Here is a 54,785-nt window from a genome sequence, read left to right as displayed (position 1 = left end):
GCCTCGCCTACGCGATGCGCGAGCTGCCCACCGGCACCGCGTACGCGGTCTGGGTCGGGATCGGCGCTTCGCTGACCGTGCTCTACGGCATGTTCTTCGGCGGCGAGGGCTTCTCGCTCGTGCGCACGCTGCTGGTCCTCGGGATCGTCGGCTGCGTCGTCGGCCTGAAGCTCGTGCACTGAACCGAGGCCCCGTCCTCTCCTCCGCGACAGGCCGCTCCCGTACGCGACACGCCGACGGAGGCGCGCCGGACTGGCATCTCGCCGAGGGTCCGAGGCCGGTGGTTGCAGGACGCCGCGCGTACCACCTAGGCTCGGCGCATCAGGGGAGAACGATCGTTCTACGGTTCTCCCCGCCCCCCCCAAGGAGGACTCATGCCCACTCGTACCGCACGCACCGCCTGGAACGGCTCGCTCGAGACCGGCGAGGGCCAGGTCGAGCTCTCGAGCTCGAAGATCGGCACCTACGACGTCTCGTTCCCCAAGCGCGCCGCCGACGACGCCAACGGCTCGACCAGCCCCGAGGAGCTCCTCGCGGCCGCCCACTCCGCCTGCTACGCGATGCAGTTCTCGGCCGTCCTCGGCCAGGCCGGCGGCACCGTCGAGGCGCTCGACGTCCGCGCCGACGTCTCGCTCGGCCCGGACTCGGCCGGCGGATTCAAGCTCACCGGCATCAAGCTCATCGTGAGCGGCGAGGTCTCCGGCATCGACGAGGCCGCCTTCCTCAAGGCCGCCGACGAGGCCAAGGAGACCTGTCCCGTCAGCAAGGCGCTCACCGGGGTCGACATCACGCTCGACGCCACCTTCGAGGGCTGAGCCCCTCCGCACGTCCCGAGCACCCCGTCGCGCATCGCGGCGGGGTGCTCGTGCGTCCGGCGCGGCCGCGGAGCGGCCTATGGAGACCCCCGCCCCCACCGGCCGCCCGGCGCCCCCTGTCGTCAGACCGCCGCCGGCGCGTAGCGGAAGCCGGCGCCGAGGTGCTCCTCCGGCAGCCGGTCGCCGCGGCCGTGCAGCTTCTGGCGGAGGCTGCCCTCGACGTACTCCTCCGGGTACGCGCCGCGGCGGCGCAGCTCCGGCACGATGAACTCCACCACGTCCTCGAAGGTGCCGGGCGTGATCGCGTAGGCGAGGTTGAACCCGTCCACGTCGGTCTCCTCGACCCACTCCTGCAGATGGTCGGCGACCTCTGCGGGCGAGCCGACGACGAACGGGCCGAGCCCGCCGATCACGCTGAGCTTGGCGATGTCGCGGACCTTCCACTCCGAGCCGTCCTCGTTCGCCTCCTGGAAGTTGGCGACGGCCGACTGGATCGCGTTGCTCTTCACGTTGCCGATCGGCTCGTCGAGGTCGTACTGCGACAGGTCGATGCCCATCCAGCCCGACATGAAGACCAGCGCCCCCTCCTCGCTCCCGTAGGAGAGGTAGTCGCGGTGCTTCTCGTGCGCGGCCTCGCTGGTCTCGGCGGTGATGATCGTCAGCAGCGTGTAGATCTTCGCGGAGTAGCGGTCGCGGCCGGCCGCCTCGAGGGCGTCGCGGATGCGCGAGACGGTCGCCTTCAGGCCGGCCTTCGTCGAGGACGCGACGAAGATCGCCTCCGCGTTGCCCGCCGCGAAGCGGATGCCGCGCGGCGACGCTCCCGCCTGGTAGATGACGGGGGTCCGCTGCACCGACGGCTCCGAGAGGTGGATGCCGGGGACGGTGAAGTTCTTACCGCGGTGCCCGATCTCGTGCACCTTCGCCGGGTCGGTGAACACGCCGGACTCGCGGTCGCGGACGACCGCGTCGTCCTCCCACGACCCCTCCCACAGCTTGTAGAGCACCTCGAGGTACTCGTCGGCGACGTCGTAGCGGTCGTCGTGCTCGAGCTGGTCCTCGTGGCCCATGTTGCGGGCGGCGCTGGGGAGGTAGCCGGTGACGACGTTCCAGCCGACGCGGCCCTTCGTCAGGTGGTCGAGCGTCGACATGCGCCGCGCGAACGGGTACGGGTGCTCGTAGGCGGTGCCCGCGGTGATGCCGAACCCGAGGTGCTCGGTCGCGGCGGCCATCGCCGAGACGAGGAGGATCGGGTCGTTGACGGGGACCTGCGCGCCGTGGCGGATCGCCGCCTCGTTCGAGCCGCCGTAGACGTCGTAGGTGCCGAGCACGTCGGCGATGAAGATACCGTCGAACGTGCCGCGCTCGAGCAGCTTCGCCAGGTCGGTCCAGTACGAGAGGTCCTTGTAGCGCCAGGACTGGTCCTGGGGGTGGCGCCACATGCCCGAGGACTGATGGGCGACGCAGTTCATGTCGAAGGCGTTGAAGCGGATCTGGCGGGTCATGGAGTCGATAGTGCCCAGAAGAGCAGCGAACGGGTACCGAGCGCGACGCACGGCGTCACAATGCGACGCCCGTCGAGGCGCCCGGCGGGTCTGGGTAGTCGGCGACGTCCTCGACGAGCTGGCCGACCTCGAGGACCGCATCGGCAGCGCGATGATCGCGAGTCGGAACGGGTGATGCGCCGGGGCGCACCGCCCCCGTCCGCCGAACGGGCGGCTCCTCCTCCTACGCCAGCTCGCGCCCCAGGAAGCGCACGTGCTCGCCGATCTGGAACGCCTCGCCGCCCTCGTGGCCGTTGAAGGGGTAGACGCGGATCTCGCGGGGTCCGGCATAGCGGTTGTAGGAGGCGTAGACGGTGGACGGCGGGCAGATGTCGTCGCGGAGCGCCACCGAGAACAGCGCGGGGGACTGCGCGTAGGGGGCGAAGGAGGTGCCGTCGAAGTACGAGAGGGTGTCGAACACGCGCGCCTCGGCGCCGCGGTGGGTGTGCAGGTACTGCACGATCTCGCCGTACGGCATCGTGTCGACCAGCCGGACGGCGTGCGGGATGTGGGAGAGGAACGGCACGTCGACGATCGCGGCGCGCGCCGACTCCGACTCGCCGAGCAGGCCCAGGATCCCGGTGACGGCGAGAGCGATCCCGCCTCCCTGGCTGCCGCCCGAGACGGCCACGCGGGAGGCGTCGACCGCGGGGTGCGCGCGCAGCACGTCGAGCGCGCGGACGGCGTCGGTGAAGACGCGGCGGTAGAAGTGCTCCGCGGGCGACTCGATGCCCTGCGTCATGAAGCCGGAGACGTGCGGCCCGCTGCCCACCGGGTCGGGCGTCGCTCCGGAGCGGTGCCCGGACCCCTGGCCGCGGGTGTCCATGACCAGGTGCGCGTAGCCGGCGGCCGACATCGCGGTCCACTCCGCGAGCTGCCCGCGGCCGCCTCCGTAGCCGATGAAGGTCACGAGCCCGGGGAGGGGGCCCTCGACGCCGCGGGGGAGGATCAGCCACGCGCGGATCGGGTGGCCGCCGAAGCCGGAGTAGGTGACGTCGAAGGTGTCGAGCAGTCCGAAGCCGGCGTCGACCCGCTCGAGGCGCGGCTCGGTCGCGACGGCCCTCGCCTCGGCGATCGTGTCGCGCCAGAACTCGGCGAACCCGGCGGGCTCGGCGATCTCGGGGGCGTACTGCTCGAGGAGGTCGAGCGGGAGGTCGTACTGCGGCATCACGGACTCCTTCTCGGGCAGCGGCGCCCGAGGACCGAGGCTACTGGAGGGACGGGCCCACCTGGGTGCGGCGTGGGAGAACGCCGCAGAGCGGAATGCCTGGGCGCCCTCCGCGTTCTCCTCAGCATGACGACGTACGGAATCATCGGAGCAGGCAACATCGGCAGCCAGGTCGCACGGGCGGTCATCGCCCTCGGGGACGAGGTGGTCATCGCGAACTCGCGCGGCCCCGAGACCCTCGCCGACCTCATCGCGGAGCTCGGCCCGAAGGCCCGCGCCGCCACGGCACAGGAGGCGGCCGAGGCCGCCGAGATCGCCGTGGTGACGGTGCCGCTGAAGAACCTCGAGGAGGTGCCGGTCGCCCCGCTCGCCGGCAAGATCGTCCTCGACACGAACAACTACTACTTCGAGCGCGACGGCCGCATCGAGGCGCTCGACAAGGGCGAGACCACGACCAGCGAGATGCTCCAGCAGCACCTCCCGGAGTCGAAGGTCGTCAAGGCGTTCAACCACATCATGGCCGCCGACATCACCACCGACGGCACCCCGGTCGGCACGCCCGACCGCCGTGCCCTCGCGACGTCGAGCGACTACCCCGAGGCGATCCACTTCGTGACCGACCTCTACGACCGGATCGGCTTCGACACCGTCGCGATCACGCCGCTGAGCGAGTCGTGGCGCGTCGAGCGCGACCGCCCCGCCTACGTGGTGCGGCAGAACCGCGAGGAGCTCGAGGCCAACCTCGCGAAGGCCCCCCGCACGGTCTGATCCAGCCACTCGGAGGGGAGCGGAGCTGCGGCGCCGCTCCCCTTCTGCATGTCCGGACGGCGTCGGAGGCGCGCCCGGGACGGCTCCCTCGGCGCTCGCCGCCGCCGGGCCTGCGATAGTCGAGAGGACCAGCCACGCACCAGAGAGCCCCGATCGGGCTCCGAGAGGAGAGGCCTGCCATGCCCTCGACACCCCGTTCCGTCCCCTCCCGCTCCGGGCTCTCGCGCCGCAGCGTCGTGATCGGCGGTCTCGCGGTGCTCCCGCTGCTCAGCGCCTGCACGCCCGACTCCTCCGCTCCGGACGACGCTCAGCAGGAGGCGCCCCGCACCCGCACCGCGGCTCCGAGCGGGCCGGTGGCGCTCGCCCCGGACGCGCTCGCCGCGAGCGCGGCCCTGTTCGCCGCGGCTCCGCTGGTCGTCCTGGTCGAGGACGTCGCCGAGTCCCGCCTGCGCGCAGCCCAGGTGAGCATCGCCTGGGGCGTGCCGCTGCTGGTCGGCTCGGCGGGATCCGGAGCGACGGCCGCCCCGACCGCGGACGCCGCGGCCGCGGGATCCACGGCTTCCGAGACGCCGTCCGATCCGGGGGGCCCGTCCGACTCCGCGACCGGATCCGCCACCCCGTCCGCCACACCGTCCTCCACCGCTCCGACCTCCGACGCCCTCGCCGCCGAGTTCGCCCGCCTCGGCGTGACCCGCGTGCTCGCGATCGGCGACGTCACCGCGCCCGAGGGCGTCGACGTCGTCGCCTCCGCCTCCGACGCGGCCGCCCTCAGCACCGCGTCCGGCGTGACCGTGACCGACCTGGCGCTCGCCGACCTCGCCGACGCGGCGCCGTCCACCGCCTCCGACGCTCCCTTCGGCGCTCTCCCGGCCCGGGCCGACGCCCTGACCGGCCTGCACGCTCTCGCCCGCGCGCAGGACGCCGACGTCGCCGCACTGGCGACCGCCCGCGCGGCCGGCGTGCCCGTCACCGTGGTCGACGGCGACGACCTGCTCGCCTCGGGCGGAGCCGTGACCGCGATCGCCGAGGCCGACGCCTCCTGCACGCTGCTGCTCGGCCCCGTGCTCGCCGCCCAGCCCGAGCCCGAGTGGGCCGTGCGCGCGGCCGCGAGCGGCTGGCAGCTGCCGGGCGGCGGCCAGCGGATGTTCGGCGGGCACCTCTTCGTCGCGATCTACGGCACTCCGGGCGCTCCCGTCCTCGGCGTGCTGGGGGAGCAGGGCCTCGAGCCCACGATCGCGCGGGCGGAGGCGGTGGCCGAGCCGTACCGGGCGCTCACCGACAAGAAGGTCGTGCCGAGCCTCGAGATCATCACCACGGTCGCGGCGGGCGACCCCGGCAAGGACGGCGACTACTCCAACGAGCTCGACGCCGCCGACATCCGCCCCTACATCGACGCGGCGCAGGCGGCGGGGATGTACGTGGTGCTCGACCTGCAGTCGGGGCTGACCGACTTCCTCACCCAGGCGAAGCAGTACGCGGACCTCCTGTCGCTGCCCAACGTCGGCCTCGCGCTCGACCCGGAGTGGCGCCTGCTGCCCGGCCAGAAGCCGCTGCAGCAGATCGGGCGCGTCTCGGCCGCCGAGGTCGACAGCGTGTCGGAGTGGCTGGCCGACCTGGTGCAGAGCGAGGGGCTGCCGCCGAAGATGTTCGTGCTGCACCAGTTCCGGCTGTCGATGCTGCAGGACCGCGACAGCATCCGCCGCGACCGGCCCGAGCTGGAGTTCCTCATCCACGTCGACGGCCAGGGCTCGCAGCCCGACAAGCAGGCGACCTGGGACGCGCTGCACGAGGGCGCCCCCGAGGGCATCGGCTGGGGCTGGAAGAACTTCTACGACGAGGACGCGCCCATGCTCACCCCCGCCGAGACCATGGCCGAGGTCCGCCCCCTCCCCGACCTCGTCACCTACCAGTAGGCGGAGACCGAGGGCGGGCGTCAGCGGCGCAGGAGCTCGCCGGAGACGACGCCCGCCTCGACCTCCTCGAGGGCACGGCCGCGGGTCTCGGGCACGCGCTTCCAGATGAAGACGAGCGCGAGCAGACCGACGGCGCCGAACAGGAAGAACGTGCCGGTGATGCCGACCCCGGAGACGAGGGTGGGGAAGAACAGGCCGAGCACCGCGTTCGTGATCCAGTGGCAGAAGATCGCGATGCCGACGCCGACTCCGCGTATCCGCAGCGGGAAGATCTCGGACAGCATCACCCAGGTGACGATGTTGAGGAACGTCTGCATGCTCCCCACGAACGCGACGACCAGCACCAGGATCACGTACGGCCGCGCCGGGTTCCCCACGGGGAGCGCGACGGAGGCGATGCCGATCAGGAAGTGCATCGCGGTGGTCAGGGAGTAGCCGAGCAGGAGGGTCGTGCGGCGGTTCATCGTCTGCATGAGCCGCAGCCCGATCAGGCCGCCGATCACGGCGATCGCCCCGGGTGCGATGTTGGCGACGAGCGCGCCGTCGTGGTCGAAGCCCGCCTCCTTCAGCACCGACTGGCCGTAGTACATGATCGAGTTGATGCCGGTGAGCTGCTGGGCGACTCCGATCCCGATGCCGACCAGCAGGATGCGCACCGCCCAGCGCTCGCGCAGCGCCTGCAGCAGGGGGATCCTCGGGCCGTCCTTCGCGCCGATCGAGCGGGCGATGGTCTCCGCCTCCGCATGGGCCCGGTCGGGCGTCCGGATGGTCGTGAGCACGTCGAGCGCCTCGTCGCGGCGGCCGTGCGCGATCAGCCAGCGCGGCGACTCCGGGACCCGGGTCATGCCGAGCAGGAGCGCGGCGGCGGGGAGCGCGGCGACGGCGAGCATGATCCGCCAGACGCCGGGCAGCTCGCCCCAGACGGTGCCGATGACGGCGTTGGCCACGAAGGCGGCGAGCTGGCCGATCACGATCATCAGCTCGTTGCGGCCGGCGAGCGAGCCGCGGATCTCGGAGGGGGAGATCTCGGAGAGGTAGATCGGCACGACCACCGAGGCGCCGCCGACGGCCAGTCCGAGGACCGCCCGCCCGAGGACCATCACGCCGAAGCCCGGCGCCACCACGCAGACGAGGGCGCCGACGAGGAAGAGCACGGCGAGCAGGCGGATCGTGGTCCGCCTCCCGAGGGCGTCGGCGAGGCGTCCGCCCGAGATCGCGCCGATCGCGGCGGCGAAGAGGAGCGAGCTGGTGACGACCCCCTCGGTCAGCGCGGTGAGGCCCAGCTCGGCCGACATCGGCTCGAGGGCGCCGTTGATGACGCCGGTGTCGTAGCCGAAGAGGAGGCCGCCGAGGGTCGCGATGAGCGCGATGAGGCCGAGACGCCGAGTCGGCGCCTCCAGGGAGGTGGTGGTCATCCGCTCACTCTGACGCATGGCCGCGCGGTGAGGGAACCCTGGACCGCCGAGGGAACCCGGTGTAGCGGGTCCTCTCGACGGCCCGGGGTCCCCTCGGCGGCAGGAGGGGGGCGAGCGGAGGGTCCTCAGGAGGAGACGCGCGCGCCCTCGCGCAGGCCCTCCTCCTTGGCCTGCTGCACCAGGGCGGCGATGCGGCGGCGCGAGCGCGAGCGCCCGGCGAGCAGCGCCGCGAGGATGAGGGCGACCCCGAGGATCACGAGCAGCTGCGGGACCGGCACGGCGGCGACCGTGATCGACTCCGTCACGGGAGCGGTGGCGACCGGCTCCTGATCGGCGGCGGCGACGGTCGGTGCGATGGTCAGGTCGGCGCCGACCCCGAAGAGGGGCCAGATGCCGTCGAGCTGCACCGAGACGCTGCGCCGGTCGCCGGGCAGCAGCTCCTGCTGGGGCGCGTCGGCCGCGACGACGGGGGCGGTGGCGCCCTGGGCGCTCGCCGTGCCGTCGAGCAGCAGGCGCACGTTGCCAGTGTTCACCACGTCGGCGACGAGCGAGAGGGAGCCGGGCTGGAACGGGTTCCAGGAGAGGCGGTAGTCGCTGGCCAGGTCCTCGACGGAGAAGGAGGGGGTCACCTCGCCGGTCACGCGGGTCATCACGCGGAAGCCGATGCGGCTCTCCACTCCGACGTTCGCGCCTCCCGCCTCGGTGCCCTGCGAGAGCACGGAGGCGGCGATGCCGGCGGCGTGGTCGCCGGGGGTGGCGTTGTCGGGGACCGTCACGGTGAACGGCACCACGCCGCTGCTGCCCGGATCGACGGTCACGGTCTCGGGGGCGGAGATCCACAGCCCGGCGTCGACCGACTCCTGGTCCGAGTTGAGCATGTTGAAGCGGCCGGTGTCGGTGAAGTAGCCGTCGGCGCTGGTGATGCTGAAGGTCACGGGCTGGTCGCTGAGGTTCCGCACGACCGCCTCGTCCGAGGCGCTCGCGCCGGGGGCGAGCTCGAGCTCGACCCACGCACGCTTGTCGGGGACGCCGTCGGTGGAGGGGCTGACCGCCCAGGTGATAGCTCCGTCGGCCGCGACGGCCGCCGGAGCGACTCCCGCGCCGAGGAGGGCGACGATCAGCGCGAGCAGCGCGGGGAGGAGCGGGCGGCGGGGAGCGGCGGAGCGGCGCGGAGCAGTCATCAGAACCTCATGGTCGCACGGGGGAAGCACGACGCGGCCGGGCGGGCGGGCCCGGCCGCGTCGGCCGTGGTGGGATCGCGGCCGAGGGAGTGCGTCCCCCGGCCGCGACGGGTCACTCGAAGAGCGACAGGGTGATGGTGGACGAGTACGCGCCGGCGTCCACGTTCACGGGGGTGCGGAGGAAGAGGTCGGCGTCGGCGCTCCAGGAGCCCTCGGGGTTGATCTGCTGGGAGTTGCTGGCGACGATCGCGAGCAGCTCCTTGCCCTTCAGGCCGACGCCGTTGGCGCCGCCGTCGATGGCGGTGCCGACCTCATCGCCCGCGGCGACCTCGCCGAGGTCTCCACCGTCGACCAGGTCCGGGGTCCAGCCGAGGTTCTCGGCGCCGATGGTCGAGCCGTCGGCCGACGTGAAGTCGCTCGCCGTGCCGATGACGTACCACGCGGAGTCGGGGGAGACGTCCGCGGCGTCACGGGTGTCGGTGACCGTGACGGTGGGCAGGGTGCCGGTGAACTGGCGGCGGACGTTGTCCGAGCCGGTCTCGGTCAGCGTCGTCGAGTCCGCGGCGACGGTCATCGAGAGGGCGCCGGTCCCGGGGAGGTCGGCGATCTCGACGTTGATGTCGACGTCGTCGTTGCCGTAGTTGACCTCGGCGGCGAACGCCGTTCCGGCGACTCCGAGCAGGAGAACGCCTCCGGCCAGTCCAGCGGCTCCGCGGATCAGAAGGGATCGGGTGTTCATGTCGGGTGTTCTCCGTTCTCCGGCCGGCGTCGTCGCCGGCTCGATCTCAATGGGTGTGGGTCGTGCCCGCGGATCAGCTGCAGCTGGCCGCGGAGTAGGGGGCGGTTGCGGAGGCCGTGGCCGGCTTCCCGCTGATGAACGCGGTCGCCGTGGCGGTCGCGGATCCGTCGGTCACGCTCGTCGCCCGGGTGGTGAAGGCGGCCGAGACGGTGGCGCCGGGAGCGACGTCGGCGAAGCTCTTGGAGCCCCACGTCGTGCCGATCACGATCTTCGCGGCGAAGGCGTTCGGGTTCGTGGCGGTCGCGGTGACGACGATCTTCCCGGCGGCGCAGCGCGTCGTGGAGGTCGTGGTCACGGCGATCGCGGGTGCCGAGTCGGTCACGGGACCGACGGAGGCGGAGGCCGTCGCCGGCGTCCACTGCGGCTTCGCGGCGGTCACGGCCACCGAGATCGTCGCTCCGCGGTCGGCGGCGGTGAGCGTGTAGCTCGACGCCGTCGCCCCGCTGATCGCGGTCCCACCGCGCTTCCACTGGAAGCCGGTCGCCGTCCACGGGGAGGAGGCGGAGGCGGTCAGCGTGCTGCCCACCGTCGCCTTCCCCGTGATCGAGGCTGCGAGCGGCGCGGTGTCGACGATCGTCTGCGCGGCGACGCTGGTGAGGGTCGGGACGACCTTCTGCATGAGCCCGGTCGTCTTGTCGAAGGTCACCCGGTCGATCGTCGTCTCGCGGTGCTGGCCGTCTCCGCCGGGGATGGCGAAGCGGTGGTAGGCGATGTACCAGTCGTCCGTGCCGGGCACGTTGACGATCGAGTTGTGGCCCGTGGCGAGGATGCCCTGCGAGGTGTCCTTCTCGAGGACCACGCCGCGGTAGGTCCACGGTCCGTCGACGCTCGTCGAGGTGGCGTAGCCGACCTTGTAGTTCTCCGAGCCGGTGTCGTCGATCGAGTAGGTGAGGTGGTACAGACCGTCGCGGTAGTTCAGGAACGCACCCTCGCGGAAGTCGGTCAGACCGCTGATCTTCTTGATCGTGCCGGTCTTGATCGAGAGCATGTCGTCGGACAGCTCCCCGTAGAGCGGGTCGCCGTTGCCCCAGAAGAGGTAGCTCTTGCCGGTCTTCGGGTCGGTGAACGCGGCGGGGTCGATCGCCTGGCCGGACCGCACGGACTCGCCGTTGGTGATCATCGCGGTCGGCTGCGCCGTGAACGGGCCCATCGGGCTGTCCGAGACGGCGACTCCGATCGTCTTGCGGTTCAGCGAGGAGTTCTCGCCGGAGAAGTAGAAGTAGTACTTCCCGTTCTTCTCGATGATCGTCGGCGCCCAGGCGTTGCCGGTCGCCCACGGCACGTTGCCGTTCGCGCCGTCGAGCGTCAGGAAGGGCTGCTCCGAGCGGGTCCAGTCGATGAGGTTCTTCGAGGACCAGGCGTAGAAGGTCTTGCCGCCCCAGCCGGCGAAGCCGTCCGAGGTCGCGTACAGGTAGTAGGTGTCGCCGAAGACCGCGATGTTCGGGTCGGCGTTCAGGCCTGCGAGGACCGGGGACTTCATGACGACGGCCTTCAGGGTCCAGGTGGTCGCGGTGCCGCCGGCGGCGGGCGTGAGCACGACCGTCTGCGGGGTGGAGAGGTCGCGGACGGTGCCGGAGGCGGGGCTCGCCGTGACGCCGGCCGCGGTGGAGAAGGTCGGGGTGAGCTTCGTCAGGTCGGTCCCCGGCTTCACCGGGAAGGTGACCGTCCTGCTCGCCGAGTCGACGATCGGGGCCGTCTTCAGGACGTCGCCGCTGAGCGACAGGTCGACCAGGGCCGACGTGTTGCCGGAGGCGGCGAGCACCTCGGAGGCGCTGAGGGCCCGGTTGTAGACCGAGAACTCGCGGATCTGGCCGCGGAAGCGGTTGTCGGCGTCGTAGTTCGAGCGCCCGATGTAGTTCGCCGAGGTGGAGCCGCCGCCGATGTCCTTCGGGTCGGTCGTGACGGTGCCGCTGGCGACCTTCACTCCGTCGAGGTAGATCGTGCCGGTGGTGCCGGAGAGCGTGTACGTCAGGTGCGCCCAGGTGCCGCGGGGGAGGGCCGAGCCGCCGGCGACGGTCTGCTCGGTGGTGTAGTTCCCGGTCGCGATGCTGGTGCGGTAGTTGTTGCCCGAGGTGAAGAGGTAGCCGTCGCCGGCGCCGTTCGTGGTGTTGCCCAGGCCGTAGAGGAAGTAGGCGCCGCCCTGCGCGGGGTCGATCCAGACGTCGGACTGGATGGTGAGGTCCGTCACTCCGGCGAGCAGGTCGTTCGGCAGCTTGACGTAGTCGTCGGTGCCGTCGAGCTGCAGGGCGCCGTCCTTCCAGGTGCCACCCGAGGGCAGCGTGCCGTTCTGGTTGTTGCCCGAGCTGTCGCGCACCGTGGTGCCCGAGCCGCCGTCGAAGGTGTAGCGGAGGATCTCGCCGGCCGCGTTGACCGGCTTCGCGGCGGGGCCGGTGCTGCTGGTGCCGTAGGCGGCCGTCAGGCGCGCCTCCTCAGCGCTCGAGAGGCGGAGCACCGAGCCGTGGCGGAAGGGCTTCGAGAACGAGTACGTGTTCGCGCCGGTGGTGCCGACAGGAAGCGCCGTGAACCGCATGTCCGCGAGGGTGTCGGTGACGTAGGCGGAGTAGCCGAACGAGTCGCCCATGACGACCCAGCGGCCGTCGGGCAGCTGGTAGACGGTGAGGCCCTCGAGGTGGTCGGAGAGGCCGCGGGACTTCTCCTCGCCGAAGCCGATCACGCGGGTCCAGGGGCCGGCGAGACTCGGGGCCTTGTCGACGACCGTGCGCCAGTCGGCGGTGGAGAAGCGGTAGTACGTGTCCCCCTCCTTCGCGATGGTCGTGTCGATGATGCTGCCGCGGCTCCCGCCGCCGGCGGCGGGGTTCTCGTCCAGCCAGACCTTCGGGGTGGAGAAGCCGACGAAGTCGCGCGTGGTCGAGACGTAGACGCGCTGGGCGGAGGCCCCGCCGGTCAGCGTCTTGTCGCGGGCGGCCCAGTAGACGTAGTACTGGCCGGTCGCGTCGTCCCAGATCGCCTCAGGAGCCCACACGTTGCCCGCGTCGGGGAAGCCGGCGAAGACGATGCTCTGATCGCTCCAGTTCACGAGGTCCGTCGAGCGCCAGACGACGAGGTTCTTGCTCGCGTTGGTCTGGTCCCAGGTGCCGCCGGGAGCGGTGCCCTCGGCGTGCAGGTCGGTGCCGATGATCCAGTACTCGTCGCCGGTGGGGGAGCGCACGAGGTGCGGATCGCGGACGCCGAGGGTGCCGCCGAGGTTGGCGAGCACGGCCTTGTCGTTGTTGAGCTTCGACCAGTGCAGACCGTCGGTGCTGGAGCCGAAGTAGATCTTCTCGTAGTCGGTCGAGGCGAAGTGGGTCCAGAGGTAGCCCGCGTCGTACTCGGTGTCGAGGTCCGCGGGAGCCGCGGTCACCGTGACGGGCAGCTGCCGGGTCGCGGTCGTGCCGGCGATCGTCGCGGTGAGTGTGACGGGCGTGGCGGCGGACCGGCGCTTCACGACGCCGGTCGTGCTGAGCACGGCCGTGTTCGAGGAGGACCAGGCGACGTCGTAGGAGCCGGCCTTCGCGGGCAGCGTCACGTTGCCGCGGACGTCGCCGGAGTTGACGATCGAGAGGGCGTCGAGCGCCTTCTGGGCGTCGGCGTTCACGTCCTTGGCGGGCACGGTGGCGGTGAAGGTGCGGGTGGCCGTGGCCGAGCCGCGGGTGGTCGTGGCGGTCAGCTCGACCGAGGCGACCCCGGTCGCGGGCGGCGTGACGACTCCGCTGGTCGAGACGACCGCGGAGTTGCTCGAGGCCCAGGCGATGGCGGAGCCGTTGGGGCCGGTCGTCGGGAGGGTGAGGTTCGCGGAGACCGAGGAGAGGCTCCCGAGGTCCAGGGCGGCGGAGTCGCGGGAGACGCGCGTGCTGTCCGGGGCCTGGAGGGTCGCGACGTCGGCCGCGCTGAGCGCCGTGCTGTAGACGCGGAAGTCGCGGACCGAGCCGGCGAGGGTCTTGTCCGCCGTGTAGACGGAGCGGCCGATCGCGTTCGCGGTGGTGGTGCCGTTGCCGATCGCGGCGGGAGTGATGGTCACTCCTGTCTGCTGCGCGACCTGGGTGCCGTCGAGGTAGAGGCGTGCGGTGTCGCTCGCGTCGTCGAGCGTGTAGGTGAGGGTCTTCCAGACGCTGCGCGCGAGGTTCGCGTTGGAGTTGACGGTCTGCTCGGTGGTCCAGTTGCCGGTGGCGATCGAGGCCTTGTAGCCGTTGCCCGTCGTGTAGAGGTAGCCGTTCCCGGCGCCGTTCGTCGTGTTGCCGAGGCCCCAGATGAAGTAGGGCGTGCCCTGGTTCGCGTTCACCAGGACCTCGGTGCTGACCGTGATCGAGTTCAGGCCCGCGAGCAGGTCGTCGGGCAGCTTGACGTAGTCGTCGGTCCCGTCGAGGGCGACGCCCGCGGCTCCGCGAGGAGCGGCTCCGTTGACGAGCGTGCCGGTGCGGCCCTTGCCCGAGCTGTCGGCGACGGTCGTGCCGCTCGTCTCGTCGAGCGCGTAGCGCAGGACGAGGCTGTCGGAGGGAGCTGCGCTCGCCGACTGGGCCGTCAGAAGGGGGACGGTGAGGGCCACGGCCGTCACGAGGACGAGTGGTCGCAGGAAAGGCTTCATCGCGCTTTGCTCCAGGGTCGGCACCATTGCTGAGGGGAGGGAGTGTGCCGGCTTCGTACGCGGCAATGTTCACGGTAACACTATGTTGACGACAACGTGAAGAGCCTAACCGGATCATTTCCCGACACTCCAGAGGAGAGGCGAACCGGTTCGACGAATCCCGGGTGCATCCTAGAGCGACGCGTACGCCGATGTCCGGTCGGATCAGCCGCGGTCGACGTCGCGCGAACGGCTCAGCGCGCGGTCCATCGCCCTCAGCGTCCGGAAGCCGGCCCGCTCGGCCACGGCCGCGCGAGCCGAGGGCGAGAGCGACGGGCTCGCGGCGAGCAGCGACGCGGCGAGGTGCACGCGCCGCTCGCGGAGGGTCGCGGCCACGGTCGTGCCCCGGCGGTGGAAGGCGCGGTCCAGCGTCGCCCGCGAGACGCGGAGCCGCATCGCGAGAACGTCGGCGGTGAAGTCCGCGTCACCCGCCTCCGCATCGATGACGGCGATCGCGCGGAGGAGGACGCCCTCGAGTCCGTCCTCCGGACGGGCGGGCGGCAGGCTCTGCTTGATCAGGGCCGACGCGGTCGCCTCGAGCGCCCGGCGCAGCTCGCTGAAGCCGGGATCGCCCGCCGCGAGGTCCGCGTTGAGGGTCGCGTTGACGAGGGAGACGAAGGCGCCGCTGTAGCTGTCGGCGGCGAGCAGGGTGCAGGACGGCCCGTCGGACTGTGCGCTCGTGAGGCCGAGCCTGCCCCAGGACGTCCTCAGCGCCAGCCAGGCGGAGTCCTCCTCCGCCCGGAGCCGAGCGGAGTCGTCGCGTCGGAGGAGGGCGAGCCCGCCGGGCCGCAGACGAGCGGCCTCGAGAGGCCCGTCGACGACGATCTCGCCGGCGACCGGGACGATGAGGTCGACCTCGGCCCGGTCGGGGGCGGGGAGGGGCGGGTCGGTCCGGAGCGTGCCGGGTGTGTGCCAGAGGCGGCTCAGCCGGAAGCCGTCGACGGCGAGCACGTCCCCGGCGAGGTGCAGGGGCGGAGCTCCGTCGCTCGCCCAGCCGAGGCTCCTCAGCCACGCCTCCACGCGGGGACCGCTCAGCTGCAGCGTCTCGACGAGACCGCGCGGGGCGGCCGGCTGCTCGGAAGCGGTCACCGGGCTCCTTCGCAGCGGGGACGGGGTGCGCGGGCGGTGACCACGTTAGGCCGGGGGAGGGGCGCCGAGACGGGGTGGCGCGTTCCTCCTCGGACGAGGCGCCCGTCCTCGGCGGGAGGGCGGAGGCGGCCCTCCTCGCCCGCGGTCCGGCAGGACGCGGGCGGAGAGGGCCGCCGGGCGCGGATCAGCGGCAGTCGGTTCTCGCCTTGATCCAGTGGGGGTTCAGCGCGCCGTCTCCCTGGGCGGTGATCCCGGCCGCATCGGGGCCGGTGCTGGCACCGGAGCCGATCTTGGTCCACGTGTTCTGCGCCGTGCTGTAGTACCAGATGTCGCCGTTCGCCTTCACGGAGACGTTCCCATCCGCTCCCTGACCGTAGGTGCGGACGAACCCGGAGTTCTCCGGAACGGTCGCGAGCCGGGTGCCGTACTGCAGGACCCCGTCCTTGATCCAGTGGATCTCGAACGTCCCGCCCGGCCGCTGGGTCAGTCCGGCGGCGCTCGGCTCGGTGCTGGCTCCGGTGCCGACGAGGTCCCACACGTTGCCCTGCGGGGTGTACCGCCAGATGTCGCCGTTCGACTTCACGGCGATCGTGCCGCGGGTGCCGAGGCCGTAGACGCGGACGAATCCGGAGTTGGTCGGCACCGTGGCCGCTGCGGTGCCGTACTGCAGGACTCCGTTCTTGATCCAGTGGACGTTCAGGGTCCCGGCCGGGTTCGCGGAGATGCCGGCCGCGCTCGGCTCGGTGCTGGCGCCGGTGCCCAGAAGGGTCCACTCGTCGGCCTGGCGGTTGTACCGCCAGACGTCGCCGTTCGACTTGATGGAGACGTTCCCGTCCGCGCCCTGACCGTAGGTGCGGACGAATCCGGAGTTGCTCGGAACGGTCGCGAGCGCCTTGCCGTACTGGAGGACTCCGTCCTTGATCCAGTGCGCGTTGTAGGTTCCGTCCGGCTGCTGCGTGAGCCCGGATGTGCTGGGCTCCGTGGAGGCGCCCGTGCCGAGCTTCTGCCAGCCGTCCGACCGCCGGTACTGCCAGATGTCGCCGTTCGCCTTGACGGAGACGTTGCCGTTCACACCCTGCGAGGAGGTGTGGATGAATCCGGAGTTCTCGGGAACAGTGGCGAGGCCCGTGCTGTACTGCAGGTCGCCGGTCTGGCGGACCGGGAACGGGGCGTTCGTCTTCGCCGAGCCGCCGAAGGCGAGGGCCGAGCCGGTCGAGGGGCCCGCGATGACGCCGCCGACCGGGATGGTGGCGACTCCGTTCGCGTCGGTCACGAAGGTGTCGGTCCCGCTCCCTCCGAAGCGGAAGCCGGGCGGGGTGTTCACCCGCACGGGGACGTTCGCGACGTTGCCGCCGGTGAGGGTCAGCGTGATCGGCGCCGTGTTGGGCATGCACGCGATCATGGTCGGGATGGAGCTGAACACGAGGGTCTGCGTGGCAGAGGCGGCGGCGGCCGGGGTGGCCGTCGCTGCGGCGATCACGGGCAGGGACCAGGTGGCGCCGGCGACGACGGTGCGTCGCCTCAGCGGACCCTGCTCAGCGGGAGAGTTGTCGGAAGTCACAGTGAAGCTCCTCGGTCTGTCTTCTCGCCGGCGGCCTGCTCGGAGGACGGTCGTCGTCCGCTCGGCCGCTTCGGCGGGTACGACGGGCGCCGTACCGCTGGGGAGTCTTCCCGCGGGCGGGCGGTCGGCCCAAGCGCTCGGGGCAGGTGAGGAGGAAGTGGCGCTGCCGTGAGGAGGGAGTGGTGAGCTCCGACGCCGCTCCGAGTCGCGATCGCCCTCCTGACCCGGTGATCCCGTCGGTCGCACGCTGCCGCCGGGGCGCCGCCGGCGCGGTGAGCGGGAGCGTCGCCGTCCGCTGTGACCGGTCCGGTGACAAACGGAGCACGCGCGGGCTGCGAATCACTCCCGTGGTGAGGCGTCAGCGTGCCCGCGAGGAGGGGGCGCCCGATGAGGTCGAGATCGGCCGAGATGTACCGGCGGATGGCCGAGCACTGGAACGGCGTGGAGGCCCGTTCTGGACTGCGGGTCGAGGCGACGGGCTCGCTCGGCTTCGAGATCGCCAGACTGTGGATCCCCGGTGGCTGCGTTCTCGAGCAGAAGCCGCAGTCGCGCTGCCCGCCGGGCGCGCATCTGCTGCTGGTCGTCGAGGGCGGAGGACGCATCCGACAGGACGGACGGATGCTCGAGTGCGGCAGTGGTGATCTGGTGGTCATCGACGCGGAGCCGCGGACCGGGGCGCGCTTCCCCCGCTCGACCGTGATCTACGCCTGGGTGCTCGGCGAGCGGGCGCTGGAGCAGCGCTGGCTCACGGAGCGCTTCGGCGAGGTCCTGCCCGTCGCCGGCTGCTTCCTGGCCCCGGCGCGGGCGCTGATGAACGGTCTCCTCGACGGCGACCCCGCTCTGGCGGAGCAGCCCGCCGTCGCCCGGGCGGGCGAGGCCTTCCTGAAGGAGCTGGTCGAGAGCTCCGCGCCGCGCAGACGTCCCCGCGCCGAGGAGGTCTACGGGGAGGCCATGGCCCTCATCGAGGAGCGCCACCGCGATCCCGCCCTCACCGCCGCCCGGCTCGCCCGCGAGCTTCTGGTGTCGGAGCTGACGCTGGCTCGCGCGTTCTCCTTCCTCGGACGCACGGCGGACGACGAGCTCGAGCGGCGCCGGGCGGGGACCCTCCTGCTCCTGATCGGCGGGCGGTCCCTGGCGATCGCCGACTTCGCGCGCGCAGCCGAGGAGGCGGGCTTCGCCTCCGTGGGGAGCGCTCACCGCGCGCTGCGGCGGCTCTCCCAGCGCCGCTGACCGTGCGGTCGTCCCCGCCGTCCTCCCGGTCCGGCGACGGCGAGCGGCCGGATTCCGAGCGCGAGGCGCGGAGGCCTGGGAGATCCGTGCGAACCAGCGGCGGTAATCGACAGATGAGGGATTCTGTTCGTTCGACGCGGAGGAGGCGGGAGATGGGGGCCGCAGAGGAGCGGACGCGGGCGTTCGCTCGCGCCTGGGACGAGCGCGGGACCGGCGCTCCCGGTCTGCGGATGGACGCAGCGGATGGACCGGGACTCGCGCTGACGCGGGTGTGGGGGCCGAACGGGATCAGGGTCGCCCCCTCGCCGTCGGTCGACAGGGCGGACAGGCCGGCGGGCGTTCACATCTCCCTGATCGTCGAGGGCGGGGGAGAGGTCGTCCTCGACGAGGGCGTGCTCGAGGCGACGCCGAACAGCGTCCTGCTCCTCGACGCCAGGGTCCCGGCGCGCATCGACTACCGGCGGCCCACCCTCTCGTACACCTGGAGTTTCGACGCCGCCGTGCTCGAGCACCGGTGGGTCCGCGAGCGGATCAACGAGGTCGTGCCGGTGCGCGAGTCGGTCTGGACGCCTGCCCGCGCCCTCGCGAACAGCCTGATCGAGGACGATCCGGCCGTGCTCGGCGCCGCCGGCGTGAGGCGGGCGAGCGAGCTGCTGCTGGAGGGGATCGTCGAGCACAGCGCTCCGCGGGTCCGGACCCGGGGCGCCGACCAGGTCTACGCGGAGGCGATCCCGGTGATCGAGGCACGCCACCGCGACCCGGCGTTCTCCGCCGCGGTGCTCGCCCGGGAGCTGCTCGTCTCCCCTCGCATGCTCGCGGAGGCGTTCGCGTTCCTCGGCCGCACGCCGGCGGAGGAGATCGCGACGCGTCGGGCGGGCACCCTCCGGCGCCGCATCGGCCTGCGGCGGCGGGGCCCTGCCGACTTCGCCCGCCTCGCCGAGGAGTGCGGCTACGGCACCCGCGAGCAGGCCGCGCTGACGCTCAGCCGCTCCGCCTCCTGAGGCCGGCGGAGCGCCCCGGACACGACGGCGCCCCCTCGTCCGCGGAGGGACGAGGGGGCGCCGGGGGAGATCGGGCGGGAACCCGGTCAGGTCTTGCTGCGGGCCATGACGGCGCGCTGGAGGAGGACGAAGACCAGGAGGATGCCTCCGGTGATGATCGTGGTCGCCTCCGGCGGGATGCCGCCGTCGCGGGTGATCAGGACGTTCATCAGTCCGAGCACCAGGGCGCCGACCACCGAGCCGAGCACGAACCCGACGCCGCCGGTGAGCAGCGTGCCGCCGATGACGGTCGCCGCGATGGCGTCCAGCTCCCAGCCGGTGCCGGTGATGTTCTGCGCGCTGCCGAGGCGGGCGGTGTAGACCACACCGGCGAGACCGGCGAGCGTGCCGCTGATGATGTAGATGAACAGCTTGGTCCGCACCACCGGGAGGCCCATCAGGGCCGCCGACTGCTCGGAGCCGCCCATCGCGTAGACCGTGCGGCCCAGGCGGGTGCGGTGCAGCACGAAGAACGCGCCGGCCACGACGAGGATCGCGATGATCACGCCGGGGCTGATGACGAAGTCGTTGACCTTCGGGCCGTCGATCAGCTTGATCGGCGTGGCCAGGCTCAGCACGGCCGAGTCCTCGGGGAGGCGCTCCGGGACGGTGCTCAGCATGGAGGCGAGACCGCGGGCCAGGAACATCATCGCGAGCGTCGCGATGAACGGCTGCACGTTGAAGTACTGGATCAGGACGCCGGAGATCACGCCGAACAGGGCGCCGATCACGACCATCAGGACCATCACGAGCCAGGGGTTCCAGCCGGCGTTGATCAGGAGCACGCCGCTCACGCTGCTGAACGCGATCACCGCGCCGACCGAGAGGTCGATGCCGCCGGTGAGGATCACGAAGGTGAGGCCCACGGCGAGGATGATCAGGTGCGCGTTGTTGACCAGCAGGTTCGAGATCGTGCTCGCCTGCAGGATCCGGCCGTAGGCGGCCTCGCCGTAGACGATCATCCCGAAGAAGATGATCAGCGCGGCCAGGGTGGGCAGCTTGTCCAGGTGCTGGCTCAGCCAGCCGCGCGCCCCGGAGGTGCGCTTGGTGCTCGCCGGAGGGGCGGAGCGGGTCATCACGGCACTCATGCGGGGATCGCCTCTTTCTGCGGGACGCTGCGGCGCGCCTCGCGACGGGACTTGAAGGCGGAGCGGACGCGCTCGGACTGCAGGAGGCAGAGCGCGACGATGACGATCGCCTTGAAGGCGGGCGTCGCGGAGGACGAGACTCCGAGGAACACGACGGTCTTGTCGAGGGTGGCGATCAGGATCGCGCCCACGGCGGCACCGGTGATGTTGAACTTGCCGCCGGCGAGCGAGGTGCCGCCGATGACGACCGCGAGGATCGCGTCGAGCTCGAGCTGGTAGCCGGTGCGCGAGACGTCGACCGTCATCACGCTCGCCGTGGCGAACACGCCCGCGACTCCGGCGAGGATGCCGCTGCCGATGTAGGCGGTCATCAGCAGGCCCCGGCGGTTGATGCCCGCGAGGCGGGCCGCCTTCGGGTCCATGCCGATGGCCTCGATCATCAGGCCGAGGGCGCTGCGGCGCACCAGGACTCCGACGACCACGACGATGGCGATGGCGAGGAGGAACACGACCGGGAGCCCGAAGACGTACCCGTTCGCGAGCCAGCGGAAGGGCTCGTTGGTGGCGGCGGTGTTCTGGCCGCCGGTGATGACCTTCGCCAGGCCGCGGCCCGCGAGCATCACGACGAGCGTGCTGATGAAGGGCTGGAGGCCCACCACCGAGACGAGGATGCCGTTCACGGCTCCGAGCACGGCGGCCACCAGGAGGGCGACCGCGAAGGCTCCCGCTGCGGCGCCGAGCGAGTCGGGCGCTCCCGCGGAGTTGAGGAACTCCATCGAGACGGCGCCGGCGACGACCATGATCGAGCCGACCGAGAGGTCGATGCCCCCGGTCGCGACGACCAGGCACATGCCGACGGCGATCATCAGGATCGGAGCGGCGGCGCGGGCGATGTCGATGACGTTGCCGACGAGGTAGCCGGTGGTGGGGCTGACCGAGACGGCCAGGTAGCCCGGGTCCTTGACGACGTTGACGAGGAGGAGCAGGGCGATCGCCACGACTCCCCAGAAGTACTGGCGGCGGATGATCCCGCCGAGGACTGATCCCCGGGCGGGTCGGGTGTCGCTGCTCATGATGCGGCCTCCTGCGTGGCGCTCTCGAGGACGACGACGTCCTCGTCGACGACTCCCTCTGCGGCGATGGTAGTGACGATCGACTCCGCAGTGACAGCGGGACCGTTGAGGATCTCCGCGATCACGCGGTGGTCCTTCAGGACGATGATGCGGTCGCTGAGGCGGACGACCTCGTCGAGCTCGGACGAGATGAAGACCACGGCGACGCCCTCGCCGGCGAGGGCGACGACCTTCTCCTGGATCTCGGCCTTCGCTCCGACGTCGATGCCGCGGGTCGGCTCGTCAAGGATGAGGATCTCGGGGGCGGTGGCGAGCCAGCGGCCGAGGAGGACCTTCTGCTGGTTGCCGCCGGAGAGCTTGCTGATCGGGCGGTCGGGGTCGGCCGGGCGCACGTTGAGCTCGACGAGGTACTTGCCGACGATCTCGTCCTTCTCCTTCTTGGAGAGGGGGCGGGCCCAGCCGCGCTTGGCCTGCACGCCGAGGATGAGGTTCTCGCGGACCGAGAGGTCGCGGATGATGCCCTCGTCGCGGCGGTTCTCGCTCGAGAACGCGATCTTGTGGGCGAGGCCGGCGGTCGGCGTCGGGACGTCGATCTTCTTGCCGTGCATCGTGATCTCGCCGGTGTCGGGCTTGTCGACGCCGTAGATCAGGCGCGCGAGCTCGGTGCGGCCGGAGCCGAGGAGCCCGGCGAAGCCGACGACCTCGCCGCGGTGCAGCGTCAGGTCGGTGCTCTCGATGGAGCCCTTCTTGCCGATGCCCTTCGCGGTGTAGAGCGGGGCGTCGCGGTAGAGGTGGTCCTGGCTCTCGCGCTCGGAGTCGAGGGAGCGCAGCGCCGCGATGTCCTTGCCGATCATCTTCGAGATCAGCGAGGTGCGGTCGAGCTCGTGGGTCAGGTACTCGCCGACGAAGGTGCCGTTGCGCAGCACCGTCAGGCGGTCGCTGATCGCGTAGACCTGGTCGAGGAAGTGCGAGACGAAGAGGATCGCGACGCCCTCCGCACGGAGGCGGCGGATGACGACGAAGAGGTTCTCGACCTCGTTCGCGTCCAGGCTCGAGGTCGGCTCGTCGAGGATGAGCACCTTGGAGTCGCTCACCGTCGAGCGGCTGATCGCGACCAGCTGCTGCATCGCGATCGAGAGCGAGGCGAGCGACTGGCGCGTGTTGAGGTGGCCGAGGCCGAGCTTCTCGAGCGCGACCTTCGCGGCCTGGTGTGTGGCCTTCCAGTTGATGCCGAAGGGTCCGCGGACCTCGTAGCCGAGCATCACGTTCTCTCCGATGGAGAGGTTCGTGACCAGGTTGACCTCCTGGTACACGGTGGAGATGCCCGCGGCCTGCGAGTCGGCGGTGCCGGTCAGGCGACGGGTCTCCCCGTCGATCACGATGTCTCCGCTGTCGATGCGGTAGACGCCGGTGAGGGCCTTGATGAGTGTGGACTTGCCGGCGCCGTTCTCACCCATGAGGGTGTGGACCTCGCCCGGGAACAGGCGGAAGTCGACGCCGTCGAGGGCTTTCACGCCGGGGAAGCTGATCGAGATGTTCTTCATCTCGACGATCGGAGGCGAACCTGTCATGTCGCGTCGTTCCGTTCTCGAGCGGGGCGCAGCCGAACAGGTGCGCCGAAGGGTCGGAGCGACCGGGGCCGGCGGGTGGGCCGGCCCCGGTCGCTCCGGGGGAGTGGTGCCGCGTCGAGGAGGACGCCGGGCGACCGGTGGTGCTGAGCGACTAGAACTTGCGGTCGGGCAGCGCGGTGGTGGCGGCCTCGGGCGAGTCGAAGGTCTCGCTCGGGACGACGATCGAGGACTCGACCGTCTCGCCGGCCAGGGTCTTCTCGACCGCGTCGAGGGCGGTCTCGCCGAACAGCGGGTTGTACTCGGCGACGAAGCTCAGCTCGCCGTCGGCCAGCGCCTGCAGGGCGTTCTTGGTGCCGTCGATCGTGGCGATCTTGACGTCGGTGCCGGGGGTGAGGCCGGCCTCCTGGACGGCCTGGACAGCGCCGAGGCCCATCTCGTCGTTCTGGGCGAAGACCAGCTGGACGTCGTTGTTGTTCGACTTCAGGACGGTCTCGAAGACGCTCTTGGCCTCTTCGGTGGACCAGTTCGCGGTCTGCGCGCCGATCTTGGTGAACTTCGAGTCGGCGCCGATGACCTCGTCCCAGCCTTCGTTGCGCTCGTTGACGACCGAGACGCCCGCGGGGCCCTCGAGCGTGAAGTACTTCGCGCCGCTCGGGAAGGTGGTCTTGGCCCAGTCGGCGACCGAGGTGCTGACCGCGATGTTGTCCGGCGCGATGCGGGTCACGTAGAGGTCGGTGTTGTCCGGCTCGATGCCGCGGTCGATCAGGATGACCGGGATCTCGGCCTCCTGGGCGCGCTCGAGCGAGTCCTCCCAGCCGGAGCCCTCCGTGGCGGAGAGCAGGATGATGTCGACGCCCTCGTCCACGAAGGAGGTGAAGGAGTCGATCTGCGACTTCTGGTCTCCGTTGGTGGCGGGTGCGTACTTCAGGTCGAAGCCGGCGTCCTTGGTGAACGTGTCCTCGATGTTGGTCTCGTTCGCCTGGCGCCACGCGCCCTCGGGGCCGACGGCCACGAAGCCGACGGTGGTGAGGTCACCGCTCGAGCCGGAGCCCGAATCGGTGCCGGAACCGCCCGAGCAGCCCGCGAGTCCGAACGCGAGTGCGCCGACTGCTGCGAAACCCAGGAACTGGCCGATACGCCTCGTCTTGGACATAGATCTCCTCCTTGAGATCGCGGGCACGAAGAGAGTGCCCGAGATGGTGGACCCCGAAGGGCCTCGAATGCGGGCCTAGCGGCCCGAGGTGCGGTGAGTGCAGGATGTGCAGTGGGCGCCGGCCGAAGCAGCGCCACGTCGAAATGTTACCGTGAACAATTCTTGTGACGCAACAGCACGGCGGTGCGCTTCGGTAACGATCCGGTCGCGGGGCCCGCAGGGCCCGATGGCAACCCTCTGCCCGGTGGTCGGGCCCGGGAGTAGCTTCCCTGGCCATGATGCTCCCTCGATCGCGCTCCGTCCCCGCGACGGCCGCGACGGCGGCCCTCGTGCTCGCGCTCTGCGGATGCTCCGCGGACGGCACGGCGGCCCGCCGCGCGGCCGACGCCTTCCTCTCCGCGCTCGCCGACGGCGACGGCCGCGCGGCGTGCGCGCTGCTCACCGATTCCGCCCGCGAGGCCGTGGAGGACCGGGAGGGCGACTGCCCCGGCGGCGTGCTGGAGCTCGGGATCGCGGAAGACGGAGCAGGGGACGCCGAGGTCTACGGCCGGGCGGCGATCGTGCGCTCCGGCGGCAGCGCGGTGTTCCTCACCCCGGGCGACGACGGCTGGCTGGTGCGCGCGGCGGGGTGCACGCCGGTGGCGGACGCGCCCTTCGACTGCGTCCTGGACGGGAGCTGACGTGCGCACCGCTTCCGCCCTGTACTACGCCGTGATCGTGCTCGGCCTGATCGGGTTCTTCGCCGTCGGGATCCTCGGGAGGTGAGCCGGATGCGCCGCTTCCCGCGCGAGAACGGACTCTCGCTGTTCTTCCTCGCGATCTTCCTGCTCGCTCTCCTCGGGCAGTCGTTCGCCGGGCTCGCCGCGTACAACGACACCCAGGTCGCGGAGGGGCTGCGGGAGGTCGGCTACTGGCGCTTCGTCACCTCCTCCGACTTCGCGATCGACGTCGCCGAGAACTGGCAGTCGGAGTACCTCCAGTTCTTCCTCTACATCGGCGCGACCGTCTGGCTCGTGCAGCGCGGCTCGCCCGAGTCGAAGCGGGTGGGCGAGGAGGGCCTCGAGACCGACGAGCAGCAGAAGGCGGGGGCGTCCGCGGAGGACGACTCGCCGCCCTCGGCGTCCGCCGGCGGCCTGCGGCAGGCGCTGTTCTCGCACTCGCTGCTGCTGGTGATGGGGGCGGTGTTCCTGCTGTCCTGGGCGGCGCAGTCGGTGACGGGCGTCGTGGCCTACAACGAGGAGCAGCTGACGAGCCTGGAGGCGCCCGTCGACTGGCTCGGCTACGTCTCCTCCGCCGACTTCTGGAACCGGACGCTCCAGAACTGGCAGTCGGAGTTCCTCGCGGCGGGCAGCATGGCGGCGCTCGCCGTGTTCCTGCGCGAGCGCGGGTCGAGCGAGTCGAAGAAGGTGGGCGATCCGCACGGACGGACGGGGATCTGAGTGGTCAGGGGGCGTCGGATCGGACGCGGATCTCGTCGCCCTCGAGGGCGAACCGCAGGGACGTGCCGATCGGGAACCGCTCGCGCAGGGCCTCCGGCGCCGCCGACGTCACGGTGAACTGCGCGACCGCGGGGAACGCTCCGGCCGTGCAGCCCTGGAAGAACAGGCCGTCCTGCGGCTCGGCGGTCCGCACGATGGAGAGGCACGAGCCGGCGCTCGAGGAGCGGCGCTGCCGGACGACGGTGAGCCCCGTGTCGGCGGGCAGGCTCTGCCGCACGACGGTGAGCCCGCCGAAGTCCTCGGTGGTGACCGATCCGTCGAACCCCAGTCCCTCCCAGCCGGGGAGGTCGGTGCCGTTCGACAGCGGCAGCACGGCGACCTCGCGGCCGGGCTGTCCGTCCTCGGCGGTGGCGAGGAGGGTGGCCCCCGCGGCGACGGCGGCCGTCGCGGCCAGCGCGGCGGGGAGGAGGAGGCCGCGCCGACGGGAGCGGCGGGGCGGGACGTGGCCGAGGGGGTCGGACGCCTCGTCGGCGGAGGCGTCCGCGGGAGGTGCCGCGTCCTCCGGCGCCGCGTCCCCGGAGTCCGCGGGAACCACCGCGCCCGGCAGTGCGGTGCCGAGGGCGGGACGGACGCGGGCCTCGAGCGCGGAGAGCCGGGCGAGCGCGCCGGGGTCCCGCTCGATGTCGGAGCCTCGGCCGTAGGCGCGCCGCTGCAGCTCCGCGAGCTCGTCCGGTCGCTGATCGTCCACCCCCGGATCCTCGCAGGCCCGGCGCCCGAGCGGGACCCGCCGGCGCGCCGAGGTCCTGGCGGTCGAGCAGCCCGGACGGCTCATCGAGACCCGGTGGACGGTGCGGCCGCTCGGCCGGCGGGGGAGGTCAGTCGTCGTCGTCGAGGTCGTCGTCGCGGTCGGCGGCGATCATCTCGACGATCGTGTCGACGGTGAGCCAGGGGCCGTTGCTGACCTCGCCGATCTTCTCGCGGTCCTTGAAGACGACGATGCGGTCGCTGAGGCGCACCACCTCCTCCAGCTCGGACGAGATGTAGACGACGGTCACCCCCTCCTTCGCGAGCTGCGCGATGTGCGCCTGGATCTCGACCTTCGACGCCACGTCGATCCCGCGCGCCGGCTCGTCGAGCACGAGCAGCCGCGGACGGGTCGCGAGCCACCGCGCGAGGACCACCTTCTGCTGGTTGCCTCCGGAGAGGTACTTCACCGGGATGTCCGGGTCGGCCGGCGAGATGTTCAGCGCCTCGACGTAGGTGCGCACCAGGGTGTCGGTCTCGGCAGCCGAGAGCGGGTGCGCCCAGCCGCGCAGAGCCTGCAGGCCCAGCACGAGGTTCTCGCGGAGGGAGAGGTCGCCGATGATCCCGTCCTCGCGGCGGTTCTCGCTCGAGTGGGCGATGCGGTGGCGCAGGCCCGACACCGGGTCGGAGATGTGCGCGGGCTGGCCGTCGATCAGCACCTCGCCGGTGTCCGGCTTCTCGACCCCGCTCACCAGCGACGCCAGCTCGGTGCGCCCCGAGCCGCGCAGGCCCGCGAAGCCCACGATCTCGCCGCGGTGCAGCTCCAGATCGGTCGGACCCACGGCGCCGCGGCGGCCGATCCCGTGCGCGCGGTAGATCGCCGGGCCGACCGGCTGGCGGCGGTGCTCGCGGCGGTCGGAGCCGATCTGCCGCAGCGCATCGATGTCCTTGCCGATCATCTTCGCGATCAGCTCGGCGCGGTCCATGGTGTGCGCCGGGTACTCGCCGACGGTGCCGCCGTCGCGGAGCACCGTCAGCCGGTCGCTGAGGGTGAGGACCTGCTCGAGGAAGTGCGAGACGAACAGGATCGCGACGCCCTGGTCGCGCAGCCTCCGCAGCACCGTGAAGAGGCGGGCCACGTCGCTGAGGTCGAGGCTGGAGGTGGGCTCGTCGAGCACGAGCACGCGCGGACGGTCGACCATCGCGCGGCTGATCGCGACCAGCTGGCGGATCGCCGGCGAGAGCGAGCGCAGCGGCAGGTGCGGATCGAGGTCCTCCAGGCCCAGCTCGGCGAGCATCTCGGCCGCGCGGTGGTGGGTGCGCGACCAGGAGATGCCGAAGCGGCCGCGGACCTCGTGGCCGAGCATCACGTTCTCGCCGATGCTGAGGTTGTCGGTGAGGCGCTCGTCCTGGAACACGGCCGTGATGCCCGCTGCCTTCGCCTCCGCCGGGCCGCTGAAGCGCCGGGCGACGCCGTCGACGAGGATCTCGCCCGCGTCGGGCTGGTGGATGCCGGTGAGCGTCTTGATCAGCGTGGACTTGCCCGCGCCGTTCTCGCCCATCAGCCCGTGGATCTCGCCCGGCACCAGCCGCAGGTTCCCGTCCGTCAGAGCGGGTCCGGAGGCGAAGGAGACGCGGATGCCGGTCATCTCGACGACGGGTGCCGCGGAGCTCCGGGTCGTCCTCGATGAGATCGCCACGTGCCGTCCTCGGTTCGTGTGCGGCGCGCCGTCAGGGTCCGGCGTGCCAGGGGCTGCCGCCGATGATACGCGAGCGCATGCGGCGGGACGGGAACAGGAGGGTCACGATCGGGGAGCGGCCGTGGAGGAGCGGATCACCAGCTCCGTGGGGATCCGGGTGCGCTGCGGGATCTCCTGGCCGCGGATCCTCGCGTGGATCACCTCGGCGACCGTCGTCCCGAGCTTGTCGAAGTCCTGGCGGACCGTCGTCAGCGGCGGGAGGAAGTGGCGGGCGGTGGGCAGGTCGTCGAAGCCGACGATGCTCATGTCCTCGGGCACGCGGATCCCGCGCTCGACGAGGCCGTGGATCACTCCGAGCGCCATCTCGTCGTTCGCGACGACCATCGCGGTGAAGTCGGGCACCGACTGCAGGCTCGCGGCGAAGTCGTACCCGGAGTCCGGGGTCCAGTCGCCGATGACGATGGGGCGCTCGTGCATCCCCCACGACTTCGCGCGGCTGTGGAAGGCGCGCTCGCGGGCGCGCGCGTCGAGCCAGTCGAGGGGGCCGGAGAGGTGCAGCACGTCGCGGTGGCCGAGGTTCCCCAGGTGGTCGACGGCCTGGAACATGCCGGCCTGCTGGTCGACCGAGACGGTGAGGAAGCTCGGATCCTTGTCGCTCTTCACCACGAGCGTCGGCACGCCGATCTCGACGGTGCGGAGGGTCGCCACGGAGGAGGAGCGCGGCGCGATCACGCAGAGCGCGTCGATCCCGAGGCCCATCAGGTGGGCGATCGCGTCGGTGGGGGTCATCTCGAGGTCCGGCCGCAGCGCGACGGAGGTGATCGAGTACCCCTTCTCGCGGGCGGCGCGCTCGATCGCGCGGAGGGTGCTCGACGGCCCGTACTCGGCGCCGCTCTCGATCATCACGCCGATGCGGTCGGTGCGCTGCGTGACGAGGGAGCGGGCGGCGATGTTCGGCCTGTAGTTGAGCTCGTCGACCGCCTCGAGGACCTTCTGGCGGGTCGACTCCTTGATGTTGGGGTGCCCGCTGAGCACGCGCGACACGGTCATGTGCGAGACGCCCGCGACCGCCGCGACATGGCGGAGGTTCGGCCGATCGGCCATGAGAGGACCTCCTCCGCTCCCCGGGCGGGTGAGCCGCGCCACCCCGGCGCGGACGAGGCTCAGAGGGCTCGGCTGCCGGGGGTGGCACCAGCATAGTCAGGCGGGGCCGACCTCCCGGTGGGCGCCTCCTGAGCGGGCGGGCATCGTCCGATCCGCTGCGGCATCCGCCGTGGCGCGGGGCGGGCGGGACCGTCCCGGACGCGTCGCTCCCACTGCGGTCCTCGATGATCGAGGGGGCTCCGGGGCGTCGTGAGCCCTCGCCAGAACACGTCGTGCAGGGAATGCTCGGCGACGAGCTCCGGAAGGATCGGGGCCGCGTCCGCTCCTCGTAGGAGGATGTCGTCCAACGAAGCGATGACGTCCACGACCGAGCGCGGAGTGAACTGCCCGGCGAGACGTTTCGCCTTCGCACGGACGTTGTTGGGCGTGGGGCCCGCATCGATCACGGAGTGGTTCCAGAGCCGGCTGTGGTGAGCGCACCGGTCGCGCAGGTAGACGAGTGCGCGGACCCGGTAGGCGAAACCGGCTCGGGCGACTCCCAGACCGGACGCGACGTCCCCCGCAAGCGATCCTCGTGCCCCTCGCTCGATGCATCTCGACAGAGTTCCGAAGGACCAGGCCTCGACGGCCGACCACACCGGTAGCTCGCCGAAGGCGGCCGCGCCCCTGCCGCCGGGGAGCTCCGTGAAGCGGAGGACATGCCGTTCCCTGCTGCGCTCGATGTCGCGGAGGCACGAATCGACTGTCGACTCCGCGTTCGGAGACTCGGAGTAGAAGCTCTTCTCGAGAGAGCACTCGTACGGGCCGTGCTCACGAGCGATGACATGAGCCGTACGGCTGCGGAGAAGGATCTCGGCACGGGCCAGTCGAGCACGCAGGCTCTGCCGCAGCGCTTCGTCTGCGTCGCAGACCGCTCGGACGTCCTCGAACGAGACTCCGTCCGCGAACGAGTCGTCCCCGTCGTGCGGAGCCCGCTGGAAGTAGCGGGCGTACCCGGAGAAGCGGTAGTAGTTCTGCGCGGCCAGGTAGCTCGTGCAGGCCTCCCCGTCGGCGATGCCGAGCCCGCGGTCACGGAGGAGCTGGACCTGCTGCTTCCACGACAGGCTCGGTTTCCGTGCCATCGCAGTACCTCGGTGCCGAAGAAAAAGGCCCCTCCCATGTGAGCATCGCGGAGAGGCTTGGGAGGGGGTCGATCGGATCGAATCTACCAGGCGTCCCTCAGCCGTGGTCCCTGCGGCGCCACCCGACCAGCCGGTGGCACGAGTGCTGATCGGACCATCGCCGCAGGACGGAGAGGGCCGACCGCCGCGGCGCCGAACACTGCGGGTCTTCGAAGGCGCGGGGCGGGCGAGTACTCTCGGGAGCCTCATGGCACGCGACAACGAACCGACCGTCACCCTCACCGATCCGCTCGAGGAGCGCCTGCGCGCGCAGGTCGCCCGCGAGGGGGAGCGCAACGTCGCTCTGCGATCCGCGGCCCTGCTCACCGGCGGGTACGAGGGCGAGTCCTTCCTCCTCACCGTGGGCGGCGAGCACGCCGACGGGATCCTCAAGGGAGCGCCCTCCCTCTACTGGCCCGAGCTCTGGGGTGCCCGCGCGCTCCTCTACGTCTGGGACGACGACGCCGCCGACGCGGTGACCGCCGGACTCGCGAACCCCTCCTGGCGTGTCCGCGAGATGTGCGCCCGCGTCTGCGCCGAGCGCGTGCTGGGCGGGCAGAAGAAGCTGTCCCGCCTGACCACCGACGAGCACCCCCGGGTCCGCGCGGCCGGAGCGCGCGCTCTCGTGGCGGCCGCTCTGGCGGGGATCTCCTCCGGTCGCGACGCGAAGGGCGAGTTCGCGGCGAGCGTCGAGGCCGTCCTGACGGGCATGCTCCGCGACCCGGACCGCGACGTCCGCCGCGCCGCGCAGCAGTCGGCCGACGCGCTGCGGGACGCCCGCTCGGCCTGAGCGGACCGTCCGCCGGCGGTCGAGGCGTCGCGAAGGGCCGCCTCCCGGCTCCGATGACGACCGTTCGTGACGCCTCGGAGCCCCGGGGGCTCAGCCGACCAGGTGCGTCGCGCGCTCGAAGGCGCGCTTCAGCTCGTCGCGCTTGCGGGGCTGGCTCATCGCCCGCTGGCCGGGGCTCCACGAGTCGATGACCGTCGGGCCGTCGACCAGGTACGGCTCGATGTTCTTCTTCCAGCCGCTGGTCGGCGCGGTCCCGGCGTTGACGACGACCCGCAGGTCGGGGAGCAGCGGCAGGAGCCGGCGCAGCTCCATCGCGCCCTGCCGCACCTCGTCCGCGTCGGGGGCGCCGTCGAGCTGCCACGGCACGATGTTCCAGATCAGGGTGCGGGCGTGCAGTCCGACCTCGTCGCGGAGGGTCCAGGTCGAAGCGGCCGTCGCGTCGTCGTTGTCGACCGAGACGAAGCCGGAGCCGTCGGGGCCGGTAGACATCGGTCCCGGGGCCTCCAGCACGATGAGCGCACGCGCCTCGACGCCGGCCTCGGCCGGGTCGAAGTCGGGCACCACGGCACCGGGATGCCTGCGCGTGCGCCGGGCGAGGAGCTCCTCGCGGAACGCCCGGAGGGGCTGCACCGAGGGCTCGTCCTCGAGCAGGGCCCGGCGCTCGTCGAGGGCGGAGCGGTCGCGGAAGCCGTACGGCTCGGTCAGGAACACCCTCCGAGGCTAGTCGCGATCCGCCCAGCCGCGGGAGGCGGGCCTGCGGGCGCCCTCCTGGGTGACCCCGCCAGGGCCTGGCTCGCGCCGCCCCCGGCTCCTACGGTCTGACTGCAGTCGAGAATCTGGACCGGAGGGGGTCACCGTGTCGGACGAGCCGTCAGTGAGCATCGGGGTTCCGTACGTCGAAGGGGGGTCGTCGCCGCAGGTGCTGGACGTGTACAGCAGGTCGAAGTCCCCGGCCGAGGACGCTGCTCGGCCGGCCGTCGTGCTGATCCACGGCGGCGGGTGGTTCCGGGGGGACAAGAGCAAGGAGCGGGCGCTCGCGACGATGCTGGTCGACGCCGGCTACCTCGTGTTCGCGGCGGACTACCGCGAGGCTCCGGACTCGGTCTTCCCGGCCAGCAGGGACGACGTGCTCGCCGCGGAGCGGTGGGCGGTCGCGTCCGAGTGGGCGTTCGACCGGAGCAGGCTGGCGTTCTTCGGCGGATCGGCGGGCGGGAACCTGGTCGTGGAGGCCGCGATCGCCACCGGTCGGCCCGCCGTCAGCTGGTCGGGGATGTTCGACCTCCTCGGCATCGTCGAGGCGACCGACGACCTCCCGGCCACGCCGACGACGCAGGACCTCGACGTCATGAAGAGCGCCGACATCAACCAGACCGGCCGGAACGACGCCTTCCTGCGCTGGACGATCCTCAACGAGGTCGGGGGCGACCGCGGGCTGCTCACCGCCGCCTCCACGACGCGCCACGCCTCCCCGGACGGCGGGCCGGTGTTCCTGGCCAACTCGCTCGGCGAGTTCGTCCCCGTGAGCGACGCGCAGGCCATGCAGGCGGCGCTCTCCGCGGTCGGAGTCGCCAGCACGCTGCAGCTGATCCCGGGCACCCGTCACGCCGAGGGGTACACGGAGGCGGCCATCGGCCCCTCGCTCGCCTTCCTCCGCGACGCCCTCCCGCCGGCCCGAGCATGACGACGACGGAGTTCGCCGGAGTCGGAAACGTCTTCTACTTCGTCGACGACCTCGACGCCGCGATCGCCTGGTACTCGGCGCGGCTCGGGCGCGAGCCCGTCGTCCGCGGCGGGGCGCTCGTGGCCTACGACCTGGACGGCACCCGCCTGACGCTGCACGAGCGGGACGAGCTGAACCGGCCCGGACCCGACGGCACGAGCCCGTACTGGACGGTCCCCGACGTCGACGCCGTCGTCGCCGACTGGACGGCGAACGGCGCCGTCGCCCACCGCGGTCCGAAGACGGTGTTCACGGGGGAGCGGCTGTGCCAGCTGCTGGACCCGTTCGGCAACCTCTTCTCGGTGCGGCAGGCCGTGCCCCGTGACTGAGGACGTCGCTCCGGCTCCTGCCGCCCCGGCGCAGACGTCCGCGCCGGCGCAGCCGTCGGCCTGGGCGCCCATGGCGATCACCGCCTTCCGCGTGCTGTGGTTCGCCCAGCTGGGCAGCAACATCGGCACCTGGATGCAGACCGTGGGAGCCCAGTGGTACCTGGTCGAGGCGGCCGCAGGCGCGGCGGTCGTCGCGCTCGTGCAGACGGCGAGCCTGGCGCCCTCGATCCTCGTCGCCCTCCCCGCGGGCGTGCTGGCCGACTCGCTCGACCGGCGGCGGCTGCTCATCTGGGGGTCGTCGGCCAGCGCGCTGCTGGCGGCCGCTCTGACGGTCGTGGCGGCGGTCGGCGCGCTGACGCCGTGGACGATCCTGGCCTTCACCTTCCTCCTCGGCATCACCTCCACCCTGACCTCGCCGGCCTGGCAGGCGATCCAGCCGGAGCTCGTGCCCCGGAACCTGATCGCGGCGTCGTCGGCACTCGGCGGCGTGACGGTGAACGGCGCCCGCGCGGTCGGCCCGGCCCTGGCGGGAGTCGTCCTCTCGGCGTTCGGCGCTCCGGTGGTCTTCGGCATCAACGCCCTGAGCTTCATCGGCGCCGTGCTCGCCCTGCTCTGGTGGAAGCGGCCGGCGCAGACCGGCCTCGACGACCGCGAGCAGTTCGGCGCCGCGCTGAAGGGAGGGATCAGGTACGTCGCCTCCGCGCACCTCGTCCGCCGGATCCTCCTCCGCTCCGCGCTCTTCGCCCTGCCGGCCAGTGCGCTCTGGGCGCTGCTGCCGCTCACCGCGAAGCGCCTCCAGCTCGACTCCAGCGGCTACGGCTTCCTCCTCGGTGCCCTCGGTGCGGGTGCCGTGCTCGGCGTCTTCGCCCTGGCGCTCGCCCGCCGGAAGATCTCGGACGACGTCGTGATCGGGGCGAGCGCCGTGCTGTTCGCGGCGGGGACGCTCGCGGCGGCCTTCCTGCCCCTCGTTCCGGCACTGCTGCTGCTGGTCCTCGCGGGGCTGGCCTGGATCGGCACCCTCACCGTGCTGAACGCGGCGCTGCAGCTCACGCTGCCGCAGTGGGTGCGGTCCCGCGGAGCCTCGATCTACATCCTGGTCTTCATGGGGACCATGGCGGTCGGCTCGATCGGCTGGGGCCTGGCCGCGCAGGTGCTCGGCACCGCGCCCGCGTACGCCGCGGCGGCCGCTCTGCTCCTCCTCGTGGCGGCCAGCGTGCGGGTGCTGCCCCTGCTGCCGGGGACGGGAACCGTCGACCGCAGCATCTCGATGTCGTGGCCGACGCCCACGCTGGTGTTCGAGCCGGAGCCGACGGACGGGCCGGTGATGGTGCAGATCTCGTGGACGGTCCGCCCCGACTCCCTCGCGGACTTCCGATCGGCCATGCGGCTGCTGGAGAGCTCCCGCCGCCGGACCGGCGCCTCGCGCTGGGCGCTCTACCGGAGCGGGGAGGAGGCCGACGTGCAGCTGGAGACGTTCATGGTGCCCTCGTGGGGCGAGTTCCGGCGGCAGGAGACCCAGCGGCTCACCGGCCGCGACCGCGAGATCCGCGCGGCGGCGCTGACCCACGCCGACGGCGATCCCGTCGAGCGGCACTTCTTCCCGAGCGCGACGCCCTCCTCCTGAGAGAGGGAGCGGCGGCGAGCCGTCCCCGTGATCGTCGAGACGGCCGGCGTGCGAGCGGTGTCCCGGCGGATGTCTCGGCGCGAGGGCGGAGGTGCGCTGCGGTCAGCCACCGACGGTGGAGCCGAAGCCGGACTTGCCGGAGGAGCCGAAGCCGCCCGAGAGGGTCGCCTTCGAGCCGACGGTCGAGCCGGCCGGCGCGCGCTGCACGACGTCGGGCTGGGTCGCTCCGCGGGCCGCGAAGCCGCCGGACGCGACGGGCGCCCAGCTGGTCGCCCGCGTCGAGTTCCAGCGCGAGGACGCGAAGATCAGCGGGCCGAGCCAGAAGCCGCCGGCGTAGTGCCCGCGGTACTCGTCGGTGGCCTCGCACAGCTGCTCGGGGTCGTCGCCGACCTCCTCGCCCTGCGCCTGGAGCTGGGCGATCTGCTCCCGCACGTCGGCGAGGCAGTCCTCACGGCTCGCGTAGACGGGGCGCTCGGCGTTCTCGGGGATGACGTAGTCCTGGCCGTCGGCTCCCGTGGCGACGACGCCGTCGGTCGAGGGGCCGCCGTTCGCGAGGGCCACAGCGAGGCCCACCGCACCGACCGCGACCGCGCCGCCGATGAGCAGGCCGCGGCGGTTCTTCGCGATGCCGCTGATGCCGACGCTCCGGGAGCGGTGGGGAGCGGTGCGGGTGGCGCCGTCGCCGGACCCGCTGCTCGTTCCGCCGCTCGGCGTGCCGGAGCCCGCCCCGGGCTCGCGGCTGCCCCAGTCGTTCCCGGAGTTCGGCGTCCCGGAATCGCCGGGGGTGCGGTCGTCGTCCGTCATCGGGTCTCCTCGTCCTGCGGGCGGGCCGCGCGGGTGTCCTGCGGCCGGTCGTGCTCGGGGGCGCCGTACTCGGGCGCGGGGGTGCCGGGCGCGGGAGCGCCGTAGGCGGGGGCGGCGCCGTGCTCGGGGTGGGAGGCGGCCGACGCGGCGTCCGCGTCCGTCGCGGCCCCGTCGCTCCGTCCGCCCTCGATGTAGTGGGGGACGAACTCCGCCAGGTCGCCGGTGATCAGGCCGCTCGTCTCGCGCACGTCGATGCCGGCCGGGGTCTCGCCGACGATCCAGCTGCCGATGACGACGGTCTTCCCGTCGACCCGGGCCAGCTCGGCGCGCTCCTGGTGGATGAAGCCCTCGGCGCCGTAGCTCCCGCCGTTCTCGGCGACGACCGAGCCGTCGGCGTCGAGGACCGTCACGTTGGCGCCCTCCCGGCCCAGGCGCGGCTTGCGCACCTGCGCGGTGCCGGGCAGCGGATGCACGGAGGCGGGCAGCAGGTTCGGGTGGCCGCGGAACATCTCCCACAGCACCACCAGCAGCTGCTTGTTGCTGAGCAGGAGCTTCCACGCCGGCTCGACCCAGCGGGTGCGCTCGCGCCGGTCGAGGAGGAGGCCGCCGAACTGCTCGCCGAGCATCCACTCCCACGGGTACAGCTTGAAGACGTGGCGGATCGGCTCGCCGTCGCCGTCGAGGAAGCCTGCGCCGTCGAGCTCGTAGCGGATGTCCTCGACGAAGATCAGCTTGGGGTCGAAGCCGGCCTGCGCCGCGGTCTCGGCCATGTAGGCGACGGTGTCGGCGTCCTCGACGATCAGCTCGCCGTCTCCGGAGTCGTGCAGTGACGCGAGGTGCAGCCGGGCGCCCTCGTCGAGGCTCCAGCGCTCGAGGCGGAGGTGGCGCCACTGCTCGACGAGCTGCTCGTGCAGGCTGTTGAACTGGTCGGCGTCGGGCCCCTTCGTCTCGACGAGCCACTGCCACTGGGCCGCGGCGGTCTCGACCAGCGAGGTCGGGGTGTCGGCGTTGAACTCGAGCAGCTTCACTGCGCCCGCGCCGTCGTAGGCGAGGTCGAAGCGGCCGTAGACCGTGGGGTCGTCCTCGTCCCACGAGGTGCGCACCAGCTCGTGGAAGCGGGGCGGGATGCCGAACTCGGCGAAGCGGCCCTTCCGCACCACGAGCTCGCACGCCTCCATGCAGAGGTCGAAGAGCTCCGAGGTCGTGCGCTCGAGCAGGTCGATCTCGGCGGGCTCGAAGGAGTAGGCCGCGGACTCGTTCCAGTAGGGGCGGCCGCCCTCGGAGGGGAGGTCGTAGAAGCTGAAGCCGATCTCGTCGCAGCGGGCTCGCCAGTCCGGTCGCGGAGTGAGGGTGTGTCTGCGCATGATGTCCGGCAAGTGTAGGTCGGGCGTCCGCGTGAGGGCAGGGGGTGGCGCCGTCCTCCGCGCTAGCCTCGACGGGAGCGAAAGGCCGTGCCATGACCGCACCCCTCCCGCTCGCGGGCGTCCGCGTCCTCGAGCTCGGCAACTTCATCGCGGCGCCCACGGCTGGCCGGCTGCTCGCCGACTTCGGCGCCGAGGTGATCAAGGTGGAGCGGCCCGGCACGGGGGACGAGCTGCGCCGCTGGCGGCTGCACGAGGGGTCCGAGACCTCGCTCCTCTTCCACACGATCAACCGCAACAAGCGCTCGATCGCGCTCGACCTGCGCACGGACGAGGGGCGCGACGCCGTCCGCCGCCTGGTCGCCGAGTGCGACGTGGTGCTCGAGAACTTCCGGCCCGGCACGCTCGAGCGCTGGGGGATCGGGCCGGACGTGCTCGACGAGGCCCGGCCCGGCATCGTGATCGGCCGCATCTCCGCGTTCGGGCAGACCGGCCCGCTGTCGGCCCGGCCCGGGTTCGCGGCGGTCGCGGAGGCGATGGGCGGGTTCCGCGAGCTGGTCGGCGACCCGGACCGGCCGCCCGTGCGCGTCGGCGTCTCGATCGGCGACTCGATCGCCGGGCTGTACGCGGGCTACGGAGTGATGATGGCGCTGTTCCAGCGCGAGACCCGCCGCTCCGCGGGGCTGGATCCGGCACCGCTGGCGGAGCGGGTCGTCGACGTGGCGCTGCACGAGGCGATGTTCTCGATGACGGAGTCGCTGATCCCCGACTTCCAGGCGCACGGCATCGTCCGGGAGCGCGTCGGCGGGCGGATGGAGGGCATCGCCCCGACCAACGCCTACACCTGCGCCGACGGGGCGAGCATCGTGATCGCGGGGAACGCGGACGCGATCTTCCAGCGGCTGATGGCGGTGATCGGCCGCGCCGACCTGGGCGAGGACGCGGCGCTCGCCTCGAACGAGCAGCGCTGGGCCCGGCGCGACGAGCTGGACGCGGCGATCGGCGCGTGGACGACGGGCCGCACCGCCGCCGAGGCGCTCGCGGTCCTCGACGACGAGGGCGTCCCCTCCGGCCCGATCTACACGGCCGCCGACATCAGCGCGAGCGAGCAGTACGCGGCGCGCGACATGATCCAGGCCTTCGACGTCGAGGACGCCGGCGGCACCCTGCGCGGCGTGGGCTTCCCGGGGATCGTGCCGGTGCTCGGCGGCCGCTCCCTCCCCATCCGCTCGCTCGCGCCCGACCTGGGCCAGGACACCGAGGAGGTGCTGGGGATGCTCCGGCGCACCGGTCCCGCTGCTCCCTCCGCCGGCGGGGCTCCTGCCGCTGCTGCTGCTCCCTCCGCCGCCGCTGCCGAGGAGGCCGGCCGGTGACCGCGCTCGCCTCCGCGCGCCTGCGCGACGTCACCCTCCGCGACGGCCTGCAGCTCACCGGCAAGCTCCTGACGACCGAGCGCAAGGTCGACCTCGCGCGCACGCTGCTCGCCGCGGGAGTGCCCGAGCTCGAGATCGGCTCGCTCGCGCGCGGCGACCTCGTCCCTCCGATGGCCGACACCCTCGACGTGATCGCCGCGCTCACTCCCGAGGAGCTGGAGCGGTGCTGGGTGTGGGTCGCGACTCCGCGCCACGTCGAGCGTGCGGCCGCCGCGGGGGCGCGCCGCTTCCAGTACTGCTTCTCGGCGTCCGACTCGCACAACCTCGCCAACGTCGGCAGGCCGACCGAGGCGAGCCTGGCCGCGATGCCGGAGGCGGTCGCGCTCGCCGAGAGCGTCGGCGGGCGGATCCAGCTGTGCATCGCCACCTCGTTCACCTGCCCGTTCGAGGGCCCGGTCGACCCGGAGCGCGTGCTCGCGATCGCGCGTGACCCGCGAGCGGCGGGAGCGACCGACGTGGTCGTCTGCGACACGCTCGGTCAGGCGCACGCCGGCCAGGTGGCGTCGCTCGTCTCGCGCGTGGCCGCGGAGACCCCGCCCCGCGAGATCGTGTTCCACGGGCACGACACCTGGGGCTCGGGCGTCGCGAACGCGATCGCCGCCGTGCAGGCCGGGGCCGCGGTGGTCGACGGCGCGCTCGGCGGCCTCGGCGGCTGCCCCTTCGCACCGGGCGCCAGCGGCAACACGGCGACCGAGGACCTCCTGTTCGCCCTGCGCCCCGACTGGTTCACGCCCGGCGCGCTCGCGGTCCTCGTCGGCGAGACGGAGGCGCTGCTCGCCGAGCTCGGCGAGCCCGGCCGCTCGAAGGCCGCGCAGGGCGCCCGCTCGAACGCCCCCGCCTTCCCCTGGGCGCTCTGAGCGGATCGTCCCCCGCTCGCCGGTCCGAGGCGTCGCGAACGGTCGCCTCCCGCCGCGGAGGACGACCGTTCGCGACGCCTCGACAGCGTCGTGCGGGTCAGCGCGCGAGCAGCGCGCCGAGGCGTGCGCGCTCGGCGCGGAGGACGTCGACCAGGAGGGACCCCTCGGGTGCGGCGAGCCAGCGCTCCAGGGCGAGGTCGAAGAGGGCGGAGGCCGCGAGGGCGGCGAGGGCCGCGTCCTCCGGCGCGACTCCGGCGTCGACGAGGGCGGCGCGCATGCTCTCGGCGAGGGCGGCCGACTTCAGGAGCTCGCGCTCGCGCAGCTGCGGCTCGGAGCGCACGACGGCACGGCGGGCGGCGATCGGAGCGCGCCAGGTCTGGAGGTCGCCCGAGGCGGCCGCCTCGAGGCCGTGCATCACGAGGTCCATCGGCGCGAGGCCGGCGGGGGCGCCGGCGAGCAGGCGGCCGACGATCTCGGGGAACTCGCGCTCGCGGAGGAAGAGGACTTCGCGCTTGTCGGCGAAGTGGCGGAAGAAGGTGCGGGTGGTGAGCCCGGCGCGCTCCGCGATCGCGGGGACGGTGGTGCCCGCGTAGCCGTGCTCGGCGAAGAGCTCCATGGCCGCCTGCTCGAGGCGGAGGGCGGCGTCGGGGGCCCAGCGTGACATCCGCCCAGGATAGCTGACGACACGACGTGTCATCAGGAGTAGTGTGACGACACGTCCTGCCATCACTTCCGACTGGAGCCGCCCGTGCCCGAGAACGCCGCCGCCCTGCTGACCGCCCCGCGGGCCGACCTCGTCGTCCGCCCCGCTCCGATGCCCGTCCCCGGTCCGGGGGAGGTCCTGCTGCGCAACCGCGCCCTGGCCGTGAACCCGGTCGACGAGATGAAGCAGTGGACGGGCGATCTGATGTTCCGCTGGGTGCCGTACCCGGCGGTGCTCGGGGAGGACGTGGCGGGAGTGGTCGAGGCGGTCGGCCCTGGAGTGACGCGCTTCGCCGTCGGCGACCGGGCCGTCGCGTACGCGGTCGGGATGGAGCGCGGGCGGCGGAACCGCGACGAGGGCGCCTTCCAGGAGTACACGGTCGTGCGCGAGGACCTGGCGGCGCCGATCCCCGACCGGCTGGGCTTCGAGGAGGCGGCGGTGCTGCCGCTCGCGGTCTCGACGGCGGCGACGGCGCTGTTCCAGCGGGACCACCTCGCCCTGCCGCACCCGAGCGTCCCGGTCCGCCCGACGGGCAGGACGGTCGTGGTCTGGGGCGGGACGACGAGCGTGGGGAGCAACGCGATCCAGCTCGCCGTCGCCTCCGGGCACCGCGTCGCGACGACCGCGTCGCCCCGCAACCACGAGCGGATGCGCGAGCTGGGCGCCGAGATCGTGCTCGACTACCGCAGCCCCACCGTCGTCGCCGACCTGGTGGCGGCGCTCGCGGGCCACGAGGTCGCGGGGGTGCTCGCGATCGGGACGGGCTCCGGTGCCCCGTCGGTGGCGGTGGCCGCGGGCACCGGAGCGCGACGCGTCGCCCTGGCCAGCCCCTCCGTCTCGTTCGGCTCGCTCCCGCGCCGGCGCGGTGTCAGCGCCGCCTTCGTGCGGACGATGCTGCGCGTGGTCGGCGGCACCGCGGCGCTGCAGATCGCGGCCCGGCGCCGCGGCATCCGCGCCCGCTTCGTCTGGGGCGGCTCGCTGATGACGAACGAGGTGGGGCCGATGCTGTGGCGCGACCACCTGCCGGCGGCGCTCGCCGAGGGCCGTCACGTCTGCGCCCCGGCGCCCGAGGTGGTGGGTGAGGGGCTCGCCGCGCTGCAGCCCGCCCTCGACCGGCTGCACGAGGGTGTGTCGGCGGTGAAGCTGGTCGTCCGCCTCTGAGGGGCGGGCTCCGGGAGGCCGGGCTCCGACCGGCCCCGTGCGGAGGGATCGAGCGGGGTCCGGCCCCGAGCGACCAGCCCGGGGATCCGGCCGGGTTCCTCCGGTCCGCCGCCGCCCGCCGCAGCCGCTCCGCCCGAGCCGTGCCGCCGAGTGGCCGCAGCGCCGGAGCCTCGGTATCGTGGCGCGCTCCGACGCGACCCGAGGAGACCCCGTGATCCGCCGCACCGCCCCCGGAGCCGCCGCGCTCCTCCTGCTCGCCCTGACCGGCTGCTCCGCCGGGTCGTCGCCCGCGGCGTCCCCGTCCGCCACTCCGGAGCCCGTCGGCGGCCTCGGGGTCGCCGTCTCGGCGCTCTGCGAGCCCGGCTCCGATCCGCAGTGCGTCCCGGTCGGCGGGCAGGACGTCCTCGTCGATCCCGAGGACTTCACCCGCGCGGGCGTCGCCGCGGTCGAGGCCGATCCGAGCACGGGAGTCGTCGACGTCCGGTTCGACGAGGCGGGCGCCGCCCTCCTGCGCCGCGGCTCGCAGGCGGCCATCGACGAGGGGGCCGACGCCCGGCTCCTCCTCCGCGTGGGCGACCGGGTCGAGTCGGCGCTCTCCGTCATGCAGCCGATCGAGGGCGACACCGTGCAGATCGTTCCCGCGGAGGGCGACGCGCAGGGGCTGGTCGACCGGATCCTCGCCGGCTGACGCCCGCCTAGGATCGGCGCATGGCGAAGGGTTTCCGCACGGAGCGCGCGCAGGCGCTCCTCCTCGCGCAGCCCTGGGCGCTCTCGCTGGTGAGCGCCGTCTTCGTGGCGGGGATGCTCTGGCTGGCGGCGGACGCGGGCTGGGATCTCGGCGCGGTCGTCGGCGGCGGACGCCGGCACGCGCCGCTGTGGCTGGTGCTCCTGCTCGGCCTGCCGCTGTTCGGCGCCGGAGTGGTGCTCGGCGCGGTCCGGCAGGTGCGGCTCCTGCGGCGGCCGGCGGCGCCGCCCGTCCCGAGTCCGGAGGCGGAGCGGCTGCGGCGCGAGGGCCCGGGCTGGCTCAGCCGGCGCGAGGACGAGCGAGCGGCGCAGGGCGGGACCGGGAGCGCGCAGGGCGGCACCGGCGGCACACCGGACGTGATCGGCAGCGCTCCCGACGGCACGGACGACCCGCGCGACGAGGCCCGCTGACCGCGCCTCAGAGGTGCAGCATCCCCCAGTCGATGATCACGGCCAGCGCCGTGTAGGCCGCGGCCACTGCTCCGACCGCCTTGCCCGCGCGGTCGAGGTCGGCCTGCGGGTCCGGACCGGCGTCGGCGACGACCCGGAGCAGCGCTCCGACCAGCGCGATCAGCGTGATCGCCAGGATCCAGACCTTCAGCGACGCGTGCGGGTCGACGTGCGCGAGCGTCAGCGCGACGACCGGCACCGCCACCACGAGCACCGACGCCAGCACCAGGAGGCAGCCGCGCCGGGTGAGGCCGGTCGGCCCGAAGGAGCCGCCGCGCATCCAGGCGCGCACGCGCTGCCTCCGCGACGCGGGCGGACCGCCGGCGGAGTCCGCGTCGGTCGAGGGCCCCCAGTCCTGCGCGGTCGTCATCGCGCGGTGCCGGAGCGGTCGGGAGTCGGGCTGGGCCGCATCGGGTCCTCCAGGAGACGAGGGGGCACGTCGGACGGTGGTGCCGACCCCTCAGTCTCGGGAGCGCCTCCGGCAGCGGCAAGCGCCTCTTCCGGACATGTCCGGAAGAGGACGCTCAGGCCCGTCCCTGCAGGATCAGATTCCAGTACACCCACGGCAGGACGCGGCGGTCGGCGAGGTAGGTGAGGCGCCGCTCCTTCGCCAGGCCCGTCCAGAAGGGGACGGTCGGCTTCGGGCGGTAGCGGTCGTCGAACTCGGCGAACACCACGCTCGACCGCGAGACCACGAAGGGGCAGACGGAGTAGCCGTTGTAGACGCGGGGGAGCGGGCGCCCCTTCTGCGCGGCGACGAGGTTCTTTGCGAGAGTGGTGGTCTGCTGGCGCAGTGCTCCTCCGGACTTCGAGTTGACCGTGGCCGCCGCGTCGCCGAGCGCCCACACGTCGGGGAACCGCGGGTGCCGCAGGGTCAGCGGGTCGACCTCGACGAAGCCGCCCTCGTCGCCCTCGGCGGCCAGTCCGGTGCCGGCCAGCCAGTCGGGGGCCGACTGCGGGGGCACGGCGTGCAGCACGTCGTACGACAGCGTCTCGCGCGGGCCGTCGGTCGAGCGCCGCGCGCGGTCGGGGCCGGGGAGGGCGGTCGCGCGCTCGTCGACGGCGAGGACGACCCTCCGCTCGGCCGCGTCGACCTCGACCAGCTCGCGGCCGTAGCGGACCTCGATCCCGTACTCCGCCACCTTCCGCTCGAGCTCGGAGTCGATCAGCGGCATCCCGAACAGGGTGGGGGTCGGCACGACGAGCACGACGCGGATGCGGTCGAGGACGCCGGTCGCGCGCCAGTAGTCGCAGGCGAGGTACATCGGCTTCTGCGAGGCGCCGGAGCAGGTGCCGGGGCCGCCGGGCTGCGTGAAGACGACGGTGCCGGAGCGGACCTCGCGGAGCACCTGCGACGCCTTGCGGGCGTACTCGTACTCGTAGTTGGACACTCCGAACGGCGAGTCCATCGCCTCCTGGAGCCCGGGGACCGCGGCCCAGTCCTTCTGGATCCCGGGGCAGACGACGAGCTGCCCGTAGCCGACGGTGCGGCCGGAGAGGAGGGTGACCGTGTGCGCGACCGGGTCGAGCGTCTCGACGCGGTCCTGGATCCAGACGACCCCCTTCGGCGTCACCGAGCCCTGGGGCCGGGTCGCCGCGGAGGCGGGTGCTGTGCCGCCCGCGACGTGGGAGAGCATCGGCTGGTAGACGTGGGTCGACCGGGGCTCGATCACCGCGACGTCGTCCACTCCGGAGCGCCGCAGCCGTCCCGCGGTCGAGAGTCCGGCGTTGCCGCCGCCGATGATGAGGACGTCGTGGCGGGCCGCGCCGGGATCGGTCATGGCCTCACCCTAGGCGCGCGCCGAGGCGAGCGGACGGGCTTGCGCAGACCCGCGGAAGGGGGGTGCGCTCGGAGCGCCCCGGGACGGTGATCCCGCACGGCCGCCCGGCTCGCGTCAGGCCGCCTCGAGCGCCTGGATCGCGGTCCTCGCGGTCGCGCAGGGGTAGGAGTCGTACCCGTCGTGGGCGTCGAAGGCGCGGCACTCGGCGCAGCGGAGCCGCACTCCGGCGCCGCCCTCGAGGACGCGCTCGGGGCGGTGCCCGTGCAGGATGACGGCGAGGCTCGCGACGAGGGGGTCGCTGCTCACCAGCGCGCTCCGCAGCGCCTCCGACCGGCGGCGGAGGTAGTCGTCCGCCACGGCGTCGATCGACTGCTCGGGGAGGTCCGGCTCGGGCCAGGAGGCGGGCCGCTCGACGGGCAGGTCGAGCTCGTCGAAGCCCATCGACCAGTCCGGGAAGCGGCGCTGCTCGTGCACGCTGGTCCAGACGGTGACCACTCCCTCGTGCCGCGGGTCGGCGAGGATCCGCGCGTAGAGCGAGCGCACGTCCGACTCCTCGCCCTCGAGCAGCTGCATCACGCGGCGGCCGCGGAAGACGAGCATCCCCGAGACTCCGTGCTCGACGTTGTTGCGGCGGCTCGTCTCGAGCAGCCGGCGGATCTCCCCCGAGCCCAGGTCGCGGTCGAGGGTGCTGACGTAGACGACGGTGAAGACGAGGGAGTCGCGCCGCGGCGAGTGCTCGACGAGGTGGAGCGTCGCGGGGGAGTGGGCGCCGGCTTCGGGGTCCATCAGGGCCGCGACCTCCGGGAACTCGAGCCAGATCAGGTCCTCCGGAGCGCTCGGCTCCACGGCGGTGACCGCCGGGACCGCGTCCAGCCACTGGGTCCGCTGGCGGAGGTCGGCGGCGACGGCCTTCTCGTCGAGCCCGGGCAGGAGGCCTGCGGCGCCGGAGACGAAGAGGCTCGTCGCGGAGTTGAGCAGCAGCGTCACGACCGTCGCGTGGCCGTCGCCGCCGAGCACGGGGAGCTCGACACTGTCGGTGCGGCCGTGGGCGGCGAGCCCGGAGGCGTAGGAGACGAGTGCGTCGGCGACCGCGTCCCCCACCTGGAAGGTCGCGCCGGCGTACTTGATCTGCTTCATGGCTCCACGATGCGCCTGCGGCGGATCCGCGGGTAGGGGTACCGGTGCCGAGTGGAGCGTGCAGGGGTCGCGGCTACTCCCGCCCGAGGAGCACGGAGCGGCGGGACCGCGCCCAGTCGGCCGTCGAGCGGGCCGGCGTCCCCGTGATCCGCTCGACCTCGTCGGTGAGCACGTCGACGCCGTCCAGGCCGCGGCGGGCGACGACTCCGAACTGCCGGCGGAGCCCCTCCGCCTGCCACGCGGACATGCCGGTGAGGCGCAGGACTCCGGCGAACACGCGGCTGGGCAGGTGCAGGTAGCGGACGCGCCGCCCCAGGCCCGCGGTCAGCTCGCGGGCGGCGCCGGGCCCGTCGAGCAGGGCCGGTCCGGTGAGGACGGGCTCGGCGCCGGTGTGCCCTCCCGCCTCGAGGACGTGCGCGGCGACCCGGGCGATGTCGGCGGTGTCGATCCACGGGATGACGCCGCGCCCTATCGTCTGCGGGAGCAGACCGCGCGAGATCGCGGGCGCCGAGGGCTCGAGGTTCGTCAGGAAGCCCGAGGCGTGGAGGATCGTCGCGGGCAGCCCGGAGGCGCGCACGCGCTCGTCGGTCCGCCAGATCGCGCGGCCCCAGGGGAGCGGCGAGTGCTCGGCCGCGTCGCCGCCGGAGAGCTGCACGAGCGCGCGGACGCCCGCCTCCTGGGCGGCGCGGACGGCGGTGGCGCCGTGCTCGGCCTGGCGCGGGGTGGCGGCGGTGACCAGGAAGAGCTGGTCGGCGCCCCGGAGGGCGGCGGTCAGCGCGGCCCCGTCGCCGAGGTCGGCGATCCGTGCGTCGAGGCCGCGGGCCGCGAGGGCCGCCGCCTGCTCGGGCCGGCGGACGATCGCGCGGACGGGCGCGCCGGCCGCCACGAGCCGCTCGAAGGTCTTGCCGCCGACGTCGCCGGTGACTCCGGTGATCGCGATCACATCGCTCATGATTCCTCCTAGGTATCAACTAACTGATACTCGAAGACTACGCCGCTACGCTCGGTCCATGTCCTCGGAGTTCTCCCTGACCCGCGACGACGTCGACGCGATCGCCGCCTGGACGGTCATCCGCGCCGCCCGCGACCTGGCGAGGCGGGTCGGCGACGCGCTCGCGCCGGTCGGGCTCAGCCCGGTCGAGTTCGGCGTGCTGGCACAGCTCTCGGCGGCCGACGGGCTGACGCAGGCCGACCTCGCCCGCGCCGTCGGCGTCCGCCCGCAGAGCATGACCGCCCTGGTCGCCGGGCTGGCGGAGCGGGGCCTGCTCGACCGGGGCGCCGAGCGCGGCCGCGGCCGTCACTCCCGGATCGCCCTGACCCCGGCGGGGCGCGACCTCCTCGCGGCCGCCTACCCGCTCGTGCGGGCCGGCAACGCGTGGTTCGGCGGCGAGGAGCGCGCCGACGCCGTCGCGACCGCGCTGCGCCCGCTGCTCGGCGGGCAGTCGGGCCCGGGGCACGAGGTCCCCTGAGCGGAGGGGGCGAGGTGGCTCGGCTGCGGGAGAGGTGGCTCCTCCTCCGAGCGCTCGCGCACACCCGGCCCCCTCGCGGGTGCCACCGGTACCCTGGTCCGGTGCCCCTGACCCTCCCTCCGCTGAGCCGCGCCCGCGCGCGCGCCGCCGCGGCGTACCCGACCCGGCAGCTGCTGACCAAGCGCGCCTCGGGCACGAACGGATGGCTCAGCTCGTGGGGGACGAACGCGCACGGCGAGATCGCCGGCTGCCCGCCGCCGCGCGGCTGACCCGCGACCGCCCCTCCTCCGGAGTCCGCGGCCGCGTCCCCGCGCTCACCCACCCCTCCGGACGGAACCCCTCATGCCGCACCAGCCCCTGCCCGCCGATCAGGCCCCCCACTCGATCTGGCGGGGACTCCGCCAGACCCTCCAGAAGGACACGGTCGGCGGAGCGTTCCTGCTCACCGCGACCCTCCTCGCCCTGATCGTCGCCAACAGCCCCGCGTCCGCGCTCTACACCGCGGTCCGCGACTTCCGCTTCGGCCCCGAGGCCCTGCACCTCGAGCTGAGCGTCGGGTCGTGGGCGGCCGACGGCCTGCTCGCGATCTTCTTCTTCGTCGTCGGGCTCGAGCTCAAGGAGGAGTTCGTCGCCGGCAAGCTCCGCGACCCCAAGACGGCGCTCGTGCCGATCGTCGCGGCCGTCGGCGGCGTGGCCGTCCCCGCCCTGATCTTCACCGCGGTGAACCTGCCCCGCGGAGGAGCCGCGCTGGACGGCTGGGCGATCCCCGCCGCCACCGACATCGCCTTCGCCGTCGCGGTGATCGCCGTGGTCGGCCGCTTCCTCCCGCCGGCGCTGCGGACGTTCCTCCTCACGCTCGCCGTGGTGGACGACCTCATCGCGATCACGATCATCGCCGTCTTCTACACCGCCGGCATCGACGTGCTGATGCTCCTGCTCGCGCTGGTGCCGCTGGCGGTCTTCGCGGTCTGCGTGCAGCGCGGCGTGCGCGCCTGGTGGGTGCTGATCCCGCTCGGAGTGGCGACGTGGGCGCTCGTGCACGCCTCGGGCATCCACGCCACGGTCGCGGGCGTGCTGCTCGGCTTCACCGTGCCGGTCGTCGCGACGAAGCGCGCCCGGGTGCAGGTGGGGTCGGATGCGGAGGGGCGCCCGGTCTACGACGGTCTCGCCGCCCACTTCGCCGACCGCTGGAGCGTCCTCTCGACCGCGGTCGCGGTGCCGGTCTTCGCGTTCTTCTCGGCCGGAGTGACGGTCGGCGGAGTCGCGGGCCTGGTCGACTCGTTCCAGGACTCGATCGCCGTGGGCATCATCGCGGGCCTCGTGCTCGGCAAGCCGCTCGGCATCGCCGGGAGCACCTTCCTCCTGACCCGCTTCCGCGGCATCGGCCTGGATCCGTCGCTGCGCTGGGTGGACGTGATCGGCATGGCGTTCGTGGCCGGCATCGGATTCACGGTGTCGCTGCTCGTCGGCGAGCTCTCGTTCGGCGCGGGCAGCGAGTCCGACGACCACGTGAAGGTCGGCGTCCTGGCCGGCTCGTTCCTCGCGGCGGTGATCGGAGGCGCGATTCTCTCGGTCCGCAACCGCCACTACCGCCGCCTGCAGGGCTGACGCCCGGCGGGATCTACGCGGCGCCCGCTGCTCGATCAGCAGGCGCCTCCTGCTGGTCGAGCAGCCGCCGCAGGCGCCCTGTCGAGGCCCGCGCGGCTCAGCCGTGCAGGCCGTGGATGACCGCGTGGCCGCGGCCGCGGGAGATGAGCAGGCGGTTCACCGGGGTCGTGACGACGAAGGCCAGGGCCAGGGCGCCGGCGAGCGAGCCCCAGAAGAGGCCGGACGAGAGGCCCGCGTCCATCGCTCCGGGGATCGCGAGCACCACCGTGTTGTCGACGACCTCCATCACGGCGATCGAGACGGTGTCGGCCGCCAGCGCGATGCCGACGGCGGCGCGCCATGTCACTCCGGAGCGGAGCACGCCCCGCAGCGTGAGCGCGTAGCCGAACACGAAGGCGAGGACGATCGAGAGGGCGACCGTCGCCAGGGCGGGCAGCCCCAGGGCGGAGCCGATCACCATGCCGAGGACCTCGCCGATCGCGCAGCCGGTCAGGCAGTGCAGGGTCGCGAGGGCGGCGACGCGCCAGGTGGTCGGGTGGTGGTGGGCGTGGTCGGTCATGGTGTCTCCTCCGGTTCGGTCCAGGGGAGTGCAACATACCCCCGGGGGGTATATTCCCGACCCGGCCGTCGGAGTCTCCTCCGGCTCCGCAGGCGCGCGAGCCGTTCGCCCGGGCGCGTTACCCTCGCCCCGTGCTCCTCCGAGCACCGCCCCTCGACACCAGGAGCCCCGATGGCCGCCCCCACCGTCCTCTTCGTCTGCATCCACAACGCCGGCCGCTCGCAGATGGCCGCCGGCTACCTCCGCGCCCTCTCCGGCGGCGCCGTCGAGGTCCGCTCCGGCGGCTCCGAGCCTGGCGACAGCATCAACCCGATCGCGATCGAGGCGATGGCGGAGGAGGGCATCGACATCTCGCAGGCCGTCCCGCAGCTGATGACCACCGAGCAGGTCCAGGCCTCCGACGTCGTGATCACGATGGGCTGCGGCGACGTCTGCCCCGTCTTCCCGGGCAAGCGCTACGAGGACTGGGACCTCGCCGACCCGAAGGGCCGACCGCTCGAGGAGGTCCGCTCGATCCGCGACGACATCAGGGCCCGCGTGCAGTCACTCGTCGCGGAGCTGCTGCCCGCCTGAGCCGTTCGATCCCGTCCGGCCGCGTCAGCGTTCGGCGGGAGGCGGGAACGTCCGCCCGACCGGCGGCGAGCCCGCCGGCAGCGCCGCTCGCGCCCGGTGCAGGAAGACGGCGGTCATGACGACCCGGGCGCGGGCCGGCGACGAGTCGAGCGGGCCGATCAGCTCCTCGATCCGCGCGAGCCGGTCGTAGAGGGTCTGCCGGCCGATGCCGAGCGCGGCCGCCGTCGCCGTCTTGCTCCCCCACAGCGACGCGAAGGCCTCGAGGGTGGCGAGCAGCTCGCCGCGCTGGGCGCGCAGGGGCCCGAGCACCTCCTCGACGAGGTCGTCCGCCTCCGGATCGTCCTGCAGAGAGCTCGCGAACCGCTCCAGGCGGTACTGGCGCGAGTCGACGACTCCGCCTGCGGGCGCCCACTCGCGCGCGCCGCGCACCTCCGCCAGCTCCCGGGGCACCCGCTCCTGCCCGCCGAGCCCGCTGCCGACGCAGAGCAGAGCGTCCGAGTCGAGGGCGGCGCCGAGGCGCAGCAGCTCCGCGCGGCCCTCCTCCATCGCGGCGGCGGTGGCGAACGGCAGCAGCGCCAGCAGCTCGGAGCCGACCACGCAGAGCACCGGGCCGGGATCCGCTCCTGCGCCCGTCAGGAGGCGGAGCAGAGCGCGGAGCCGCCGGTCGTCGTGACCGGTGTCGGCCCGGACGCCGAGGTAGCGCTCCCGGGAGCCGGCGCCGAGGCGGCCGAGGAAGGCGTCGATCTGGAGGTCGGCCGCCGGGTCCGCGCGCTCGACAGATGCGATCGCGAAGAGCTGGGCGGTCAGCCGCTCGGTGACCGACGGCGGGCGGTGCCGGAGCACGGCGATCGCGAGGACGTCCGGCGCCCGGTCGAGCGCGACGGCGACGGCGTGGAGGTCGGCGTCGGCGTGGGCCCGCAGATGCAGGGTGCCCAGGAGGGAGTCGCCCGCGTGCAGCACGTTCGAGAACGTCCCGGCCGTCGGCTCCGTGTCGACGCCCGGCCCGGGCGAGGCGCGGGCGATCTCGTCGCCCGTGAGCGAGACGAGCGAGGCGGAGGCGCCCGTCGCGGAGGCGACGACCTGCAGGAGCTCGTCGACGCCGGCGTCCCCGGAGGCCGCGTCGGCCAGAAGACCGGACACTCTGTCCGCCAGACGGATGCTCCGGAACTTCTGCTCGGTGAGGTGGGTGTTGATGCTCTCGCAGACCTGCACGAAGGGGACGCGCCGGGGCAGGGCGAGCACGGGGAGGCCGAGCTCGTCGGCCGCCGCGACGATCGGCGGCGGCACCGCGGGCAGGCGCGGCGAGAGCTCGAGAGCGAGGGCGCCGACTCCCGCGTCCACCAAAGACCGCACGTACTCGCGGCACTCCGCCGGGTCCTGGTCGGTCGAGAGGAGCGCGCCCTCCATCAGGAGCAGCTCGCCTCCGAGGAGGAGGGGCGCGATGTCGAGCTGCTCGCTCGTGTGGGCCCAGCGGATCACGGCGCGCTCGGCGGCCGCGTGCCCGGCGGCCACCACCGGGAGCATGGCGGCGAGGCGCGGATCCCGCATCGCGTCCGACAGCAGGTAGGCCATACAGAACGTCCTCTCGCGTCACGGCGAATTTACACGCGGACGCGCCGCCCGAAACGGGTCCGCACGAGAGTGGAGCCTCACCGGGCGCCCCGCCCTCCCCTTCATCTCCCTCCCCGAGAGGATCCGCCATGAGCACCGACACCCTGCACGGCACCGCCGACGCCGAGGACGCGCTGAGTCCCCTGCCCGACTCCCGACGCACCGCCCGGCTCGACGGGCAGTTCTGGATCTGGGCCGGCGCCAACATCGCCCCCATCAACTGGGTGCTCGGCGCCCTCGGCGTGAACATGGGCCTCGGCCTGGCGGACACCGTCACCGTCCTCGTGCTCGGCAACGTCGTCGGGATGGCGGTGTTCGGCTTCTTCGTCCTCCTCGGCCAGCGGACGGGGGCGACCGGGATGCTCGTGGGACGGGCGATCTTCGGCCGGCGCGGCAACTACGTCCCGGCCGCCATCCAGGCCGTGGTCGTGATCGGCTGGTGCGCCATCAACACCTGGATCGTCCTCGACCTCGTCATCGCGCTCCTCGGCTCCGTCGGCGTCGTCGACCCGGAGCAGGCGAACGTCGGCTGGAAGATCGCGGTGGCGGCGGTGATCATGGCGGTGCAGGTCGCGATCTCCTTCCTCGGCTACCGCGCGATCGCCGCCTTCGAGCGCTGGACCGTCCCGCCGACCCTCCTGGTGCTGGCGATCATGTCGGTCGTCGCCTGGTTCTTCCTCGACATCGACTGGTCCTACGCCGGCCCCGCGGAGGGCGCGCTCACCGGAGGCGACCGCATCGCGGCCATGTCCATCGTGATGACCGCCATCGGCATCGGCTGGGGCCTCACCTGGCTCGCCTACGCCGGCGACTACTCCCGCTTCGTCGGGCCCCGCTCCTCGAAGCGGGGGCTCTACCTCGCCAGCGTCCTCGGCCAGTTCATCCCGGTGGTCTGGCTCGGCGTCCTCGGCGCGACCCTCGCGACGAAGAACGGATCCGTGGATCCCGGGGAGCTGATCGTCGAGAACTTCGGCGTCCTCGCGATCCCCGTGCTGCTCCTGGTGGTGCACGGCCCGATCGCGACCAACGTCCTGAACATCTACTCGTTCGGCATGGCGACCCAGGCCCTCGACATCCGGCTCGGGCGCCGCGCGCTCAGCCTCATCGTCGGCGTGCTGGCCTTCGCGGCTGCGGTGTTCTTCGTCTTCCAGGACGACCTCGCCACCACGCTCGACGCGTGGCTGGTCGGCCTCGTCGGCTGGGTCGCCCCCTGGGGTGCGATCGTGCTGGTGCACTACACGGTGTTCGAGCCGCGCGTCCGCTCCTTCGGGCACCTGTTCGCCCCCGTCGGCTCGCCGTTGCTGCCGGACGTCCGCTGGCGGGCGCTGCTCTCCTTCGCGATCGGCGCGACCCTGACCTGGCTGTTCATGAACGGCTCGGTGCCCGCCCTGCAGGGTCCGGCCGCGACCGCCCTCGGAGGCGTCGACGTCTCGTGGCTCGCGGGCGGAGTCTCGGCCGGCATCGCCTACCTCCTGCTCGGCCGGGACGCTCCCGCCTGGGTCGAGCGCCGGGAGTCGGCCGGGCCTGTCGCCGCGGAGCCCGAGCCCGTCCGCGGCTGAGCCCGAGCCCCTCCGCGGGCCGACCCCCTCGCGAGCCGGCCCGCTCCGTCCCACCCCGCACCACGAACGGAACCGCCATGCCCCTCTTCCTCTCCGACGCCGCCGTGATCACCATGGACCCGGTCTCGGGCGCCGTCCCGATCACGGCGAGCATCCGCATCGTCGACGAGCTGATCGTCGCGATCGGCCCGGGCCTCGTTCCCGAGCCGGGCGACGAGGTGATCGACGGGCGCGACCGCCTGGTCGTCCCCGGCTTCGTCAACGCCCACACCCACTCGTGGGAGTACCTCTACAAGGGCCGCTACGACAACCTGCCGCTCGAGCTGTGGATGCTGCTGTCGTACCCGATCCTCGGGAACAGCCGCGTCGCTCCGGATCTGGTGCGGCTGCGCTCGTCGCTCTTCGCCCTCGAGTCGCTGAAGGCCGGGGTCACGACCCTGGTCGACGACGTGCTCGAGAACCCGGACCAGGACGCGGAGCAGCTCGCCGCGGTCTTCGACGCGTACGACGAGATCGGAGTCCGCGCCAACATCTCGGGCCACGTGATCAGCAGGCCCTTCCACGAGACGATGCCGTTCCTCGAGGAGTACGTGCCCGCGGAGATCCTCGACCAGGCGCGGTCGGCGTCGCGCCCGACGACCGAGGGCTACCTCGCCTTCAGCCGCGAGGCGTTCGCGACCCAGCACGGGAGGGGAGGCGGGCGGCTGCGCTACATGGTCGCCCCGTCCGCTCCTCAGCGCTGCGGGCCCGAGCTGCTCGTGGGGGCGACCGAGCTGGCGCTCGAGCACGGGGCGGAGTGCCACATCCACGTCCTCGAGACGAAGACGCAGCTGGTGACCGGGGAGCTGTCCTACGGCTCGACCCTGGTCGAGTACATGGAGCGGATCGGCGCGCTCTCGCCGAACACGACCTTCGCCCACGGGATCTGGCTCACCGACTCCGACATGGAGCGGATCGCCGCCGCCGGCACGTCCGTCTCGCACAACCCGATCTCGAACCTCAAGCTCGGCTCGGGCATCGCCCCGTGGCGCGCGCTGCACGACGCGGGCGTGAACCTCGGCCTCGGCACCGACGGCTGCTCGAGCAGCGACTCTCCGCGCATGCTCGACGTCGTGAAGGCCGCGGCGCTCCTGCACAAGGTCACGGATCCGGACATCGCCACCTGGCCGACCGTGTCCGAGGTGCTCACGGCCGGCACGATCGGAGGCGCGCGCAGCGCCGTGCTCGACGACGTCACCGGCAGCATCGAGGTCGGCAAGCAGGCCGACCTCGTCGTCTACGACCTCGAGACGCTGAACTTCACCCCGCGCCAGCGGCTCGAGAACCAGCTCGTCTACTCCGAGAACGGCTCGTCGATCGACACCGTGATCGTCGCGGGCCGGGTCGTCGTCTCGAAGGGCGTCTCGACCGCCGTCGACGAGGCGGCCCTCCGCGCGGATCTCGCCGCGCAGCTGGGGGAGATCGTGGCCTGGCAGGACTCGCTGGACCGGACGAACGGCGTGCTCACCGAGCCGTTCCGGCGGATGTACGAGCGGGCGATGCGGCACGACGCCCCCGTCGACCGCTTCAGCGGCCGCCGGCTGGTCTGAGGGCGGGCCGGCTCCCGGCGGACTCCCGGCTCGGCACACGGACGGGCGGGGGCGCGGCTCCAGTAGGTTGCGCACATGAGGTGGCGAGCGGGAGCGGTGGCGGTGCTCGTCCTCGCGCTCGCCGGGTGCACCGCGCCGGCCGACCCCGAGCCGACGACCGGGCCCACGGCCGCCCCCGTCTCCGGGCCGGTGGTCGGCGGCTACGGCGACCTGCACGTCGCGCCCGACGGTTCGATGATGTTCTGCTACTCCGACCCCGACCCCGGATTCACGGGCGTCTGGCGCGAGTGCCAGGACGGGATCCGCGCCGTGAACGTCGACCCGGCCGCGATCGACGCGACCCTCGGGGAGACGGCGACGGCCGATCCGGGCGGGCACCGCTGGGTCGGCGCGGCGGCCGGGAAGCGCACCGCCGAGGACGGCACCGACGTCTACACCGTCTTCCTCGCGGGGACGCGCACGGACGACGCCTTCACCGTGACCGCGGTCGGCGAGGGCTCCTACCGCGTGCCGTCCGAGTACCAGGAGCTGCAGCCGGGAGTGCCGGGCGGGTTCCTGGTGCGGCTCGAGCCGATCGGCTGAGCGGGGGCGCCGGCGCGGGCGGAGGAGCCGAGCGGGGTGCAGCGGCCGGGAGGGGCGGAGCCGGCGGACTCGCGCACCCCCCCGCCCGTCCGTGTGCCGAGCCGGGAGTCCGCCGGGAGCCGGCCCGCCCTCAGACCAGCCGGCGGCCGCTGAAGCGGTCGACGGGGG

The 54,785-nt window shown here is 72.9% G+C and carries 50 protein-coding genes (1 of these 50 running past the window's edge); 24 read left to right on the top strand and 26 right to left on the bottom strand.

Annotation, left to right across the window (positions count from 1 at the left end; translation table 11 throughout):
- Both C5C99_RS12025 and C5C99_RS12020 read left to right on the top strand, forming a co-directional pair.
- On the top strand, positions 1 to 182 hold the 3' portion of the coding sequence (locus C5C99_RS12025) for a multidrug efflux SMR transporter (RefSeq protein ID WP_104222377.1). The gene continues 133 nt to the left of window position 1, outside the view; 182 of the gene's 315 nt are visible here — the last part of the coding sequence; its start codon lies off the left edge, out of view; the stop codon is at positions 180 to 182.
- A gap of 192 nt (positions 183 to 374) precedes the next feature.
- Positions 375 to 815: an OsmC family peroxiredoxin gene (locus C5C99_RS12020; protein WP_104222378.1), complete on the top strand. Its 441-nt coding sequence runs from the start codon at positions 375 to 377 to the stop codon at positions 813 to 815.
- Between the two features lie 122 nt (positions 816 to 937).
- On the opposite strand, the gene C5C99_RS12015 is transcribed toward C5C99_RS12020, so the two are convergent.
- Together C5C99_RS12015 and C5C99_RS12010 are read right to left on the bottom strand one after the other, a co-directional pair.
- Positions 938 to 2,317 (bottom strand): LLM class flavin-dependent oxidoreductase, encoded by a 1,380-nt coding sequence (locus tag C5C99_RS12015; protein WP_104247810.1) that lies wholly within the window; start codon positions 2,315 to 2,317, stop codon positions 938 to 940.
- Between the two features lie 223 nt (positions 2,318 to 2,540).
- The gene (locus tag C5C99_RS12010; RefSeq protein WP_104222380.1) at positions 2,541 to 3,524 is read right to left on the bottom strand and encodes an acetylxylan esterase; all 984 of its coding nucleotides are present in this window, start codon (positions 3,522 to 3,524) and stop codon (positions 2,541 to 2,543) included.
- Between the two features lie 126 nt (positions 3,525 to 3,650).
- Here C5C99_RS12010 and C5C99_RS12005 point away from each other — a divergent pair, with 126 nt between their 5' ends.
- Positions 3,651 to 4,292 carry an NADPH-dependent F420 reductase gene (locus C5C99_RS12005; RefSeq protein ID WP_104222381.1) on the top strand — a complete coding sequence of 214 codons (642 nt, stop codon included), beginning with the start codon at positions 3,651 to 3,653 and terminating at the stop codon, positions 4,290 to 4,292.
- Positions 4,293 to 4,471: 179 nt separating this feature from the next.
- A complete protein-coding gene (locus C5C99_RS12000) occupies positions 4,472 to 6,205 on the top strand; it encodes a hypothetical protein (protein ID WP_104340132.1) in 1,734 nt (577 codons plus the stop codon).
- Positions 6,206 to 6,225: 20 nt separating this feature from the next.
- On the opposite strand, the gene C5C99_RS11995 is transcribed toward C5C99_RS12000, so the two are convergent.
- The 6 genes from C5C99_RS11995 to C5C99_RS11970 all read right to left on the bottom strand — a co-directional run bounded on the left by C5C99_RS11995 (position 6,226) and on the right by C5C99_RS11970 (position 16,871).
- On the bottom strand, positions 6,226 to 7,620 hold the full coding sequence (locus C5C99_RS11995; protein ID WP_258060020.1) for a sugar porter family MFS transporter: 1,395 nt from the start codon (positions 7,618 to 7,620) through the stop codon (positions 6,226 to 6,228).
- Positions 7,621 to 7,745: 125 nt separating this feature from the next.
- Positions 7,746 to 8,801, bottom strand: coding sequence for a WxL protein peptidoglycan domain-containing protein (locus C5C99_RS11990; protein WP_104222384.1), 1,056 nt, complete (start codon positions 8,799 to 8,801; stop codon positions 7,746 to 7,748).
- A 112-nt stretch (positions 8,802 to 8,913) separates the two neighbouring features.
- Positions 8,914 to 9,540: a hypothetical protein gene (locus C5C99_RS11985; RefSeq protein ID WP_104340131.1), complete on the bottom strand. Its 627-nt coding sequence runs from the start codon at positions 9,538 to 9,540 to the stop codon at positions 8,914 to 8,916.
- Between the two features lie 73 nt (positions 9,541 to 9,613).
- Entirely contained in the window at positions 9,614 to 14,182 is a 4,569-nt protein-coding gene (locus C5C99_RS11980; protein ID WP_181074597.1) for a family 43 glycosylhydrolase, read from the bottom strand.
- A gap of 204 nt (positions 14,183 to 14,386) precedes the next feature.
- Positions 14,387 to 15,310 carry a helix-turn-helix domain-containing protein gene (locus tag C5C99_RS11975; protein ID WP_104340130.1) on the bottom strand — a complete coding sequence of 308 codons (924 nt, stop codon included), beginning with the start codon at positions 15,308 to 15,310 and terminating at the stop codon, positions 14,387 to 14,389.
- Positions 15,311 to 15,494: 184 nt separating this feature from the next.
- The gene (locus C5C99_RS11970; RefSeq protein WP_104340129.1) at positions 15,495 to 16,871 is read right to left on the bottom strand and encodes a hypothetical protein; all 1,377 of its coding nucleotides are present in this window, start codon (positions 16,869 to 16,871) and stop codon (positions 15,495 to 15,497) included.
- A 387-nt stretch (positions 16,872 to 17,258) separates the two neighbouring features.
- Here C5C99_RS11970 and C5C99_RS11965 point away from each other — a divergent pair, with 387 nt between their 5' ends.
- Positions 17,259 to 18,101, top strand: a complete 843-nt coding sequence (locus tag C5C99_RS11965; protein WP_104340128.1) for an AraC family transcriptional regulator — start codon at positions 17,259 to 17,261, stop codon at positions 18,099 to 18,101.
- Between the two features lie 152 nt (positions 18,102 to 18,253).
- Positions 18,254 to 19,102 carry a hypothetical protein gene (locus tag C5C99_RS11960; protein WP_104309284.1) on the top strand — a complete coding sequence of 283 codons (849 nt, stop codon included), beginning with the start codon at positions 18,254 to 18,256 and terminating at the stop codon, positions 19,100 to 19,102.
- Between the two features lie 86 nt (positions 19,103 to 19,188).
- Here the strand turns inward: C5C99_RS11960 and C5C99_RS11955 are convergent, their stop codons facing one another.
- From C5C99_RS11955 to C5C99_RS11940, 4 genes are all read right to left on the bottom strand, one after another.
- The gene (locus tag C5C99_RS11955) at positions 19,189 to 20,229 is read right to left on the bottom strand and encodes a sugar ABC transporter permease (RefSeq protein WP_104222391.1); all 1,041 of its coding nucleotides are present in this window, start codon (positions 20,227 to 20,229) and stop codon (positions 19,189 to 19,191) included.
- Positions 20,226 to 21,302 (bottom strand): ABC transporter permease, encoded by a 1,077-nt coding sequence (locus C5C99_RS11950; protein WP_104227011.1) that lies wholly within the window; start codon positions 21,300 to 21,302, stop codon positions 20,226 to 20,228. Before C5C99_RS11950 ends, C5C99_RS11955 begins: the two co-directional genes overlap by 4 nt.
- Positions 21,299 to 22,873: a sugar ABC transporter ATP-binding protein gene (locus tag C5C99_RS11945; RefSeq protein WP_104222393.1), complete on the bottom strand. Its 1,575-nt coding sequence runs from the start codon at positions 22,871 to 22,873 to the stop codon at positions 21,299 to 21,301. Before C5C99_RS11945 ends, C5C99_RS11950 begins: the two co-directional genes overlap by 4 nt.
- Positions 22,874 to 23,024: 151 nt before the next feature.
- Positions 23,025 to 24,026, bottom strand: coding sequence for an ABC transporter substrate-binding protein (locus C5C99_RS11940; RefSeq protein WP_104222394.1), 1,002 nt, complete (start codon positions 24,024 to 24,026; stop codon positions 23,025 to 23,027).
- A 275-nt stretch (positions 24,027 to 24,301) separates the two neighbouring features.
- Between C5C99_RS11940 and C5C99_RS11935 the strand changes: the two genes are divergently transcribed.
- On the top strand, positions 24,302 to 24,706 hold the full coding sequence (locus C5C99_RS11935) for a hypothetical protein (RefSeq protein ID WP_104335986.1): 405 nt from the start codon (positions 24,302 to 24,304) through the stop codon (positions 24,704 to 24,706).
- Positions 24,707 to 24,796: 90 nt separating this feature from the next.
- On the top strand, positions 24,797 to 25,465 hold the full coding sequence (locus tag C5C99_RS11930; protein ID WP_104222397.1) for a DUF6766 family protein: 669 nt from the start codon (positions 24,797 to 24,799) through the stop codon (positions 25,463 to 25,465).
- Positions 25,466 to 25,469: 4 nt separating this feature from the next.
- Here the strand turns inward: C5C99_RS11930 and C5C99_RS11925 are convergent, their stop codons facing one another.
- The 4 genes from C5C99_RS11925 to C5C99_RS11910 form a co-directional block, all read right to left on the bottom strand.
- Positions 25,470 to 26,213, bottom strand: a complete 744-nt coding sequence (locus C5C99_RS11925) for a hypothetical protein (protein ID WP_104222398.1) — start codon at positions 26,211 to 26,213, stop codon at positions 25,470 to 25,472.
- Positions 26,214 to 26,340: 127 nt separating this feature from the next.
- Complete coding sequence (locus C5C99_RS11920) at positions 26,341 to 27,858, bottom strand: sugar ABC transporter ATP-binding protein (protein ID WP_104222487.1); 1,518 nt, start codon at positions 27,856 to 27,858, stop codon at positions 26,341 to 26,343.
- A 153-nt stretch (positions 27,859 to 28,011) separates the two neighbouring features.
- On the bottom strand, positions 28,012 to 29,013 hold the full coding sequence (locus C5C99_RS11915; RefSeq protein ID WP_104222399.1) for a LacI family DNA-binding transcriptional regulator: 1,002 nt from the start codon (positions 29,011 to 29,013) through the stop codon (positions 28,012 to 28,014).
- Positions 29,014 to 29,072: 59 nt separating this feature from the next.
- Positions 29,073 to 30,134, bottom strand: coding sequence for an Abi family protein (locus C5C99_RS11910; RefSeq protein ID WP_104340127.1), 1,062 nt, complete (start codon positions 30,132 to 30,134; stop codon positions 29,073 to 29,075).
- A gap of 247 nt (positions 30,135 to 30,381) precedes the next feature.
- Here C5C99_RS11910 and C5C99_RS11905 point away from each other — a divergent pair, with 247 nt between their 5' ends.
- Entirely contained in the window at positions 30,382 to 30,963 is a 582-nt protein-coding gene (locus C5C99_RS11905) for a HEAT repeat domain-containing protein (RefSeq protein ID WP_244230570.1), read from the top strand.
- Positions 30,964 to 31,053: 90 nt separating this feature from the next.
- Here C5C99_RS11905 and C5C99_RS11900 read toward each other — a convergent pair whose 3' ends face one another.
- The gene (locus tag C5C99_RS11900; RefSeq protein ID WP_104250025.1) at positions 31,054 to 31,674 is read right to left on the bottom strand and encodes a hypothetical protein; all 621 of its coding nucleotides are present in this window, start codon (positions 31,672 to 31,674) and stop codon (positions 31,054 to 31,056) included.
- Positions 31,675 to 31,837: 163 nt separating this feature from the next.
- Between C5C99_RS11900 and C5C99_RS11895 the strand changes: the two genes are divergently transcribed.
- From C5C99_RS11895 to C5C99_RS11885, 3 genes are read left to right on the top strand one after another with little or no spacing between them, the layout of a single operon-like run.
- Complete coding sequence (locus tag C5C99_RS11895) at positions 31,838 to 32,644, top strand: alpha/beta hydrolase (RefSeq protein WP_181074596.1); 807 nt, start codon at positions 31,838 to 31,840, stop codon at positions 32,642 to 32,644.
- A complete protein-coding gene (locus tag C5C99_RS11890; protein ID WP_104250023.1) occupies positions 32,641 to 33,012 on the top strand; it encodes a VOC family protein in 372 nt (123 codons plus the stop codon). The genes C5C99_RS11895 and C5C99_RS11890 overlap by 4 nt, the downstream gene beginning before the upstream one ends.
- Positions 33,005 to 34,636, top strand: coding sequence for an MFS transporter (locus C5C99_RS11885; protein ID WP_258063689.1), 1,632 nt, complete (start codon positions 33,005 to 33,007; stop codon positions 34,634 to 34,636). Before C5C99_RS11890 ends, C5C99_RS11885 begins: the two co-directional genes overlap by 8 nt.
- Before the next feature lie 102 nt (positions 34,637 to 34,738).
- On the opposite strand, the gene C5C99_RS11880 is transcribed toward C5C99_RS11885, so the two are convergent.
- Both C5C99_RS11880 and C5C99_RS11875 read right to left on the bottom strand, forming a co-directional pair.
- Positions 34,739 to 35,440: a hypothetical protein gene (locus C5C99_RS11880; protein WP_104340125.1), complete on the bottom strand. Its 702-nt coding sequence runs from the start codon at positions 35,438 to 35,440 to the stop codon at positions 34,739 to 34,741.
- On the bottom strand, positions 35,437 to 36,804 hold the full coding sequence (locus C5C99_RS11875) for a glutathionylspermidine synthase family protein (protein WP_181074595.1): 1,368 nt from the start codon (positions 36,802 to 36,804) through the stop codon (positions 35,437 to 35,439). Before C5C99_RS11875 ends, C5C99_RS11880 begins: the two co-directional genes overlap by 4 nt.
- 92 nt (positions 36,805 to 36,896) lie before the next feature.
- Between C5C99_RS11875 and C5C99_RS11870 the strand changes: the two genes are divergently transcribed.
- Positions 36,897 to 38,174: a CaiB/BaiF CoA-transferase family protein gene (locus tag C5C99_RS11870; protein ID WP_104340124.1), complete on the top strand. Its 1,278-nt coding sequence runs from the start codon at positions 36,897 to 36,899 to the stop codon at positions 38,172 to 38,174.
- Positions 38,171 to 39,091 (top strand): hydroxymethylglutaryl-CoA lyase, encoded by a 921-nt coding sequence (locus tag C5C99_RS11865; RefSeq protein ID WP_181074594.1) that lies wholly within the window; start codon positions 38,171 to 38,173, stop codon positions 39,089 to 39,091. Before C5C99_RS11870 ends, C5C99_RS11865 begins: the two co-directional genes overlap by 4 nt.
- Before the next feature lie 97 nt (positions 39,092 to 39,188).
- Here C5C99_RS11865 and C5C99_RS11860 read toward each other — a convergent pair whose 3' ends face one another.
- The gene (locus tag C5C99_RS11860) at positions 39,189 to 39,755 is read right to left on the bottom strand and encodes a TetR/AcrR family transcriptional regulator (protein WP_181074593.1); all 567 of its coding nucleotides are present in this window, start codon (positions 39,753 to 39,755) and stop codon (positions 39,189 to 39,191) included.
- Between the two features lie 84 nt (positions 39,756 to 39,839).
- Here C5C99_RS11860 and C5C99_RS11855 point away from each other — a divergent pair, with 84 nt between their 5' ends.
- The 3 genes from C5C99_RS11855 to C5C99_RS11845 all read left to right on the top strand — a co-directional run bounded on the left by C5C99_RS11855 (position 39,840) and on the right by C5C99_RS11845 (position 42,110).
- On the top strand, positions 39,840 to 40,955 hold the full coding sequence (locus C5C99_RS11855) for a zinc-binding alcohol dehydrogenase family protein (protein WP_104340122.1): 1,116 nt from the start codon (positions 39,840 to 39,842) through the stop codon (positions 40,953 to 40,955).
- Positions 40,956 to 41,166: 211 nt separating this feature from the next.
- Positions 41,167 to 41,643 carry a hypothetical protein gene (locus tag C5C99_RS11850; protein WP_104234350.1) on the top strand — a complete coding sequence of 159 codons (477 nt, stop codon included), beginning with the start codon at positions 41,167 to 41,169 and terminating at the stop codon, positions 41,641 to 41,643.
- A gap of 20 nt (positions 41,644 to 41,663) precedes the next feature.
- A complete protein-coding gene (locus tag C5C99_RS11845) occupies positions 41,664 to 42,110 on the top strand; it encodes a hypothetical protein (RefSeq protein WP_104255608.1) in 447 nt (148 codons plus the stop codon).
- A gap of 7 nt (positions 42,111 to 42,117) precedes the next feature.
- On the opposite strand, the gene C5C99_RS11840 is transcribed toward C5C99_RS11845, so the two are convergent.
- The 4 genes from C5C99_RS11840 to C5C99_RS11825 all read right to left on the bottom strand — a co-directional run bounded on the left by C5C99_RS11840 (position 42,118) and on the right by C5C99_RS11825 (position 46,019).
- A complete protein-coding gene (locus C5C99_RS11840; RefSeq protein WP_104226999.1) occupies positions 42,118 to 42,519 on the bottom strand; it encodes a hypothetical protein in 402 nt (133 codons plus the stop codon).
- 154 nt (positions 42,520 to 42,673) lie between these two features.
- Positions 42,674 to 43,930, bottom strand: coding sequence for an NAD(P)/FAD-dependent oxidoreductase (locus C5C99_RS11835; protein WP_104269292.1), 1,257 nt, complete (start codon positions 43,928 to 43,930; stop codon positions 42,674 to 42,676).
- 114 nt (positions 43,931 to 44,044) lie between these two features.
- Positions 44,045 to 45,067: a BLUF domain-containing protein gene (locus C5C99_RS11830; protein WP_104340121.1), complete on the bottom strand. Its 1,023-nt coding sequence runs from the start codon at positions 45,065 to 45,067 to the stop codon at positions 44,045 to 44,047.
- Positions 45,068 to 45,140: 73 nt separating this feature from the next.
- Complete coding sequence (locus C5C99_RS11825; protein WP_104340120.1) at positions 45,141 to 46,019, bottom strand: NAD(P)H-binding protein; 879 nt, start codon at positions 46,017 to 46,019, stop codon at positions 45,141 to 45,143.
- Between the two features lie 58 nt (positions 46,020 to 46,077).
- Here C5C99_RS11825 and C5C99_RS11820 point away from each other — a divergent pair, with 58 nt between their 5' ends.
- The 3 genes from C5C99_RS11820 (at position 46,078) to nhaA (ending at position 48,144) form a co-directional block, all read left to right on the top strand.
- Entirely contained in the window at positions 46,078 to 46,536 is a 459-nt protein-coding gene (locus tag C5C99_RS11820) for a MarR family winged helix-turn-helix transcriptional regulator (protein WP_181027218.1), read from the top strand.
- A gap of 101 nt (positions 46,537 to 46,637) precedes the next feature.
- Positions 46,638 to 46,805, top strand: a complete 168-nt coding sequence (locus tag C5C99_RS17155; protein WP_181027217.1) for a hypothetical protein — start codon at positions 46,638 to 46,640, stop codon at positions 46,803 to 46,805.
- Between the two features lie 73 nt (positions 46,806 to 46,878).
- Positions 46,879 to 48,144, top strand: a complete 1,266-nt coding sequence (gene nhaA / locus C5C99_RS11815; protein WP_104340119.1) for a Na+/H+ antiporter NhaA — start codon at positions 46,879 to 46,881, stop codon at positions 48,142 to 48,144.
- A 97-nt stretch (positions 48,145 to 48,241) separates the two neighbouring features.
- Here the strand turns inward: nhaA and C5C99_RS11810 are convergent, their stop codons facing one another.
- Positions 48,242 to 48,703 (bottom strand): DUF4396 domain-containing protein, encoded by a 462-nt coding sequence (locus C5C99_RS11810; RefSeq protein ID WP_104340118.1) that lies wholly within the window; start codon positions 48,701 to 48,703, stop codon positions 48,242 to 48,244.
- A 171-nt stretch (positions 48,704 to 48,874) separates the two neighbouring features.
- On the opposite strand from C5C99_RS11810, the gene C5C99_RS11805 reads away from it, so the two are divergent.
- Entirely contained in the window at positions 48,875 to 49,276 is a 402-nt protein-coding gene (locus C5C99_RS11805; protein ID WP_104288152.1) for an arsenate reductase ArsC, read from the top strand.
- A gap of 24 nt (positions 49,277 to 49,300) precedes the next feature.
- Here the strand turns inward: C5C99_RS11805 and C5C99_RS11800 are convergent, their stop codons facing one another.
- Complete coding sequence (locus C5C99_RS11800) at positions 49,301 to 50,848, bottom strand: PucR family transcriptional regulator (protein ID WP_104273778.1); 1,548 nt, start codon at positions 50,846 to 50,848, stop codon at positions 49,301 to 49,303.
- A 128-nt stretch (positions 50,849 to 50,976) separates the two neighbouring features.
- Here C5C99_RS11800 and C5C99_RS11795 point away from each other — a divergent pair, with 128 nt between their 5' ends.
- The 3 genes from C5C99_RS11795 to C5C99_RS11785 all read left to right on the top strand — a co-directional run bounded on the left by C5C99_RS11795 (position 50,977) and on the right by C5C99_RS11785 (position 54,617).
- Positions 50,977 to 52,446 carry a cytosine permease gene (locus C5C99_RS11795; protein WP_104340117.1) on the top strand — a complete coding sequence of 490 codons (1,470 nt, stop codon included), beginning with the start codon at positions 50,977 to 50,979 and terminating at the stop codon, positions 52,444 to 52,446.
- A gap of 77 nt (positions 52,447 to 52,523) precedes the next feature.
- Positions 52,524 to 54,035, top strand: coding sequence for an amidohydrolase family protein (locus tag C5C99_RS11790; RefSeq protein ID WP_104324888.1), 1,512 nt, complete (start codon positions 52,524 to 52,526; stop codon positions 54,033 to 54,035).
- Between the two features lie 75 nt (positions 54,036 to 54,110).
- A complete protein-coding gene (locus tag C5C99_RS11785) occupies positions 54,111 to 54,617 on the top strand; it encodes a hypothetical protein (protein ID WP_146083057.1) in 507 nt (168 codons plus the stop codon).
- Positions 54,618 to 54,785 lie beyond the last annotated feature (168 nt).

It is taken from the genome of Rathayibacter sp. AY1C4 (genome assembly GCF_002932195.1).
In the GTDB taxonomy this organism is placed as follows: domain Bacteria; phylum Actinomycetota; class Actinomycetes; order Actinomycetales; family Microbacteriaceae; genus Rathayibacter.
Note: the sequence above shows the minus strand (reverse complement) of the source record. Positions and strands in the feature narration are given on the sequence as shown.

What these genes read in the sequence shown, in the direction of transcription:
- C5C99_RS12020 (WP_104222378.1), top strand. Translation starts at nt 375, where the DNA reads ATGCCCACTCGTACCGCACGCACCGCCTGGAACGGCTCGCTCGAGACC.
- C5C99_RS12015 (WP_104247810.1), bottom strand. Translation starts at nt 2,317, where the DNA reads ATGACCCGCCAGATCCGCTTCAACGCCTTCGACATGAACTGCGTCGCC.
- C5C99_RS12010 (WP_104222380.1), bottom strand. Translation starts at nt 3,524, where the DNA reads ATGCCGCAGTACGACCTCCCGCTCGACCTCCTCGAGCAGTACGCCCCC.
- C5C99_RS12005 (WP_104222381.1), top strand. Translation starts at nt 3,651, where the DNA reads ATGACGACGTACGGAATCATCGGAGCAGGCAACATCGGCAGCCAGGTC.
- C5C99_RS12000 (WP_104340132.1), top strand. Translation starts at nt 4,472, where the DNA reads ATGCCCTCGACACCCCGTTCCGTCCCCTCCCGCTCCGGGCTCTCGCGC.
- C5C99_RS11995 (WP_258060020.1), bottom strand. Translation starts at nt 7,620, where the DNA reads ATGACCACCACCTCCCTGGAGGCGCCGACTCGGCGTCTCGGCCTCATC.
- C5C99_RS11990 (WP_104222384.1), bottom strand. Translation starts at nt 8,801, where the DNA reads ATGACTGCTCCGCGCCGCTCCGCCGCTCCCCGCCGCCCGCTCCTCCCC.
- C5C99_RS11985 (WP_104340131.1), bottom strand. Translation starts at nt 9,540, where the DNA reads ATGAACACCCGATCCCTTCTGATCCGCGGAGCCGCTGGACTGGCCGGA.
- C5C99_RS11980 (WP_181074597.1), bottom strand. Translation starts at nt 14,182, where the DNA reads ATGAAGCCTTTCCTGCGACCACTCGTCCTCGTGACGGCCGTGGCCCTC.
- C5C99_RS11965 (WP_104340128.1), top strand. Translation starts at nt 17,259, where the DNA reads ATGAGGTCGAGATCGGCCGAGATGTACCGGCGGATGGCCGAGCACTGG.
- C5C99_RS11960 (WP_104309284.1), top strand. Translation starts at nt 18,254, where the DNA reads ATGGGGGCCGCAGAGGAGCGGACGCGGGCGTTCGCTCGCGCCTGGGAC.
- C5C99_RS11955 (WP_104222391.1), bottom strand. Translation starts at nt 20,229, where the DNA reads ATGAGTGCCGTGATGACCCGCTCCGCCCCTCCGGCGAGCACCAAGCGC.
- C5C99_RS11950 (WP_104227011.1), bottom strand. Translation starts at nt 21,302, where the DNA reads ATGAGCAGCGACACCCGACCCGCCCGGGGATCAGTCCTCGGCGGGATC.
- C5C99_RS11945 (WP_104222393.1), bottom strand. Translation starts at nt 22,873, where the DNA reads ATGACAGGTTCGCCTCCGATCGTCGAGATGAAGAACATCTCGATCAGC.
- C5C99_RS11940 (WP_104222394.1), bottom strand. Translation starts at nt 24,026, where the DNA reads ATGTCCAAGACGAGGCGTATCGGCCAGTTCCTGGGTTTCGCAGCAGTC.
- C5C99_RS11935 (WP_104335986.1), top strand. Translation starts at nt 24,302, where the DNA reads ATGATGCTCCCTCGATCGCGCTCCGTCCCCGCGACGGCCGCGACGGCG.
- C5C99_RS11930 (WP_104222397.1), top strand. Translation starts at nt 24,797, where the DNA reads ATGCGCCGCTTCCCGCGCGAGAACGGACTCTCGCTGTTCTTCCTCGCG.
- C5C99_RS11920 (WP_104222487.1), bottom strand. Translation starts at nt 27,858, where the DNA reads ATGACCGGCATCCGCGTCTCCTTCGCCTCCGGACCCGCTCTGACGGAC.
- C5C99_RS11915 (WP_104222399.1), bottom strand. Translation starts at nt 29,013, where the DNA reads ATGGCCGATCGGCCGAACCTCCGCCATGTCGCGGCGGTCGCGGGCGTC.
- C5C99_RS11910 (WP_104340127.1), bottom strand. Translation starts at nt 30,134, where the DNA reads ATGGCACGGAAACCGAGCCTGTCGTGGAAGCAGCAGGTCCAGCTCCTC.
- C5C99_RS11905 (WP_244230570.1), top strand. Translation starts at nt 30,382, where the DNA reads ATGGCACGCGACAACGAACCGACCGTCACCCTCACCGATCCGCTCGAG.
- C5C99_RS11890 (WP_104250023.1), top strand. Translation starts at nt 32,641, where the DNA reads ATGACGACGACGGAGTTCGCCGGAGTCGGAAACGTCTTCTACTTCGTC.
- C5C99_RS11880 (WP_104340125.1), bottom strand. Translation starts at nt 35,440, where the DNA reads ATGACGGACGACGACCGCACCCCCGGCGATTCCGGGACGCCGAACTCC.
- C5C99_RS11875 (WP_181074595.1), bottom strand. Translation starts at nt 36,804, where the DNA reads ATGCGCAGACACACCCTCACTCCGCGACCGGACTGGCGAGCCCGCTGC.
- C5C99_RS11870 (WP_104340124.1), top strand. Translation starts at nt 36,897, where the DNA reads ATGACCGCACCCCTCCCGCTCGCGGGCGTCCGCGTCCTCGAGCTCGGC.
- C5C99_RS11860 (WP_181074593.1), bottom strand. Translation starts at nt 39,755, where the DNA reads ATGTCACGCTGGGCCCCCGACGCCGCCCTCCGCCTCGAGCAGGCGGCC.
- C5C99_RS11845 (WP_104255608.1), top strand. Translation starts at nt 41,664, where the DNA reads ATGGCGAAGGGTTTCCGCACGGAGCGCGCGCAGGCGCTCCTCCTCGCG.
- C5C99_RS11840 (WP_104226999.1), bottom strand. Translation starts at nt 42,519, where the DNA reads ATGACGACCGCGCAGGACTGGGGGCCCTCGACCGACGCGGACTCCGCC.
- C5C99_RS11835 (WP_104269292.1), bottom strand. Translation starts at nt 43,930, where the DNA reads ATGACCGATCCCGGCGCGGCCCGCCACGACGTCCTCATCATCGGCGGC.
- C5C99_RS11830 (WP_104340121.1), bottom strand. Translation starts at nt 45,067, where the DNA reads ATGAAGCAGATCAAGTACGCCGGCGCGACCTTCCAGGTGGGGGACGCG.
- C5C99_RS11825 (WP_104340120.1), bottom strand. Translation starts at nt 46,019, where the DNA reads ATGAGCGATGTGATCGCGATCACCGGAGTCACCGGCGACGTCGGCGGC.
- C5C99_RS11820 (WP_181027218.1), top strand. Translation starts at nt 46,078, where the DNA reads ATGTCCTCGGAGTTCTCCCTGACCCGCGACGACGTCGACGCGATCGCC.
- nhaA (WP_104340119.1), top strand. Translation starts at nt 46,879, where the DNA reads ATGCCGCACCAGCCCCTGCCCGCCGATCAGGCCCCCCACTCGATCTGG.
- C5C99_RS11810 (WP_104340118.1), bottom strand. Translation starts at nt 48,703, where the DNA reads ATGACCGACCACGCCCACCACCACCCGACCACCTGGCGCGTCGCCGCC.
- C5C99_RS11805 (WP_104288152.1), top strand. Translation starts at nt 48,875, where the DNA reads ATGGCCGCCCCCACCGTCCTCTTCGTCTGCATCCACAACGCCGGCCGC.
- C5C99_RS11800 (WP_104273778.1), bottom strand. Translation starts at nt 50,848, where the DNA reads ATGGCCTACCTGCTGTCGGACGCGATGCGGGATCCGCGCCTCGCCGCC.
- C5C99_RS11795 (WP_104340117.1), top strand. Translation starts at nt 50,977, where the DNA reads ATGAGCACCGACACCCTGCACGGCACCGCCGACGCCGAGGACGCGCTG.
- C5C99_RS11790 (WP_104324888.1), top strand. Translation starts at nt 52,524, where the DNA reads ATGCCCCTCTTCCTCTCCGACGCCGCCGTGATCACCATGGACCCGGTC.
- C5C99_RS11785 (WP_146083057.1), top strand. Translation starts at nt 54,111, where the DNA reads ATGAGGTGGCGAGCGGGAGCGGTGGCGGTGCTCGTCCTCGCGCTCGCC.